Origin of the sequence: Teichococcus globiformis (assembly GCF_042646265.1) — a bacterium.
GTDB classification, from domain to species: Bacteria; Pseudomonadota; Alphaproteobacteria; order Acetobacterales; family Acetobacteraceae; genus Pseudoroseomonas; species Pseudoroseomonas globiformis.
The window spans coordinates 56,025-106,391 of the sequence record NZ_JBHRTN010000026.1 but is presented as its reverse complement, the minus strand read 5'-3'; the positions used below and the strand labels follow the sequence as shown (position 1 = coordinate 106,391).

Below are 50,367 nucleotides of genomic sequence, written 5' to 3'. Positions count from 1 at the left end.
ACGTCCTGAACGGCAAGGGTGGCCACAACATCCTGACCGGCGGCAAGGGCAACGACACCTTTGTCATCGAGAAGGGCCTCGGCACCAACATCATCACCGATTTCGAGGGCGCCGGCCGCGCCGGCGGCGACACGCTGATGCTGAAGGGGTACGGCAAGGGCGCGTCGATCTCGCACCAGGGCAACAATGTCTTCGCTATCCACGCGGCGGATGGCTCGGTGGACCATCTTACGCTGAAGGGCGTGACCGGTCTCATCGCCAGCGATTACATCTTCGGCTGAGCCAGCGGCGGCCGGCTGACCGCCGGCCCCGCCCCGTGCCCGATCTAGGTTCCCTTGCCGGGTTCCGCTTTCAGTGCCTCCGGCCCGGCGCGGCCGGGGGTTTCCGTTATTCTCGGCATCGGCCTCCGCCCGGGCCTCGCTGGAATAACAGAAGCGCAGCCGGGTCCGGTCATTCGCGCCAGGGGCGACGCTCCCATAGCGCCCTTGCCGCAGCGTCGTTCCGCATGACGAAAGCCTGGTACTCAGCGCCCGTGATCGGCCTGAGGGGCAGGTTCAGCTTGGCGGCTTCGGCCCTGAAGGCGTCGCTTGCCAGCGCGGCACCAATGGCGGCCGTTATCCGCTCGCGGATTGCGGCGGGAAGGCCTGGCGGCCCCACGATGCCGCGGGCGGAACCGCCGATCACCTCGAACCCCTGTTCCCGAAAGGTCGGCACGTCGGGCGTTCCCGCCCAGCGCTCCGTGCCGCCCTGAGCCAATGCCCGGGCGCGCCCTTCCTTCAGCAGCGCGACACCCTCTCCCATGTTCAGCGAGCCGATGGCAAGACTGCCGCCCAGCAGGTCGGTAATGATCGGCGGCGTACCATTATACGGAATGTGCGACAGTCGGATATCGGCGGCTGCCTCCAGCGCAAGGCCCAGGAGGTGATCGTCGGAGCCGACGCCCGCCGTGCCATAGGCCAGCTCGCCCGGGCGCTGCCGCGCCGCCTGGCGCAGATCGTCCAGGTTCCGCCACGGGGAGTCGGGGCGGACGAAGAACCCGCCGGGATCGTCCACCACGTTGGCGAGAAAGGTGAACTCCGCGATGCGGTATTGCGGCTGCCGCTCGATCGCGATGGTGTTGGCGGCCGGGGTGGTGATGGCACCCAGGGTGTAGCCGTCCGGCGCGGCGCGGAAGATGGCCTCGAAGCCAATTTGCCCTGCCGCACCGACACGGTTCTCCACCACGAAGCGCGCGCCGGGCAGGTGTGGCTGAACGTGTTGCAGCAGCACGCGCGTCATCACGTCCACCCCGCCGCCTGCCGGAAAGGGCACGATCACCATGATGGGCCGGTCGCCCGGCCAGTCGGCGGCGCGGGCCGGTGCTGCCAGCACCTGCGCCGCTGCGAGTCCGAGAGCCCCCAGCGCGAGGCGGCGGCTTGGCGAGAAGTCTTTCATGGCATTGTTCTCCGTGCTTCCTGTGCTCGCGCGCGGATGCGTCAGCCGGTCGCGGGGGCGCCCGAGAGCTCCGCGACCAGGACGCCCAGCGCCGCCGAATCAAGCCCGCCCCGGCCGCCATTGACCAGCGCCTCCAGCATCTGGGCCGCCATGGCGGTGGCCGGGGCAAACACGCCATGGTCGCGCGTGGCGGCCAGGGCCAGGCGCATGTCCTTTCGCATCAGCTCGGCGCGGAAGCCGGGCGCCAGCGTGCCGTCGATGATGCGCTTGGCGTGGTTCTCCAGCACGAAGGACCGTGCCGAGCCGCCCAGCAGTGCCTGCCGCATGGCTTCCGGCTCCAACCCCGCCTTCCGCCCCAGCGCCAGCGCCTCCGACACTGCCTGCAACGTCGCCGCCACGAGCAGCTGGTTGGCCGATTTGCACACCTGTCCCGCTCCCGCCGGACCCAGATGCGTCAGCTTCTGCCCCACCGCTTCCAGCACCGGGCGCGCGGCGGCGAAGGCGACCGCTTCGCCGCCCACCATGCAGGTCAGCGTGCCTTCGCGCGCGCCACCCGGCCCGCCGCTCACGGGGCTGTCCAGCAGCTGCGCCCCGCGCTCCGCCGCCAGACGCGCGGCGAAACCTGCCGCCGGGGCTGCCGAGATGGTGCTGAAATCAATCACAACCGCGCCGCGCTCGACTGTCTCCGCCACGCCTCCGGGGCCGAACAACACCGCCTCCACGTCGGGCGTGTCGGGCAGACAGAGCGCGATGCAGGCGGCGCCGCGCGCGGCCTCGGCCGGGCTGTCGCACCAGCGCGCACCCGCTTCCTCCAGCGCGACTGCCTTGGCCCGGCTGCGGTTGGCCACGGAAAGGCGGAAGCCCGCGCGCTGCAGGTTGGCCGCCATCGCGGCGCCCATGACGCCCAGGCCGATAAAGGCAACAGGCGCGGGAGGTTGGATCAGGTCAGGGGTCATCGGCGTCAGCCCTTGCTGAGGGAGGATCGGATATCGTCGAGCAGCCGGTCCATGGCCGCCTGGAAGCCGGGGCCGTCTGCATAGCCGTCGGCTTCGCCCAGCCGCTCCAGGAAGCGGGCCCAGGTCGGGGTCGCCATGCCACGCCGGAAGCTGTCGTGATAGAAGGCGACCATCTCGTCGGTCATGCCGGCGGGACCCACCCATCCCTTCTGGTTGTCGGCCACCACGTCAAAGCCCAGCTCGCGCAGCGTCGGCACGCTGGGCTGGGATGGCGCGCGCTCGGCCGAGGCCACGGCGATCGGCTTGATGTCTCCGGACGCGACCAGCCCGCCCAACTCGTCCGAGGCCTGCACGCCCAGATCGATGTCTCCGCTCAGCAGCGCCTGAGCCACGGGGCCGCCGCCGGTGTAGGGCACGTGCAGGAACTCGGCGCCCGCGCGCCGCTCCAGCATGATGAACAGCGAATGCGACAGCGTGCCGGCTCCGGCGGAGCCGTGGGTGATGCGGCCGGGCTCAGCCCGCGCTTCCTCCATCACCTGCCGCATGTCGCTGAAACGGCCGCGCTTGCCGCGCACGCAGATGAAGTGCGCGTGGCGCGTCAGGCGGATCACCGAACGGAAGGAGGATTTGGGATCATAGGGCACCTCGCGATGCGCCGGCAGGGAGGTGCTCTCGCTGCCGCCCGCCAGCAGCAGGGTCAGCCCGTCGGGGGCGGCGCGCGCCACGCCTTCCGCCGCCAGGGCGCCACCCGCGCCGGGACGGTTCACCACGATCATGGGCTGCGCGATAAAAGACGCTGCGGCCTCGGCGATGGTCCGAGCGATGACGTCGCTGCCGCCGCCCGGGGCGAAGCCGACCACGAGTTGCACCGGCCGCATGGGCCGCCAGCCGGCCGCTTGCTGCGCGCGCAGGATGCGCGGCGTGGCCAGGCCCAGGCCCAGGCCCAGGCCCAGAACACCGCCCAGCGCGGCGCGACGATGGATCGCTTTCATCGGATGCTGTTCCTCCCAGGGGAATTTCCGCCAGCGGTTGGTCCGCCGTGCAGGTTACGGACGGTGCGCCTCATCCCTCCAGCAGGTAAGGCGCACGGCAACGTTCGCAGATGCCGCGCACCAGCACGGCCAGCGTTTCGGGAATCGGAATGCCGATGCGCAGGCGCTGCTCGCGCTCCGCTTCTTCCGGATCGCCGGGCACCAGGACCGGGCGGCATGGATCGGCCGGGGCCGAGGCGCGCATCGCTGCCGCCATCGCCGCCACATCCTCCTCGAACCCGCCTTCGGGCCGCAGGGCCCGCGGGTCGAGGGCGAGAAAGAAATGCCCGATGTCGTCTGGCTCACCGTCCCGCGGCGGGCCGTCGCGCAACGGCGCGAATGCGGCGCCCGACAAGGTGGCCGACAGGATCTGCACCATCATGCCGAGCCCGTACCCCTTGTGTCCGCCCGTGATCTCGGCGCCGCCGAGCGGCGTGACGCCGCCACCGGGCCGACGAAAGATCACCTCCATCGCGGCTGTCGCATCGGTGACCGGCGTGCCGCGCTCATCCGTCACCCAGCCCGGCGGCACGGGTTTGCCGTTGAGCTCGTACACCTTGACCTTGTTGGCGGCCACGGTGCTGGTGGCCATGTCCAGCACAAAGGGCGGGCCGTCCGTCATGGGGGCGGCAAAGGCGATGGGGTTGCTTCCCAACATGGGCATCGCGCCGCGCGGCGGCACCATCAGCACCGTGCGGGCAGAGCTGGTGATCAGCGCCACCATGCCCCGCCTGGCGGCCAGGCGGGCGTAGTGGCCTGCGGCGCCGAAATGATGCGAATTGCGCACCGCCACGGCGCCCATGCCGCCCGCCCCTGCCTTGTCGCAGGCCAGATCCATCGCCGTCGCCGCCACCGGATGTCCCAGATTGGCACCGCCATCGACCAGCGCCAGCGACGGCAGGTCCACCAGGATGCGCGGCGCGGCCTGCAGGTCGATCCGGCCGTCCTGTCGCAGCCGCTCATACATCATCAGCATCGAGATGCCGTGACTGTCGACGCCCATGAGGTCCGTTTCCACCATCGCCTCCGCGGTGGGCAGCGCCAGCGTTTCCGGCATGCCCCACAGGCGGAGAATGGCCAGGATCTGTTGGCGGACTTGATCGGCGCTGACGAGCATGAAGTGGCTTTCCTGGGCGAAAGGTTGCGACGCGTCAGCGCGCGGAGGGCGCGCCGTGATCGAGCGTATCGAGCATGCGGTCGCGGCCGAGCATGATGTGCCGCTCCGCCGCCTCGCCCGCAGCCTCCGCATCATGCGCTTCGAGGGCCCGCAGCATTGCCTCGTGCTCGCGCAACGAGATATCGAGCTGCACCGGATGCAGCAGGGCGCGGCGCCGGAAGAGATGCAAGCCTTTCACCGCCTGGTCGTAGGCGCGTGCCATGGGTGGATTGCCGCTGGCCGCCATCAGCGCCGCATGGAAGTCGAGGTTGCGCGCGTAGTACTCGGTCGTCTGCCGCTTGCCGGCGGCATCGCACATGGCCTGGTTCACCTCCCGCAGATGCGCAACATCTTCGGACGGAGCGCGCCGCGCAGCCAAGCGGGCGGCGGCACGGAACAGCGCGGCTCGCATGTCGTAAAGATCCAGCGCGTCCTTCACCGAAACTTGCCGCACCAGCACGCCGCGATTGGGCACGACCTCCAGCAGCGAAAGCTGTTCCAGCCCGCGGACCGCCTCGCGAAGGGTGGCACGCGAAACCTGGAGACGGCGGGACAGGCTCAGCTCATTGAGCCGATCGCCGGGCATCACCTCTCCGCGCAGGATCATGTCCTCGATCTGACGCGCAATGGCGTCGATGCCACCCATGCGACGCTTAGACGAAGGGCAGGAGGAAGTGACACTGTCCATGACGCCGAAATTGTCGGCAATCCGCGATGAAGAGTCAACAATCGCTGGCTAGCCCGCCTGGCCACATGCCTGCCGCGCGCCCCTTCGCGGCAACGGGGGATGTTGTTTTGGACGAAAGTCTAAAAGCAGGGCTTCCGTAGCCACTGGCAAAACACCAACCTCTGGTTGTGTTGTTTGGTTTTGTTGGCCGGCCACGCAAAGTCCGCCGCCCCCGGCTCCATCCTCCCCTTTCCCCGCAAAACAACACCATGCGCCGTTCTGCTCGCCCTGCTTCACGTGCGTGTCTATCAATTAAGACGTTAAGATCCGAAAATGAGACTTCCCAAATGTGGAGAAACCCTTCACAAGATCACTACCCAAGGTTGAACACGAACGCCCCGGTGAAACCGATGACACAGTCCGCACCCGTCTCCACCCTCCACTCCGCCATCCTCCTCCTCCAGCACCTCGCCAACCTCGCCCAGCGCCACGGCGACCCCGCCGCTCACTCCATCCTCCAGGCCGCCGACTTCCTCCAGGACACCCTCGACACCTCCGAGGACCTCGACGATCCCGCCAGCCTCAACGCCCTCCTCGCCCAGCTCGCCCCCCTCGCGCACCACACCACCCCTCGCCCCGCCTGACCCGATCCCCCGCCCCCAAGGACCCAAGCCCATGCGCGCCCTCCTCGTCGAAGACGACCTCACCACCGCCCGCGGCATCGCCATGATGCTCAAGGCCGCCTCCATGATCACCGACACCGCCGCCACCGGCGAGGAAGCCCTCGAACTCGCCGCCCTCTACGACTACGACATCGTCGTCCTCGACATCATGCTGCCCGACATGGAAGGCTACGAAGTCGTCCGCCGCCTCCGCGGCAGCCGCGTCGAAACCCCGGTCCTCGTCCTGTCCGGCCTGTCCCGCCCCCAGGCCAAGGTCCGCGCCCTCGGCATGGGCGCCGACGACTTCATCACCAAGCCCTTCGACCAGCAGGAACTCGTCGCCCGCGTCCAGGCCATCATCCGCCGCGCCAAAGGCTTCTCCCAGCCCACCCTCGCCGTCGGACCCCTCTCCCTCAACCTCGGCTCCCGCGAAGTCCGCATCCACAACACCGAAATCCACCTCACCGGAAAGGAGTACGCCATCCTCGAACTCCTCACCCTCCGCAAAGGCCTCGTCCTCACCAAAGAAGTCTTCCTCAACCACCTCTACGGCGGCATCGACGAGCCCGAAGCCAAAATCATCGACGTCTTCATCTGCAAACTGCGCAAAAAACTCAGCCTCGCCGGCGCCGCCGACCTGATCGGAACCGTCTGGGGCCGCGGATACGTCCTCCGCGAACCAACCACCCACCCCATCCGCCACACCATCCCATCCAACAACAACACCAAATCCATCCACGCCTGAAAACACACTGCGGACCAACACCAAACGAGATCCCCGCCATGAACTCGCTTGAATTCACGCACGGCACCTACACGATCAAAACCTTTCAGCGTGACGGCATCTGCCGCGCCCGCGCCTTCCGCGACGGCGCTTGGCTGCGAGACGTCTCGGACTGGACCGGGGCAACCTTGGAAGACAGCCTACAGCGCATGCGCGACACGCTGGATGCGTTGGACAGCGGCGAAGACGAGGGGGAAGTGCTGCTCGGCGAGGCGCCTTTCTTGCGCGAGGCGTCCTAGCCACTCCACTCGGCTCCGCAGCCAACTTCCTTGCCCGGCAGATCGGGCGGGTGCTGTGCAAAATGCCGGCACCCATCGGCAACCCTGCGCACCGAACGGCGTCGCAGCACCCTATTGAAGGAGTGCTTCCCCCATTCCGGCGGACGAGCAGGCGCCACGATGGTGCGCCCCGGCGTGGGTCATTCCTGATGCTGTCCGCGCACCATGTGGACCCCGCCTTGCTGCGCGAGTTGCCGGCCGGCCTTCGGACGCAAGGACCATGGTCTGCTCAAGCCGTCGCGAATGGTCGCTTCCATCGCGATGAACGATAACGGCGAGACAATCCGGAACCGCGGGAGAAACCTCACGGCGGGCGTGGCGCGGACAGAGCACCGGCGCGCTGCCAGCTGAAAATGCTTCGCCAGTGGTGGACCGCCCTGCCCCCGGCGTGACGCCGTGCTCCCCGTCGGCTTCAGCTTCGCCGCGTGGAGCAGCAGCTGCTGCAGCAGGATGATGAGCTGGCTCATGCGTCCCGGCTCCGGCCCGGCAGCACCGTCCGACACGGCACCCCATTCTGCAGGGAGTGACCCTGGCAGTGCCAGGGCTGCGGACAGGGTCGCGTGGACGCCTGGTTAGGATCCCGACTGGTCACGCCCGCATTCCTCAAGCAATGCTGGGTTGCGCAGCTAAGGTTGAAGGGTCTTATGGCATTGCAGACCACGAGGCTCCGGGCCGATGGGCGACAACGACAACACCGCTAGTGACTCCCACATCAAACCATCAATGCTCGCCCTTATCGGAGGCGAAAGCCCGAATCCTCGGTGCCAGAAGGTTCCCTCGCGCCTCTGGAGCGCCGGTGCCGTGGATGAGAGGCAAACGGCGACGAAATCGCCATGTTGAGGGCCGCAGAAACCGTACCGCTGGCGTCATTCTCGACAGCCGAGTCGCTTTTGCGCCCGATTCGGGTGGGTTGCGCGGGGCTGTGCACGGTTTGGCCCACCTGACGGGCGGTGCGCAGATGCGGTTCCATACGTTCCTGGCAGGTCAATCCGCTTCTGTTGTCGGTTTTCGGAGGCGAAACCCCGAATCTTTCTGAAGCTTTCGGAGGCGAAACCCCGAACTCTGCCCCTCGCGATCCAGGCAGGGTTGTGCATGCTGAGGATTGGATCACCGTGGATGAAGCAGCGGCGCAAGCGATGGCACGCCAGGCAATGCAACGGCAGAAGGGTGCCCTTCCTCCTGAACAGGAGGCAAGGCCGGCCGCGGCGGGACGCACCCGCCGCGAACGAGACCTGACGCCCGACCTGTTCGACAGCCCGTTGCGCGGCAAGGTGCGCGGGCAGCGCAGCGTCATGGCCTATCCGTTTTTCCATCTGGGCAAGAGCGCCGCCTCACGCGAGGTGCTGCGCTACGACGATGGACAGGTGCGGATCGAGGTGGCGCCAGGGCCAGCGGGCATGGCGACCATCTACGACAAGGACCTGATCCTCTACATCGCCTCGCTGATGGCCGAGAAGCTCCGGCGCGGCGAGCTGCGCGCCGACGATCCGAAGCCCGACCGCGAGTTCACCTTCACGGCGCATGATTTCTTTCGCGTTGCCGGGCGCGACACCGCCGGCAAGGCCTATGACCGGCTGCTTCAGATGCTGCAGCGCCTGCAGGGGACACAGGTGCGCACAAACATCGAGATGGCGGGGGAAGGCACGGATGGCGTCTTTTCCTGGATCGACGCGGTCAACACCCGTTACCGCCGCAACGTGCGAAAGGAGAAGGAGCTGGTCAGCGTGTCCGTCACGCTGTGCGCTTGGCTTTATCGCGGCATCCTGAGCGACACCCGTCTGCTCAGCTTCGCAGATGGGTATTTCGACCTCGCGCCCCTGGAACGCCGGCTCTACGAAATCGCCAAGGCCGAGGATGTCGATGAGGCCGGCTGGTCGATCGGCATTGAGGATCTGCACGCCCGTGTCGGCACCCGTGGATTGCTTCGGCATTTCGGCCAGTTCCTCACGGAGCTGGAGCAGACGCAGCGTCTGATTGAGTTCGGCATCGCCTTGCACCGGCCGGCCGGCAGTGTCCAACGTCGCGGTCGACCCGGCTATGAGGGCATGGTGGTGACCTTCACCGCTCGTCCCCGACCCGCCCTGCCCCGTCACACGCCTGGGTCGATCCCCCTCGGGAATCAGGATCCGTCGATATCCAAGGAGAGCAAGGCCACAGCAGACGAAGGCTGAAAAAGCAAAGCCCCGCTTTGCCGAGCGGGGCTTGCTGAACATACCGAAGCGTCCGTGGACGTCTGGCGGAATGCCCTGAGCACTCATTCCTCTAGATAATCACCACGGTCTGGTCAAGCGCGGAACGGGATTCCGGCGCTGGCGAGAGCATGTGCCCGCTTCGGCCACCTATCACCGAAGGATTGGCGCCGTGGAACGTCCTGCGTTTCCGCCTGCGGGCCGTTGCGGCCTGCGCAAACTCACTCCCAATCACCTGATCGCTGCGAGGCTGGCGGAACAGGCACAAGGCCTGCCCCCAGGCGTGCGCCACCCGGTACAGCTTCTTGCGGCACTACGGCGTGCGGCGCCGTTCCTGGGCCAGCGCGGCCTGTTGCCTTTGATGGAGGCGCTGTTCCGCTGGACTCAGCCGCAGGATTGGGAGCCCGATGCCACACCGCTGGTCTGGCCGAGCAACGACACGCTGGCGGCCACGCTTGGCTGCAGCGAGCGGCATGTCAGCCGCCTGATCGCCGCCGCGGTGGAAGCGCGGCTGATCGCCGTGCGCGACGCGACAGACCGGCGCCGGCGTGGCTTGCGCCGCGATGGTCGCATCCAGTGGGCCACGGGGCTGGATCTCCGTCCCATGGCTGCTCTCTACACCCGGTTCCTCGACATCGCGGAAGCCGGGGAGACCGCTCGGCGACGCATGCGCGCGCTGCGGCGCGAAGCCTCGCGCGGGGTGCAGCGCCTGGGGCAACTCAGGATCCTGGCACGGGAACAGTCAATGGACGATGCGAGGTTCGACGGCTGGATGGCACAAGCCCACGCGCTGGCCGGTGCCATTCGCCAAGCGGAAGATCCCGACCCGGTGGAGCCGGCCGCGCAAGTGCTGCAGACCCTGATCGATCAGGCAACCGCGGCTCTGGAACAGGCTGTGGACAACGCGGATATGTCAGGCTTGGCCGACCGGAATGTCGTGTCCAAGGAAGCTACCAAAACACCCAAAGAACCCGAAGGGACTTTAGTAGCACCGGTGCCCCTGCCCCCTATCGCGGGTTCGGCGCAGTCCCAGGTGACCGCGGTGGAACTGGCTGCCCTCGCACCGCGCCTGGCGGCCTACCTCCCGCGGAGGCAATCCGGATGGCGGGAAACCTGCGACGCTGCCGAGGCATTGTGCCGCCAACTCGGCATCTCGTCATCGCTCTACGGGGAAGCCTGCGGCGTGCTGGGACGCCTGAAAGCCGCGGTCGCGGTTGGTCTGATTTCCACCAAACCGGACGGCTACTTCCGCACCGGAGATCCCGCGGCATATCTTCGAGGGATGCTTCGGCGGGCCCGAAGCGGACAGCTGCATCTGGGCCCCAGCATCCATGGGCTGCGGCAATCGGCTTTCAGGGCAGAGGCGCAGTTGACGGCCGTCAACCGGCACGGTCGGGACCACGATGCTTCCACGACACCGCCAAGGGTGCGATATTGTACGCCACATGCTGCTGAAGCCGTATTTGCGAGTGGAACCCATGGATAGCCTTGCCGGAAACCGCAGATCGGTCGCGGACATCGACACCATCATCAGCGCCCAGGCACAAGAATTATCGGAAAAGTTGCAGGCTCATCGGCTGGAGCTTTTTCCGCCGGCTGCTCAGAAGCCGCTCCGATCATTCCAGGCAGCCGAAGTCGCCAAGTTGCTTGGAGTCAAAAGCGGGTATCTCCGCAACCTGTCCTTGGAAGGAAAGGGGCCAACACCCAGCGTCACCGGCAGTGGCCGGCGATCCTACACGGCAACCCAGATCCAGGAGCTACGGGCCTACCTAGAGGAGACGGGACGGGCCAGCCGCCGCTACGTGCCGCATCGACGTGGGCGGGAGCACATCCAGGTCGTTGCCGTGGTCAACTTCAAGGGCGGATCCGGCAAAACCACGACCACGGCGCATTTGGCCCAGCACCTCGCACTGACCGGTCACAGGGTTCTGGCGGTGGATCTGGACCCTCAGGCCAGCCTCTCGGCCCTGCATGGCTTCCAGCCCGAATTCGATCTTGGCCCGAACGAAACGCTCTACGCGGCCCTGCGCTACGATGACGAAGCGCAGCCTCTCCGCTCGGTGATCCGGCGCACCAATTTTCCTGGCCTCGACGTTGTTCCCGCCAATATCGAGCTGATGGAGTTCGAGTACGACACGCCGCGAGTGCTGGCGACCGCCGACGGAGGCACGACGGGGCAGGATTTCTTTGCCCGTCTCGACAAGGCGTTGGGTACCGTTGCCGATGACTACGATGTTGTGGTCATCGACTGTCCGCCCCAGCTCGGCTACCTGACCATGGCGGCCCTGTGCAGCGCGACCGCTGTGCTGATCCCGGTGCATCCGCAGATGCTGGATGTCATGTCCATGTGCCAGTTCCTGCTGATGCTGGGCGACGTGCTTGGGCACCTGAAGAATGCCGGGGGGAACCTCCGCTACGATTGGCTGCGCTATCTCATCACCCGCTACGAACCGAGCGATGGTCCGCAAACCCAGATGGTCGGTTTCATGCGGTCGCTCTTCGGTCAGCATGTGCTAACCCACCCCATGCTCAAGAGCGTGGCGGTTTCAGATGCCGGGATTACCAAGCAGACCCTCTATGAGGTCGAGCGACGCCTGTTCACGCCTGCGACCTACGATCGGGCCATGGAATGCCTCGATGCGGTCAATGGCGAGATCGAGGCGCTGATTCACAATGCCTGGGGAAGAGGCTGATGGCCCGGAAGAACCTGCTTGCCGGCTTGACCGGCCCGAAGTTGACGGCCGTCAACAACGAGGCCCAGACGGTGCCTTCAGGCGGCCGCTCCGGCTTCCCCTTCAGTGGCCGCGGCGCTGTCGGTGCGGTCACGCGCAGCATCGACGATCTGGCCGCCAAGGCACAGGCTGCGCGGGAGTTGGAGGCTAAGCTGACCTCGGGCCAAGTCATCGTCGAGCTTGATCCAGCCAGCATCGACGCATCCTTCGTCGCGGACCGCATGGCTCAGGACGATGAAGAGTATGACGCGCTGCGTGACAGCATTGCCAAGGGTGGTCAGGATTCCCCGATCCTGGTCAGGCCACACCCGCAGGTGGAGGGCCGCTACCAGGTCGCGTTCGGGCACCGTCGCCTTCGCGCTGCGCTTGATCTGCGACAGCCCGTCCGGGCCGTGGTGCGCACTTTGTCGGACCGCGAACTGGTCCTGGCACAAGGGCAGGAGAACAGCGCGAGGGCAAACCTGTCGTTTATCGAGCGTGCGCGCTTCGCCCATCGGCTGGAGGAGGGGGGATACGACCGCGAGACCATTATGCAGGCGCTGAGCGCCGACAAGACCACCGTATCCCGGCTGATCACCGTGGTGCAGCGTATTCCATCCGAAGTGATCGATGCCATTGGTCCAGCGCCAGCCACCGGACGCGATCGCTGGGTGGAGCTGGCATCGGCTTTCCAGAATGACGGTGCGCCATCCGATTGGCAGGATCGCCTGGCGACAGGCGTGCTGCGGGATGCACCTTCCGATGAACGCTTCCTCCAGGTCATGGCCTGGTTCGATCAGGCGGATGCATTACCCTCTGCTCGACCAGCACAGGACCCACGGACCGAGGCCCGGCGAGATCCGTCAGCTGCCTGGATCCACTCCAGCGGCGCGCCTGTGCTGCAGATCAGGAAGGCGGCAAGAACAACGCTGCTGTCGATCGACAACCGGGTCGCGCCCGGTTTCGATGCCTTCCTGGTGGAGCAGATGGAGGAACTGTTTTCCAGCTTTCTACGCGAGCACAGCTCCAGAGACGGCAAATCCCGGTCGCGGAGACGTCTGAGGGCAGGTCAAACCGACAGCTGACCCCTTTGCCCTCCCTCGTGATAATCCCCCCTTACCGGATGGCACGGGTGTGCCTTCGGTTTGCTTGCCTTGATGAGGCTGATGCTGTGTAGCCATGCCGGCGGACCACCTCATCCGGATCGTCTTCCGTGGCTTCCTGCAGGGTGGAAGATCCACTGCCGCAAGATCATGCGGCGGTAACTCCCACGAGCTCGACAGCCTGTCTGTTGTGCAAGGGCTGGCGATATGGCTGGGATGCACCCCAGGTGCAGGGAACTCGCATCGCGGTGTCCGGCCTTTCCGATCTGAAGGTTCAGCGACAGTGAGCCCGCTGTCAGTGAGCCAGGGTGCAGGCGGTACGGAATAGCGGCGGACGGCCGCAGCGCGGCGACCGGCATCTTCGCGGACCTTGCTTTGTGCAGTGCTTTTCCGAAACGAGATGCTACGGTTTGTCGGTGAACGGCGCAGAAAGCGCCGAAGGAGGGACATCTGATGCTTCAGCGTCTGGGATCTATCGCTGCCGCCGGCCTGCTCGCTCTTGGCGCCGCCGTGCCGGCCGTAGCGCAACAGCCCGAGCCGCCGGCCTGGGCACAAGGTCGCACCGGCGCGCAGGCCAACAGCCCGCTGGCGCCTCACGCCCCGCGGCTGACCGCGACGCCGGTGGAGCGTATCCCGGTGAACAACATCCGGTTGCCTGAAGGCTTCCGCGCCGAACTCTGGGCCAGCGGAATGCCGGGCGCCCGGATGATGACGCGTGGAGAGGACGGGACGATCTATGTCGGCACCCGGACCATTGGTCGCGTCTACGCAGTCAAGGATGAGGGCGGCACCCGGCGTTCCCGCATCCTGGCGCAGCGGCTCGCGCAGCCCAATGGCCTCGCGGTACGCGACGGTGCTCTTTACGTGGTCGCGCTGCACCAAGTGCTGCGCTTCGACAACATCGCCACCACGGAAGAACCGAAGCCGGTCGACCTCACCGCGGCCTTCAACCTGCCCACGGAGGCGCATCACGGTTGGAAGTTCGCGGCCTTCGGTCCTGACGGCAAGCTGTACATGAATATCGGGGCGCCCTGTAACGTGTGCGAGGTCGATGAAAGCCGCCACGCGGTCATCCTGCGCTTCAACCCCGATGGGACGGGGAGAGAGGTGGTGGCTCGCGGCATCCGCAACTCCGTCGGCTTCGACTGGCGTCCGGGCAGCGGAACGCTCTACGCCAGCAACAATGGCCGTGACTGGGCCGGCAACGACTCGCCGCAGGATACGCTGCACCGTCTGGACCGCATGGGCGAACATCATGGCTTCCCCTATTGTTCCGGCGATGCCTGGCAGGATCCCGGCCACAAGGGCCGGCAATGCTCCGAGTTTCCGCGACCGGTGGCTCTGCTCGGCCCGCATACCGCGCCGCTCGGCATGCGCTTCTATGACGGCACGATGTTTCCGGAAGCCTATCGCGGCCGCGCCTTTATCGCCCGCCACGGCTCCTGGAACCGCGACAGCAAGACCGGCTTCGACGTGGTGACCGTCCGTCTCAACGAGGATGGCAGCACCGGCACCATGGAACCTTTCATGACGGGGCTGCTGGACGAAGCCGCCGGTACTTTCACCGGACGGCCAACCGATGTGCTGGTCATGCCGGACGGCGCGCTGCTCGTGTCGGACGAGGATAACGGCGCCATCTACCGTGTGTCCTACGCCCGGTGAGAGCAGGAATGCGTCGTCTGTGGCTGGCCTGTGCCCTGCTGAGCGGGTGGGCGCTGCCGGCCGCCGGGCAAACGCCGGCCGAGCGTGGCGCCGCTCTGGCGGAGGCACGGAGTTGCGGCGCATGCCATGGGGAGAGGGGGGTGTCCGCGACGCCGGAGATCCCCTCGCTGGCCGGGCAGCAGGCGGGGTTCATCACCTTGCAGCTGGTGCTGTTTCGCGAAGGGTTGCGGGACGTCCCCGCCATGGCCGCGCCGGTGGAAGGACTGAGCGACGGCGAGCTTGAGGACCTCGCGGCGTACTTCGCGGCGCTGCCCCATGCAGCCGCTCCGGACAGGGCGCGGCGGCGCGTGGCTGCGTACAATAATGGCGCCGCCCTGGTGGCGCGGCTTCGCTGCGGCACCTGCCACCTGCCGAGCCTAGCCGGCCAGAACCAGGTGCCGCACATCGCCGGCCAGCGGGAGGACTTCCTGGCCGCGACCCTGCGTGCCTACCGCGAGGACCGGCGGCAGGGCAGCGACACCCAGATGAACGGGGTGATGCGGGGCGTGCGGGACTCGGAGATTGACGCCATCGCGCATTACCTGTCGCAGCGCTGAGCATATCCCGCGCTGCCGCGGATGAGGCAGCCTGCCGCCCGGCACCATCGCACAGCCACGCCGTGAAGGCCGGGATGGCGGGCCGGTGGTGCCGGGCGCTGCGCGCCCGTCACTCCATCCTGGCGCCGGAGATCTCCACCATTTCCCTCCACATCGGCCGCTCCCGGTCCATCCTCGCGCGGGCCTGGGCCGGCGTGGTGCTGAGCGCCTGTCCTCCGGCGGTGAGGAAGCGCTGGCGCACCGTTTCATTCGCGGCAACCTCCCTCACCGCAGTGGCAAGCCGCTGCTGGATGCCGTCCGGCAAACCTGCGGGACCGATCAGGGCCGACCACGCCGTGACCACGAAATCCGGCACGCCGGCCTCCGCAAGGGTGGGGATGTCGGGCATGGTCGGCCAGCGTGCGGCAGTTGTCATGCCCAGCGCCGTCATCTGCCCCTGCTGGATGATCCCGGCATAGGAGGCCAGGTTGTCGATCGCGAAATCCACGTCGCCCGCCAGCATGGCCGGGATCACCTGCGCGGCGCTGCGGAACGGAATGTGGGTGCACGGGATGCCGGCGCGCTTGAACAGGAGCTCCGAGCAGAGATGCGCCGAGGTGCCGACGCCGGAGGTTCCATACACCACGCCGCCGGGCTTCCGCCTTCCCCATTGAATGAACTCTTCCATGGTCCGGGCGGGCACGAACTTCCCGGACACCACGGCAACGTTGGGCACTTCCCAGGTCAGCGACACGGCCGTCAGATCACGCACCGGATCGTAGGGCATGTCACGGTACAGGAACGGGTTGATAACGAAATTCCCCACCGGCGCCGTGCCCAGAACGTAGCCATCGGGCGCAGATTTCGCTACGGCATCCACACCGATATTGCCGCCCGCGCCCGACCGGTTCTCCACAACAACAGGCTGGCCCAGCCGTTCCCGGAGTCCATCCGCCAGGATGCGCGTCAGGACATCCGTGGCGCCGCCCGCCGGATAAGGGCAGATGAGGCGGATGGGACGATTGGGATAGGCGGCCTGGGCGCTGCTCGCGCGGGACAGCATGGCGGCACTGGCGGAGCCGAGCAGCAGGCGACGGGAAACCATGGGTAAGTCCTCACCTTGTTGAAGCGACCTTGGTCAAGCAAGGTAAGCGTCCCATGGATGGGCGCCGCTGGGCAGGTGCAGCTACATCACCGGCGACAGATTGCCATCCACGTTGATGGCGGTCCCGGTGACATAGCCGGCAGCCTCGGAGGCCAGAAAGCACGCGGTGTTGGCGAATTCCTCCGCCTTGCCCACCCGGCCCATGGGGACGCCCTTGCCCATTTCCGCCAGAAAGTCGTCATAGGACTGCCCGGACTGCTGCTGGGCATGGCGGCGGACCCACTGGTCGCTCTCGATCAGCCCCACATGCAGCGCGTTCACCAGGATGTTGTGGGGCGCGCCTTCGCCGGCCAGGATCTTGGTCAGCGCCATGCCCGCCGCCCGGGACACGGCAGTCGGGGCGCTGCCGGGTTTCGGCGCCTTGGCGCCGATGTTCAGCACGTTGATGATCCGGCCCCAACGGCGCTCCACCATCTGCGGCCAAGCCAGCCGGGACAGGCGGATGGCGGCGAAGAGCTTCAGGTCCAGATCGGCCTGCCACACCTCGTCCGTGATGGCGGTGAAAGGTCCTGTCCGCGAGGTGCCGGCATTGTTCACCAGGATGTCCACACGGCCGAGCCCCGCCATCACCGCCGCATGCGCCCGCTCCACCTCCGCGGCGCTGGACACATCGCAGGGAACGGTGAGGATGCGGCCCCGCGCGGTCACCGCGACGGCCTGCCGTGCTTCCTCCAGCACCTCGGCCCGGCGGGCCAGCAGCGCGACATCCGCGCCACTGGCGGCCATGCGCGTGGCGATGGCCAGGCCTAAACCCTTGCTGCCGCCCGTGATCACGGCGACACGGCCATCCAGGTTGATTTCCATCTTGCTCTCCTGCTTCTCGCGTCGAGGGTGTCGCTGCGGCGGGCAGCCCTATTCCAGCTTCGTGCCAGTGATGCGGACAATCTCGCCCCAGCGATCGTAGTCATCCCGCACCACCTTGGCGAAAGCTTCCGGCCCCGCAGGATCCACCACCGCGCCCATGTCGGCGATGGCCTTGCGGAAAGCGGCATCCTCCAGGATCTGCGCCGCCTCGGTGTGCAGGCGCTGAACAATCGGCGCCGGCAGGCCGGCCGGAGCCAGCATTCCCAGCCAAGCGCCGCCCTGCACGCCGGGCAGCCCGCCTTCGGCGGTGGTCGGCACATCCGGCAGGTTCGCCACCCGCTGCTTGGTGCCGACGGCGATGGGCCGCACCCGGCCATCCTGCGCGAAGGGCAGGGTGCCGATCATGGTATCGAAGGTGAGGTCCACCCGACCTGCCACGATGTCCGTCAGGGATTGCGCGGTGCCGCGATACGGCACGTGTGTCATCTGCACGCCGGCCTCCTTCAGCAGCATGGCCATCAGCAGCTGCGAGGTGGTCCCGTTGCCCGTGGTGGCGTAGCTGACCGCACCCGGCTGCGTCCGCGCCTTGGCGACGATGTCGCCCAGGCTATTGAAGCCCGTGTGCTTTCCCGCGACCAGCAGATAGGGCAGCTGCACCAGCTGCTGGATCGGCGTGAAATCCCGCCGCGGATCATAGGCAAGGTCGGGATAGATGTGCGGGTTGATCGCCTGCGGGGCGGATGCGCCGATGGTGAGGGTGTAGCCATCCGGGGCCGCGCGGGCGACGGCCGTGGCGCCGATGGACCCGCCCTGGCCACTGCGGTTCTCGATGATGAAGCGCTGCCCCAGCCTTTGCGACAGCCGGTCGGCGAGCAGGCGGCCGACGCTGTCGGTCGCGGTGCCGGGTGGAAAGCCGATGATGATGGTCACGGGCCGCTGGGGCCAAGTGTCGGCACGGACCGCGCCGGTGCGCGACAACAATGTGGCGATCAGGGCCGTGCCCGCCGTGGCCAGGCCGCGGCGGCGGAACATGTGCTGCATGGACGCTTCCCCTCAGTCTCACCCTGCGCCTGTGCCGGCGCTCGGGCATGGTCGTTCAGTTCGCCCGTCCGAGCAGCCCGCGCGCGATCACCTGCGCCTGGATCTCCGCGGCTCCCTCGAAGATCGACAGGATGCGCGCGTCGCACAGCACGCGGCTGATCGGGTATTCCAGCGCGTAGCCGTTGCCGCCATGGATCTGCAGCGCGCAATCGGCATTGGCGAAGGCGATGCGGGCGGCAAGCAGTTTGGCCATGCCGGCCTCGATGTCGCAGCGCCGCCCGGCATCCTTTTGCCGCGCGGCGAAGTAGCTGAGCTGGCGCGCCATCATGGTCTCGGTGGCCATCATGGCGAGCTTGGCGTGCACGCGCGGAAAGCCGATGATGCTTTTGCCGAACTGCGCCCGGTCTTGCGCATAGCGCAATCCGAGTTCCAGCGCGTTCTGCGCCACGCCGAGCGCACGCGCCGCCGTCTGGATGCGCGCGCTCTCGAAGGTTTCCATGAGCTGCTTGAAGCCATTTCCCTCGACGCCGCCCAGCAGGTTCTCCGCCGGCACGGCGAAACCGTCGAAAGAGATCTCGTATTCCTTCATGCCGCGATAGCCGAGCACCGGGATCTCCGTGCCGGTCATGCCGGAGGCGGGGAAGGGGTCGCGTTCCGTGCCGCGCGGCTTGGGCGCCAGCAGCATGGACAGGCCGCGATAACCTGCGGCGTCCGGATCGGTGCGCACCAGCAGCGTCATCAGGTCGGAGCGCGAGCCGTGGGTGATCCAGGTCTTGGCGCCAAAAATCCTGTAGACGCCACCATCCCGCACGGCGCGGGTGCGCAGGCTGCCGAGATCGGAGCCGGTATTGGGTTCGGTGAAGACGGCTGTGGGCAGGATCTCGCCCGTGGCGATCCGTTGCAGCCACTCGTTCTTCTGCGCTTCCGTGCCGCCGTGGCGGATCAGCTCCGCCGCGATCTCCGAACGGGTGCCGAGCGAGCCGACGCCGATATAGGCACCGCTCAGCGCCTCGGACACCAGGCACATCGCCACCTTGCCCAAGCCCAGCCCGCCGAATTCTTCCGGCACGGTCAGGCCGAACACGCCCATGGCCGCCAGCTTTTCCACCAGCGGAAGCGGGATCAGTTCGTCCCGCGCGTGCCATCCTTGCGCGTGCGGCGCCACCTCGGCGGCGGCGAAACGCAGGAACTGCTCGCGCGTCGCTTCCAGCATCTCGTCATCCAGCCCGAGCACGCCGAAGCGGCCTTCCGCCAACTCACCGGCCAGGGCATGGCGGGCCGCTTCCAGCGCGGGGCGGGCGCAAAGCGCGGCCAGCGCCGGCTCAGCGGCGAAGCGGCCGATCTCGGCCTCGGGGACGCCCATCTCGGCCGGACGGATGATCTCCGATTGACTCATGGCGATGCCGCCGGCGAGCTGCGCGCCATACTCCGCAAAGCCCAGCTGAAGGATGGCACGCTCGGCCGCGCCCAGTGTTCCCGCTTCTTCCAGCCTCCGCGCCCAGGCCAGAGTCTGGCGCAGCGCCTCCAGATAGGTGGCCTGCCAGGACAGGCCGTGCGCGGCGTATTGATGCGTCTCGAGCCGCGTCGCGTCGGGCTTGCCGCCGGGAGCGGCCAGCGTCGCCACGGCAGCACGCGTGGCTTCGTGCAGCCGCTCGGCCGCGCCCAGCAGGGCGGCGCACTGGCTTGTCAGGGAGGAGAGGGGGTTGGTGTCCGGCATGGGGTTCCTCACCGGGGCAGGGGTGTGTCGAAGGACACGGGGCCAGCGACCGTGCCGGCATCGTGCAGCTTGCCGATGGCGGCGCCCGAAAGGCCCAGCACCTCGGCCAGCACCTGGTCGGTGTCCTGGCCCAGCGAGGGGGCGGGGCGGGGCGGCAGGCGGTCCTGGCCCAGGCCCTCCGGATTGCTGAATCCCAGCGGCCCGGCGGGTGCCAGGATGGTGCCGAGCCCCGGCTGGTCGATCCGCCCGAACATGGGGTTTGCCTCGGAGCACCGCGGGTCCTCGGCCAGGAGCTGGCCGAAATCTTGGTAAGGCCCCCAGAGCACGCCGCTGCCGCCGAAGGCGGCGCCGATCTCGGCCAGGCTGCGCGCCGCGCACCACGCTTCCAGCAGGGCGAAGATGGCGCCGCGTGCCTGGAAGCGGCCGCCCTCCGTATCGAGGTCCACCTCCATCATCGGCCCGATCATGGCAAACTTTTCCGTCAGCCCGGTGGCCTTGCCGATGGCGCGCCATTGCCGGTTGGAGATGGCGACGATCATCACCGAGCGCCCATCGCGCGTCGTGAAGTCCCGCCCCAGCGCGCCGTAGAGGTCGTTGCCCATGGGCGGACGTACGGTGCCGTTCACCTGCACGTCGGCCAGGTAGCCGAGGTTGCCGACGCTGGCCAGCATCACGTCGGACAGCGCCAGCGTCACCTCGCGGCCCTGGCCGTCTTTGCGCCGCGCGCGCTCGGCGGCCAGGAGGCCGGTGGAGAGGTACAGGCCGGCGGCGATGTCCCAGGCCGGCAGCACGTGGTTCACCGGCGCCGCGTCCCGCCCCGTGGCGATGGGGAAGCCGGAGGCGCAGTTCACCGTGTAGTCCACCGCGCCGCTTCCGTCGTGGTTGCCGGTGAGGCGCAGCATGATCAGGTCGGCGCGGTGACGGGACAGCGCCTCGTGGCTCATCCAGCCAGCGGTGGGCAGGTTGGTGAGCAGGATGCCGCCGGTTTCACCCGGCGCGTCCGGCCGGGCGATCAGCGCGCGGGCGAGCTCCTGCCCTTCCGGCGTGTTCAGCGCCAACGCCACCGAGCGCTTGCCGCGGTTCAGGCTGGCCCAGTAGATGCTGCTGCCCGAAGGCGCCAGCGGCCAGCGGCGGTAATCAATGTTGCCGCCGATCGGATCGATGCGGATCACCTCGGCGCCGAGCTGCGCCAGCGTCATGCCGCCCATGGGTGCGGCGATGAAGGCGGAAACCTCGGTAACGCGCAGCCCGTCCAGGATTCCCGCGCTCATGCCGCGCGGCTCCCGGCGCGGGGCGAGGCGAAAGCCTGTTCCAGGATGGCGCGCTGGTCATCGTCATGCGCGCCGTGGAAGCTGCCGGCGGGCGAGGCGGAGGCCGGCCGGCCGGCATAGGCGGGACGCGGGTGCACGCAGCCCGCTTCCGTGGTCAGGGTTTCCAGTTGTCGGTCCAGCCAGCGCCACGCACCCATGTTTTCCGGTTCCTCCTGCACCCAAAGCAGCCGGGCGCGCGGCCATTGGCGTAGCTGCCCGACGATTTCGGCGGCGGGCAGCGGGTAGAGCCGCTCCAGCCGCAGAATGGCGAAACCCGCCGCGCCGAGCGCCGTGCGCGCCTCCTCCAGCTCATAGGCGATCTTCCCCGAGCAGAGCAGCACCGTTTCCACCGGACCCGAGGCCGTCGCAGTGGAAACCAGCGGCCGGAAGCCGCTCCCGGGCAGGAAATCGGCCAGCGGGGAGACAGCTCCCGGCAGCCGCAGCAGCTTCTTCGGGCTCATCACCACCAGAGGACAGTCATGCTGGCCGAGCGCCTGTTCGCGCAGCAGGTGGAAGTAGTTGGCCGGGGTAGAGGGCTGCACGATGCGCATGTTCCCGTCCGCGGCCAGTTGCAGGTAACGCTCCAGCCGTGCCGAGGAATGCTCCGGCCCCTGGCCTTCCAGCCCGTGCGGCAGCAGCAGCACGAGGCGCGAGGGGTCGCACCACTTCGCCTCCGCGGCGGCGATGAACTGGTCGATCACGATCTGCGCGCCATTGGCGAAATCGCCGAACTGCGCTTCCCAGATCACCAGCGCCTCGGGCCGCTCCAGGCTGTACCCATACTCGAAGCCCAGCACGGCATACTCGGAGAGCGGACTGTTGAAGGCCTGGAACCGCGCCTGGTCGGGGGCGAGGGCGTCCAGCCCCACATGCCGCGAGCCCCGCTGCGCATCCGCCAGCGCGAAATGGCGGTGTGAGAACGCGCCACGCACCACGTCCTGACCTGAAAGCCGCACCGGCACGCCCTGCCGCAGCAGGCTGCCGAAAGCCAACGCCTCGGCCGAGGGCCAGGGAATCCCTGCCGGGTCCAGCGTCCGCTGGCGCAGCACACGGCCCATGCGCGGGTGTAGCGCCATGCCGGCCGGCGCCGCCGCCAGGATGGTGGCGATCTCCTCCAGCAGCGGTGCGCCGACACCGGTCTCGCCGGACTGGCCTGGTGGGCGGGGTGGGTAGCCGCTTTCATTGGTGCGGTGGCTGCCGGCCTTCTCGAATTCCGCCTGGAGGCGGGTGCGTGCCGCCTCGGCGAGGGCCGTGACCTCGTTGTCGGTCACGATCCCTTCCGCGATCAGCCTCGTGGCGAAGGCGCGGGCCACCGGCACCTGCCCGGCGATGCGGGCGTAAAGCCGCGGCTGGGTGAAGCCCGGCTCGTCGATCTCGTTATGGCCGTTGCGGCGATAACAGACGAGGTCCACGACCGCGTCGCAGCCTTGTGCCTGCCGCCAGGCCACAGCGATGTCGGCGGCACGGGCGACTGCCACCGGATCGTCGCCATTGACGTGCAGGATGGCGCTGTCCACCGCCTTCCAGGGTCCGGTGCAATGGTGCGAGCTTCGCGCCTCCCCGGGTTCGGTGGTGAAGCCGATCTGGTTGTTGATGATCAGGTGGACCGTGCCGCCGACCGAGTATCCTTTGGGGTGGGCCAACTGGATGCACTCGGCCACCACTCCCTGGCCGATCACGGCGGCATCAGTGTGGAGGATGACGGGCAGCACCGTGCCGGGCCCGCCGGCCACATCCTGCGCGGCGCGGGCGCGGCCCAGCACCAGCGGGTCCACCGCCTCCAGGTGCGACGGGTTGGCCAGCAGGGTGACGGTGATCGAATGCCCGTCCAGCACCAGCTCCGCCTCGTGCCCCAGGTGATAAGGCACGTCGCCCGGCCGTGGCGGATCCGCGGGGAAGGGATGCGCGCCCTTCACCTCGGCCACCAGCCGGGCAAAAGCGCGGCCCAGCACGTTGGTCATCAGCGACAAGCGGCCACGATGCATGGTGCCGATCACGGCGCGGGAAATCCCCTCCGCCGCGGCGCGGGCCAGAACACGGCGCAGCAGCGGCACCACGGCCTCGGCCCCCTCGGCGCCGAAGCGCTTCTTGGTGGGAAATTTGCGCGCCAGCAGGGCCTCGAACTCCTCGGCGGCAATCAGGTCAGCCAGCAAGGTGCGCGGCTCGGATGGAACAGGCAGCCCTGTGCCATCCTCCACGGCGGCGCGCAGCCAGGCGCGGCGGGCAGCATCGTCGATATGCGCCGATTCCACGGTCAGCGTGCCGGCATAGACTGCTTCCAGCGCCTCCTGCGGGGCGGCATCGGCGGAGAGGGGGTCGAGCCGGGCGCGAAGGTGACCGCGGTCGCGCCATTCCATGGCCCGCAGCGCCGCAGCGGAGACGGCCGCATCGGGGGTGGCATCCGCTTCTGCCAGAACCTGGAACAGCACTCGCCAGCCCGGCTCCACCGAGGCAGGATCGGCCTGGAAGGCGCTCTGCATGGCTTCCAGATAGCTGTGGCTGATGCCGGACAGGGGCGATGACGGCATGGGTATTCCTGGAAAATTGCGGTCGGTGCGCGAGCGCCTGGCCCTGGCGCCACGATAGCATCTCGATTTTGCCAGCCCATGCGCGGCGAGATATAAAAGCTATAACCTGAACGTTGGTGCTCCTCCGGGCGCCAGGGAGCCGCCGCATGGATCTGCTGGAGATCCGCTACTTCCTGGAGGTCGCCGCTGCCGGCAGCCTGTCGCGTGCCGCGGTGCGGTTGGGTGTGAGCCAGCCCGCACTGAGCCGACAGATCGGCCGGCTGGAGGCCGAGCTGCGCACGCCGCTCCTGTACCGGCATGGCCGTGGCGTGTCGCTGACGGCGGCGGGGCAGCGCTTCCTGGAGGTTGGGCAAGGGGTGGTGCAGCAGCTTTCCGATGTGCGGGAGGAACTGGCCGCCGGGGCGCCGGACGCGGCAGGGCAGGTAACGCTCGGCATTCCGCCATCCCTCTCGGCCAGCATGGGCGCCGACCTGGCGCTGCGTTTCTCCGCAGGCTTCCCCCGGGCCCGGCTGCGCATCCGCGAAGCCTTCAGCGCCGTTCTTCTGGAATGGACCGAGGCACAGCGCATCGACCTGGCCGTGCTCTACGATGCCCGCAGCAGCCCGAGCCTGATCGCCACGCCGCTGCTGCTGGAGGACCTGTTCCTGATCGAGCCGCCTGACGCCCCTTCCGGCGCCGCGGTACAGCTCGGCGAGCTGACCGGGCAGGGCTGTGTGCTGCCTGGGCCTGAGAACGGCCTTCGGCGGGTGCTGGATGCCGCCTGCGCGGCGGAGGGCGTGCGCCCGCGCGTGCTGACCGAGGTGGATTGCGTCGCGGCGTTGAAGCAGCTGGTGGAGCGGGGCGTCGGCACCACCGTGCTGCCTTTCGGCGCCGTGCACCGTGAGGTGAAGGACCGGCGGCTGCGCGTGCGTCCCTTCGCCTCACCGGCCATGCGGGCCCTGCTGGTGATCGCCACGCCTTCCAACCGTCCGGTCACGACGCTGGTGCGCGCCGCCGTGCGCATGATCCGCGATGAGGTGGAGCGGCTGGTGCCGCTTGACGTGCTGCGCGGGGTGACACGCAACGCGGATGGATCGCCGTTGCGCCAGCGGCAGGGCGGATAGGACCGGCGGGTTATAGCTGATATCAGCCGGCGCGGGGTGGAACCGCCCAGTGCTGTTCTGGAAGATGGCGGGCCGCTGCGGGCGCCTCGGTCCGCTGAAGGCAGGAAAGGGGGGGGGGGGACGGCCACACAATGCCCGACCCGGCCCGCGGGGCAGATCGCAGCATCGGTTTTCCCTGAACAAGGAAATTGTTGCGCATGCACGACACCGTTCCCCAGCCTTCCCGCATTGCCGTGCGCCGCAACCTGATGGCCGAACCAGGGCGCTTCGAGCGCGAGGTTCTGGAGCCGGTGCGCGCCATCGTCGGCGAGCGGGGCCTGATCACCGATCGCGGCGCCATGCAGCCGATGATGGTGGCCTGGCGCGACAATTGGGAAGGGCGCGTTCCGCTGGTTGTCATGCCCGCCAGCACGGAGGAACTGGCGGCGGTGGTCACGCTGTGCGCGCGCACCGGCACACCGGTCGTGCCGCAAGGCGGCAATACCGGCCTAACCGGCGCCAGCCAGCCGCATGGCGACAATAGCGAGATCCTGATCTCCACCCGGCGGATGAACCGCATCCGCGCGATCGACCTCGACAACGACACGGTCACCGTCGATGCCGGCGTGGTGCTGCAGACCATCCAGGAGACGGCGCGGGCCCATGGACGGCTGTTTCCGCTCAGCCTGGGCGCGGAGGGGAGCTGCCAGATCGGCGGCAACCTTTCCACCAATGCCGGCGGCGTGCAGGCTCTGCGCTACGGCACAGCGCGCGCCCTGGTGGCGGGGCTGGAGGTGGTGCTGCCTGATGGCCGCGTGTGGGACGGGCTGCGCGGCCTGCGCAAGGACAATGCCGGCTACGACCTCAAGCAGCTCTTCATCGGCGCCGAGGGCACGCTCGGCATCATCACCGCCGCGACCCTGAAGCTGCTGCCGCTGCCCACCGCATCGGCCACCGCCTTCCTCGCCACGCCCTCGCCCGCTACGGCGGTGGCCTGGCTGCGTCGCGCCAAATCGCTGCTGGGCGAGAGCATCACCACCATGGAGCTGATGGAGCGCCGCTGCGTCGACATCGCCATGCGCCACAACGGCGCCATCCGCGACCCGCTGGCCGATCGCCACGACTGGTACCTGATGGTGGAGATCGCCGATCAGGGCGATCAGGCGGCGCTGGAGACCCGGCTGCTCGTCGCCTTCGAGGCGGGGCTGGAGAATGCAGAGCTGGTGGACGGAACCATCGCCGCCTCCGCCGAACAGGCGGCCGGCATCCGCCGCATCCGCGAGGGGGCGCCGGAAGGGCAGCGGCTGGAGGGTGCCTCCTACAAGCACGACGTGTCCGTGCCGGTCTCCCAGGTGCCGCGCTTCATCGCCCAGGCTGATGCGGCATTGGCATCGCGGTTCCCCGGCATCCGCTCCTTCGCCTTCGGCCATCTGGGCGACGGCAACATCCACTACAATCCGATCCAGGCCGAAGGCGGGGACAAGGACCTTTGGCAATCCTACCTGCCGGAGGTGAACCTTGTCGTGCACGACATCGTGGCGCAGCTCGGCGGTTCCATCACCGCCGAGCACGGCATCGGTCGGCTGCGGATCGATGAAGTGCCGCGCTACAAGAGCGCGGTGGAGATGGACATGATGCGCAGGCTGAAGCAGTGCTTCGACCCGCAGAACCTGATGAATCCGGGCAAGGTGCTGCCCGATACAGGCCACGGCCTGGCCGCGCCTCAGCCAGTGCCGTAAATCCGGCGGCTGACATCCTTGTGGCGCTGGAGGGCGGTCCTGTTCCGTGGCCGCAGCGTGACCCGCTCCGCCAGCAGCATGCGCGTCCGCTCCAGGTTGCGGGCGCGCAGCGTGGCCTCGATCAGGTACTGATCGACGATATCGCGCTGGGCATGGCTTGCGCCAAGCGGCGCGTCATTGTTGTGCAGGGGCGCGAACTGCTCGACGGCGGCGGCGTAATCGCCCTGTTCGAACCGGAGGATGCCGCGACAGAGCGGCAGGCCGAGCGTTCGCACCACGGCGGCGCTGTCCGCGGCATCCTGCGCCGCGAACTCCTCCATCGACAACAGCAGCCGCTCGGCCGCATCGAAGCGACGTTCCTTGGCGAGGGCCATCATGTAGTGCAGGTCGGTGAAGATCAGCCCGTGGTCGCCGATGCTTTTCTCGGCGAAATCAGCAAGGGCCACCCAGCGATCGCCCACATCGACGCCCAGGAGCTCCAGTCTTGCCAGCAGCGAGGCTGCGTTCTGGATATCAAGGTAGAAGGTCGAGCCGTCGTTGCGGACGGAACGGTCGTAGAGCGCCAGCGCCTGATCGTGCTGCCCGCTTTCCAGATGGAAAAGAGCTAGGTGCCACCACAAATGGCCCTTGAAGGGGTTGCGATCCGACCAGTGGTCTTCCGGCCGCGTCAGCCAGGCGATCCCCTCCTGCTGCCGGTCCTCCATTTCGAGCACATGCGCCACGGCGTGAAGCGCCCAAAGATCCTGCGGATTGTGCCGGACGGCGATCCGGCCGAACTTTTCGGCCTCGCGGTACTGGCCGCATTCCTCATAGCCGAAGGCGAGCATGCCCAGCACATTGCCGTAGCCCGGCAGATCCTCCGTCCAATGCTCCAGTACGGAGGCGGCGCCGCCGCGCAGCGAGTGCTGGCGCCCGGTCCAGAAGCAGTTGAAGTGGTGCATCCTCAGCGCGACGATGTCGAGCGGGTAGGCGCTGAGCAGCTGTTCCCAGATCAGGATCGCCTTGCCGGTCCGGCCTTCGGTCCAGGAGCGCAGCGCCTCCACATGCATCCGCTCCCGCTCGGTCGTCCCCGCCGCATGGGCATCGGCCAGGCGCAGGGCTGACTTCGCGTTGTTCAGCACCGAGAAGGAGCCGTACATCATGAACTGGTAGCCGCGCAGGCAATGGGCCATCGTGAAATGCGGGTCGGCCGCGATCGCGTCCTTGACCGACTGCATGGTGACCAGGCGGTATTCGAGAAGGTTCTGCTGGGCAACACTGTAGAGCCGTGCCGCCTCCTGGCTGGAGGTGGTGAGCGGATAACCCTGAGCGTCCTTCACATCGTCCTCCTGAATTCTTTCTGGCAGGAACGGCATCACGCCGGGCCGCCGCCGGATGGGCGCGACGCATTGTGCCGCTGCCCTGGCGCCGAGGCGGAGCTATTCCGCCGCCATGCCGCGAACATCGCGCCCGTAGCCATCCCGGGTCTGCGGGAGCTTCCGCTCCAGCAGGCGGCCGGCAATCTGCGTCCGCAGCACCTGCGCCGTGCCGCCGCCGATGGTGAACATCCGTGCGTCCCGCACCATCCGCTCCAATGGCAGATCGCGCGAGTAACCGCGCGCGCCGAAGATCTGGAGTGCGTCGTTGGTGACCTTGATGGCCATCTCGGACGCCAGCACCTTGGCCTGTGCCGCAAGGAGCGGATCGGGAAAGGGATCGGCGCTGTTCGCCGCGTTGTAGAGCGACAGGCGCGCCGCGCTGAGCTGCACCGACATGTCGGCCAGCATCCATTGCAGCCCCTGGAACTCCGCAATGGGGCGGCCGAACTGTTCACGCGACTTGGCGTAGTCCAGGGCATGCTCGAAGGCACCCTGTGCGAGGCCCAACGCCACGGTGCCGGCGCCCACACGCTGGCTGTTATAGGCGTTCATCAGCTCGGCGAAGCCACGCCGCCAGCCGCCGGGCGGCTGCAAAGCCATGCTGGCGGGAACTTCCGCGTCCTCCAGGATCACCTCGCTTTCCGGAATGCCGCGCAGGCCCATGGTCGGTTCCCGCCGGCCGATGCGGAAGCCGGGGGTGTCGGAGACCTCCGGGTCGCCATGCACGACCAGGAAGCCGCCGATGCCTTGCTCCGAGCCGGTCTCGTCGAAGACACGGGCGAAAACCAGGTGCAGCCTGGAAACTCCGGCACCGGTGATCCAGTGCTTCTTGCCGTTCAGCACGTAGACATCGCCGCGCCGCACGGCAGAGGTCGTCATCTCCGTTGCGGCAGAGCCCGCATTCGGCTCGGTGATGCAGATCGCGGGCTTGTCGCCGCCGAGCACGATCCGGGCGGCAAGCTGCTTCTGCGTCGCCGTGCCGTAGCGCATCACGGCGGAGATGGCGCCCATATTGGCCTCAACCGCGATGCGTCCCGTGACGCCGCAGACGCGCGCCATCTCTTCGACGATCAGGACGGCATCCATGAAGCTGCCGCCCGCCCCGCCATATGCCTGGGGAATGGTGTAGCCGATCAGCCCCGCCTCGTTCAGCGCGCGCACATTGTCCCACGGATAGGCTTCGCTGCGGTCGGTTTCCGCGGCACGAGCGCGCACGGAACCTTCGGCGACTTCCCTGGCCAGCCCTTGAAGGCGTGCCTGCTCAGGCGTCAGGTTGAGCAGCATCCGAACATTTCCCCGAAGCATGATTTTGGTTCAGAGTGGCACACGAGATCGGAAGGTAAAGCGGCAAAGTTCTGCGGCTGGATCGAGTGGAACATCCCCGCTCCATCGCGCTTCGGATAGCTGAATACTCCCTCGTCATCGCAGATTAAGACGACTGCAGCGCGGCTGGTGGAGGGCTCGCGCCCAGCGTTCAACGGCCGGCCTGCCGACCAGCGTCGCGTGAGCGGGCGGGTGCGCCCGCGATCTGCCGCGCCGCTGCGTCCTCCGAGAAGCCCTTCAACCACTCAGCGCGCGCGCGGTCTCCATGGCGAGCGGCGCCATCCGCTTCCGGAAATCGGCGGGCTCCCATTCGGAAAGAGAGCCTGCGACATGAATGGCGCCCACCGGCTTGCCGCCGCCATCGGTGATCGCGGCCGCCAGAACGATCTCGCCCAGCAGCCGTTCCTCCAGCGCCAGTGCATAGCCGAGGGAGCGTGCTTCCGCGATCTTGCGCCGCAGGGTCGGCAGGTCGGTGATGGATTTCGGCGTCATGGGCTGCCTGTCAGACCGCGCCAGCACGTCCTCGACTTGCCTGTCATCCATCTGCGCCAACATGGCCCGGCCGCCGGACGAGCAGAACATCGGCAGCCTGCGCCCGATCAGGGTCGCAACAAAGCTTTCGCGTTTGCTCTGCAGCCGGACGGCGTAGATGATGGTGAGATCGTCCGGCAGACTGAGATCCACGCGCTCCTGCGTTGTGCGCCGCAGTTCCATCAGCGGTGTCGTTGCCCGCTGAACCAGGGGATGCATGCGCAGGAAGTCGTAGGAACGGTCGAGCAGCCGCAATCCCGGAACATGTCCGCGCCCGAGGGCATCCAGCTCCAGGTAGCCGAGCTGGCGAAGCGTGTAGCACAGCCGCTGCGCACCGCTCCGGTCCAGCCCGGTCTCTGCGGCGATTTCCGCCAGGGAGAGCGGCCGGCGATGACGCCCGAAAGCCTCAAGAACCCGGAAAGCCTTGTCGACCGCCTGGATGAAGAGCCGTGGGTCCGGCGCGGAAGGAGCTTCGGACGGCAGGTTTGCCTTTGACATGCCAGCAGCAATCCTTTTTAGTCATTAACAATTCAACTGTATCGAAGAATAATACAGAGATCCAATTCGCGGCAAGCAGCCTCGGGAGATCCTCCATGACACACAGGCGCTTCGATGGTCAGGTTGGCGTGGTGACGGGGGCGGCCTCGGGCCTCGGCCGAGACGCTGCCATCGCCTTGGCCGAAGGCGGAGCGCGCCTCGTGCTGTATGACAAGGACGGCGCCGGGCTGGAGGCCACGGCTGCGCGGTGCCCGGATGCCGTTTGCGTCGCCGGCGATGTCACCGATGCGGCAGCGCTGGTCCGGCTGGCGGATGCCGCGGCGTCGGTCGGGCCACTGTCCCTCCTGGCAACCGCGGCCGGCGTGGTCGGCTCGGCCCAGTCGCTTACCAGCCTCCAGGAAGCGGAATGGGACCGGCTGTTCGACGTCAACACCAAGGGCACCTGGCTGACGCTCCGCGCTTTGCTGCCGTTGATGCAGGCCGCGGGCGGCGGCAGCGTGGTCACCTTCGCCTCGGCCGCCGGCCTCACCGGGTCCCCGGCGCTTCCTGCCTATTCGGCCAGCAAGGCGGCCGTGGTCATGATGACGCGAAGCCTGGCCCTCGTTCATGCGCGGGAGAACATCCGCGTCAACTGCGTCTGTCCGGGCTCCATCGAGACGCCGATGCTGGAGGAAGTCTTTGCCGCCGCCGGCTCGTCCGTGCTGCGCGGCGAGCAGGAAGCCGCGTTCCGCGCGAGGCACCCCCTCGGCCGCTTCGGTCAGCCGGCGGAAGTGACGGCGGCGGTGCTCTTCCTGCTCAGCGCTGAAGCCTCCTTCATCACTGGTGTTGCCCTTCCCGTGGATGGAGGTCGTCTTGCCTGACCCGAACCGCTTTGCCGGCCGTGTCGCGATTGTCACCGGGGCCGCTCGCGGCATCGGCGCCGCGACGGCGCGCCGCCTTTCCGTGGAGGGCGCGCGTCTGCTGCTGGTGGATCGCCTGCCGGAGGTCGCGACGGTCGCCGCGGAGCTGAGCGCGGAGGCGGCCGAGCTGGACCTCGCTGCGCGGGATGCCGGCACCAAGCTGGCCGAGATCGCGCGGCAGCGTTTCGGTGCGGTTGATATTCTGGTGAACAACGCCGGGATCGGCGGCTCGAAGGCCCTGGCCGAATCCGACGACGATCTGCTGGATCGTTTCATCGACACCAACCTCAAGGCCGTGCTGCGCATCACGCGCGATGTGCTGCCTGCCATGAGCAGGCCTGGCGCGCGCATCATCAATATTTCCTCCACGTTGGCGCTGGCCGGCTATCCGGGCACCACCGCCTATGCCGTGGCCAAGGCGGGCGTCGCCCAGTTCACGCGGCAATTGGCCGCGGAGCTCGGACCCGAGGGCATTTTGGTCAACGCGATCGCACCTGGCGTCATCGAAACGCCGATGACGGAGCGGCACCTGACCCGGCCCTACTACGTCAAGGCCATCGTCGAGCCGACGCCGCTGCGCCGCGCCGGGCGGCCGGAGGAGGTGGCGGGCGTTATTGCCTTTCTGGCTTCCGAGGATGCCTCCTTCGTCACCGGGCAGGTCATCGCGGTGGATGGAGGCTGGATCAGCGCGCGTCACCCGCCGCGCGCGCCTGGAGAGGAGACCATGGGATGATCGACAAAACCGTGCGCTGGCCGAATGGCGCGCGCATCGCCGTCATGTTGACCTTCGACTTCGATGCGGAATCGCTGTGGCTGTCTCGTGACCCGGACAATGCGCGTCGGCCGGGCATCCTCAGCCAGGGCACCTACGGCGCCAAGGTCGGCGTGCCGAAGCTGCTGGAGTTGCTGCGCGACGAGGAGATCAAGGGCACTTTCTTCGTGCCTGGCTGGACGGCCGACAACCATCCCGGCCGCGCCGAGATGATCGTGGCCAGTGGCCATGAGGTGGCGCACCACTCCTACTCCCACGCCTGGATCGATCCCGATTTCCCGGACAAGGAAGTGGAGGAGATGGAGAAGGGGCTGGAATCCCTGAAGCGCGTGCTGGGCGTGGTGCCGCGCGGCTACCGCTCGCCGGCCGGCGAGTCGAGCGACAACATGCTCAACCTGCTGCAAAAGCATGGCTTCCTGTACGACAGCTCGTTGCTCGATGATGTGGTGCCCTATCGCCTGGCGCTGCCGGATGGCGGCAGGGGACCGGTCGAGCTGCCCTGGCACTGGAGCACGGATGACGCGCCACACGCGCTGTTCTCCATAAAGTCGCCTCGCCCGATTTTTCCCAACAGCCACCTGAGGGAAATCTTCCAGGATGAGTTCCGCGAGATCTACCGCTGGGGTGGGCTGTTCAACCTGGTGATGCATCCGCAGGTCAGCGGCCGGCCGAGCCGCGTCGCGCTGCTGCGCGAGATGATCGGCTGGATGAAGAGCTTCCCGAACGTCTGGTTCGCGACCGGCACCGAAGTCGCCGAGGCCTGGATCGCCGCGCATGACGCCGCCTGAAACCGTGTCGGAGACCGCGATGTCCGCTTCCACCTACGATCCTGCGGGCTTCCGGCCCCTGACCTTCCACGACGCCGTGCCGCGCTTCGCCGAGGGCAGCGATACGCCGCGCGCCTACCTGGAGCGCTGCCTGGATGTCATCGCCGCGCGGGAGCCCGTGGTGCGCGCTTGGGTGACGCTGAACGAGGGTGGCGCGCGCGCCGCCGCAGATGCGGCGACGGCGCGCTACAAGGCCGGGCGCCCGCTTTCACCGATCGACGGCATGCCGGTCGGCATCAAGGATATCCTGCAGACCAAGGACATGCCGACCGAGCAGGGCTCACCTTTGTTCAAGGGCGTGCAAACCAAGACCGACAGTGCCAGCGTCCTGGCGCTGCGCCAGGCCGGGGCGGTGATCATCGGGAAGACGGTGACGACCGAGCTCGGCATGTCGCATCCTGGTCCCACCACGAACCCCTTCAATCCCGCCCATACGCCAGGGGGCTCCTCGTCCGGTTCTGCCGCCGCCATCGGCGCCGCGATGGTGCCGGCAGCGCTCGGCACCCAGGTGGTCGGCTCCATTATTCGCCCGGCCGGCTTCTGCGCCAACACCGCCATCAAGCCCACTTTCGGCGCCATCCATCGCGGCGAGCGCCTGGGCTTCAGCCAGAGCCATATCGGCGTGCATGCCGGGTGCCTGGAAGACATGTGGCGCGTCACCTTTGAAATGGCGCGGCGCTCCGGCGGTGATCCCGGTCATCCGGGATTGTTCGGCGAGGCGACGCCGCGGCCCCCGGTCAGGCCCGCGCGGCTGATCGTCATGGAAAGCGAAGGCTGGGCGATGACGGACGGCCTCGTCGCCGACGCTTTCGAGGGGGTGCTGCGGCAATTGCGCGATGCGGGCGTGACGCTGCTGCGCCGCACCGACGACGCGCTGATCGCGGCTTTCGAGGAAGCGATCGCCGAGAGCCTGGCCTTGTGCCGGGACATTTGCGGCTACGAGCTGCGCTGGACACTGGAGAACCTGGTGGAGCGCTTTCCCACTGGTCTCAGCGACAGCATGATGTCGCGGCTGGACCTGGCCCGGGCCATGAGCATCGACGATTACCGCCACGCCCTTCGGCGGCGGGAAGCCGCGCAGCAGGCGCTCGCCGCACTGTCGCCGCTCGCGGATGGGCTGATCAGCCTCAGCTCCGTCGGGCCCGCACCCGTGATGGAGAACACGGCAAAGGATTCCGGTGTTACCCACACCACCGGCCTGCCAGCCTACAACGCCGCGACCTCGGTGTTGGGGTGTCCCAGCATCACGCTGCCCCTGATCGCGGTGGACCGGTTGCCCGTCGGTGTCCAGGTGATCGGCCAGCGGCATCATGATGCGGCCCTGACGGCCACGGCCGGGTGGATTGCACAGCACGTGCAACCGGAGTCGCGGTGACGGCGATGGAGATGGCGGGCGCACGGAGCCGTAATCCGCTTTTCAACGCGAACCGCATGAAGCTCGGGATCTTTGGCGCCAACGGCAAGGGTGCCGCACAGACCCTGGTGCCAGAAGCCTACCGGCCGAGTTGGCGGAATTCGGTGGACACGGCGCGGCTTGCGGATGCGCTCGGCTTCGAAGCGGTGCTGGCCTATGCGCGATGGAAGGGCTACATCGCCGGCCAACCCACCCATGTCAGCGGCGTAACGCTCGACCCATTCACCTGGTGCGCGGGCATTGCCCAGGCGACGCGGCATCTGGCGGTGATTGCCACCTCGCACGCGCCGACGCTGCACCCCATTACCGCCGCGAAGCAATGCGCCACCATCGACATCATTGCCGATGGCCGTTTCGCGCTGAACGTGGTGGGCGGCTGGAACAAGCCGGAGCTCGACATGTTCGGCGCGGCCATGGCCGAGCACGACCAGCGCTACGACCATCTGGAGGAATGGCTGAACATTATCCAGCGGCTCTGGCGCGAGGAAGCGGAGTTCGATGTCGATGGTCGCTTCTTTCGCGTGCTCCGCGCTTCCTCCATGCCGAAGCCGGTGCAGCAGCCGGGACCGCCCATCGTCAATGCCGGAGGATCGGACCGTGGTCAGCGCTTCGCCTGCCAGCACGCGGATATCTGCTTCCTGATCCTGCGCTCCGAGGCGCTGGACGACATTGCGTCGCAGATCGCCGACTACAAGGCGATGGCGCGCCGCGACTATGGCCGCGAGGTGCAGGTGTGGACCTACGCCTACTGCGTGCAGCGTGCGACGCGTGCTGAGGCGGAGGACTACCTGGAGCATTTCGCCGTGCGGCATGAGGATGGCCCGAGCCTCGATGCCTGGAGTGCCGGGGTTGGATCACAGACGAAGATCCTGAAATCGCCGGAAGCCGTCCGCGCCTTCCGGAAGCGGTTCGCGGCCGGAGCAGGCGGTTCGGCATTGGTTGGTACGGCGGCGGACATTGCCTTGCGGCTGGAGCAGCTTGCCGATGCAGGCCTGGATGGCGTGCTGCTCACCTGGGTGGATTTCATCGACGGGCTGAAGCGGTTCCGCGACGTCATGCCGCAGATCGAGGCACGAGGCCTGCGCTCGCCGTTCGACAGCGCAGGGACGTAGGCCTTCAACACGGGCCAGCAGGCCGCATGGGAACACCGCGCCAGCGAGGCGGCTGCTCCACAGCATGAAAGGACCGAGGGGCATGAAGATGACCACTGTGTTTCGCCGCGCCTTCGCCGCAGTTCTTGTGGGCTCCGTCGCCCTCACGGCTTCGGCCGCCCAGGCGCAGGACCGGCCCTTGCGGCTCGTCCTGAATGTGGGATTGCAGACGCTCGATCCCATCGCGGGACCGTCTTTCGTCACCCGGAACTTCTCCTACATGGTGTTCGATACGCTGGTCTCGGTCGACAGCAAAGGCGAGTATCGCCCGCAGATGCTGGACAACTGGCGGATCAGTGACGATGGCCTGACCTATACCTTCACGCTGCGAGACGGACTTGAATTCAGCGACGGTGCTCCGGTGACGGCGGAAGACTGCGTCGCGTCGTTGAAGCGATGGGGCGCACGTGATTCGCTGGGGCGCCGTCTCATGGCGGCCACGAAGGAGATGCGCGTTGCCGACGCCAAGACTTTCGTGCTGGAGCTGGCACGGCCTTTCGGGCTGGTGATCGAGGCGTTGGGCAAGCCCAGCGTGCAGGTACCCTTCATCATGCCCGCCCGTCTCGCCGCCAACACGCCGCCAACAACGCCCGTCGCAGAGGTCGTGGGTTCCGGCCCCTTCCTGTTCCTGCGCGATCAGTGGATACCGGGCGAGCGCACGGTGTTCGTGCGCAATCCGCGCTACCGCCCACGGGCGGAGCCGGCGGACGGGTTGGCTGGCGGCAAGGTCGCCAGGGTGCAGCGCGTAGAATTCGTGAACATGACCGATCCGGGATTGCGCGCGGCCGCCATCCAGAATGGCGAGGTGGATTATCTGGAATATGCACCGATCGATTACATTCCGCTGATCCAGCGCAACCGGAACCTGGTGCTGGCGAAAGCCAGGGGCGGCGCGGAGATCGTTGGTGGTATCAGCATCAACCACCATCAGCCACCCTTCGACAACGTGCTGATCCGTCGCGCCGTGCAGCAGGTCCTGGACCGCAGGGAAATCATCGCGGCAGAGGGCGTGCCGGCCGATTTCGCCCGGCCCGACTGCGTGTCGGTTTACGCCTGCGGCACCTTCTATGCCAGCGATGTCGGAACGGAGCCGGTCCGCGAAAACGGCATCGCACGCGCCAAGGCCCTCCTGCAGCAGGCGGGGTATGCGGGGCAGCGTGTGGTGTTCCTGCAACCGGCGGACTCCGCGCTGATCAATCCAATCGGCCTGGTGATGCTGGAACGGCTGAAGCAGGCGGGCTTCAACCTTGATGTGCAAACCGCGGACTGGTCATCCCACGCGCAGCGCTGGATCCAGCGGCAGCCGCTGGCCCAGGGTGGTTGGAGCCTCCTTCCCGTCGTCTACACCGGCTTCGATCTTGCCAACCCGCTGAGCAATCCCGGCATCGGCTATAACTGCACCGGCAATCAGCCATGGGGCTATTGCGACGGGGCCATGACCCCGGTGATCGAGCGTTTCGAGGCCGAGCACGATCCGGCCAGACGGCGGGAGATCGCCGGGGAACTGCAGCAGCTCTCCGTAAGCCACGCCAACTTCCCCTTGGCAGGCCAGTTCGCGAGCCCTGCAGTCTGGCGGGCGGAGCTGAAGGGCGTCATCGACTTCGGCTTTCCGGTCTTGTGGAACATTCAGCGCGACGGATCTTGATGGGGTGCGGTGCCTCCGAGGCACCATGTCCGGACTCGTTGCACGGGCGGAGCAGCGGCACCTGGCCGCCTCCGATCGCCGCGGCAACAAGCCCGGGGTGTTGGCGCACTTGGCCCCGGCCACCAAGCTTCAAGGATCAACGGGCGAAGGCGTCGTCGAGAAAATCGAGGAAAACCCTCAGCCTCTGACTGAGGTGCCGCCGGCTCTGGTAGACGGCGTAGATTGTGTCCTCCATCTTGTGTTCATGGCCCGGGAACAGCTGGATCAGTCGTCCGGAGGCAAGGTCCTGCGCCACCTGGAAGTCGGCCAGCCGCGCGATGCCCACTCCGGCACAGGCCATCGCCATCAGCATCTGGCCTTGATTGGCTGTGACGCTTCCGCCGGCCTGGATGCGGCGCAGCGCCCGATCGTCGTCGCGAAAGGTCCAGGCGCTCCAGGGCATGCGCTTGTTGAAGTTGAGGCATTCATGCTCGGCCAGTGCGGCCGCATTCACCGGAACGCCGTGCTCCGCCAGATAGGACGGGGCGGCGCAGATGATCCAGCGCATGTCCAGCACCCGTCGCACAATCAGGGATGAATCCGGAAGGTCGCCGATGTTGATGGCCACGTCCACGCCGCCTTCCAGCAGGTTGCCGGGCTCGTTGCTCAGGATGAATTCCAGCCGCAGCGTGGGATGCTGACGGCGGAAGGCGGGCAGGAGTGGCGCGAGAAGGTGGACAGCGAAGGTCGGTATGGACCGCACGCGCAGAACATCGCGCAGCTGAGTGCCGCTGGAGGCAGTGGATTCCGCTTCCTCCACCGCCTCGATCGCCTGCCGCGCGGCGGGGTAGAAGGCTTCCCCCTCCGGCGTCAGTGCCAAGCTGCGCAGGGAACGGTTGAACAGCACGACGCCCAGACGGTTCTCCAGCCGGGCGATAAGCTTGCTGACGGCAGAAGGCGTCAGCGACAGCGAGCGGCCTGCCGCCGAGAAGCTGCCATCCTCCACCGAGCGCACAAAGACCTGCATCTCAGCCAAGCGATCCATGCCGACCTGTTCCACGCCGTCACATCAGTTTGTCAGTTTTGGAAATTGCTGAGCGGGAGGCAAGTCCCTAACGTTTTCGGCGCAGGCCCGGCCAACGGTGCCGCAGAGATCGGAAAGCAGGGCAGGGGAGGCGGTAACATGTCCAGCGCACAAGCATCCACCATCGAAGCCGCGCCGCGTCCAGCCACGGATCTGGACGCCCTGGTGATCGGAGCCGGCTTTGCCGGCCTCTACCAGCTGCATATGCTGCGCGACAAGCTGGGGCTCGCGGTGCAGGTTCTGGAGGCCGGTGACGGTGTCGGCGGCACATGGTACTGGAATCGCTATCCGGGCGCGCGCTGCGACTCAGAGAGCTACTATTACTCCTTTTCCTTCTCGGACGAGTTGCAGCAGGAATGGAGCTGGAGCGAACGCTATCCCGAACATCACGAGATCCGTCGCTACCTGAATTCCATGGCGGACAAGTTCAAGCTGCGTCCCGATATCCACTTCAACACACGCGTTACCCGCGCCTGGTATGATGAGGACGCCAAACTCTGGCATGCGGAAACCGAGCAGGGCGCGCGCTTCTCGGCACGCTTCCTGATCACCGCGGTCGGCTGCCTGTCTTCGGCCAACATTCCCAAGATACCAGGGCTGGAGCGGTTCAAGGGCGATTGGTACCACACCGGGCGATGGCCGCATGAACCGGTGGATTTCAGCGGCAAGCGGGTCGGGTTGATCGGCACGGGCTCGACGGGGATCCAGGCAACGCCGGTGGTGGCCGCTCAGGCGGCACATCTCACTGTTTTCCAACGCACGGCGAATTACAGCATTCCCGCCCGGAACGGTCCCATGCGTCCGGACGAAGTGGCCAAGATCAAGGCCGGGTATGCGGCGATCCGGGATCTCGCCAGAACGTCCGCCAACGGACATCCCTTCCTGGTGAACCAGGTCTCCGCCCTTGCCGTGTCACCGGAAGAAAGGCTGGCGCAGTATGAGGCCGCCTGGGAAACGGGAGGTCTGCGGTTCCGCGCCAGCTTCATGGACCTCCTTACCAGCAAGGAAGCGAACGATACCGCCTCGGAGTTCATCCGGGCCAAGATCCGCGGCATCGTGGAGGACCCCGAGGTGGCGGAACGGTTGACGCCGAAGGACCATCCTTTCGCAACGAAGCGGCCTCCGGTCGACAGCCATTACTTTGAAACCTTCAACCGCGACAATGTCACTCTGGTCGACATCAAGGCGACACCGATCCTTGAGATCACCCCTGACGGACTCCGCACGAGTGAGGCGGAGTACCCCCTGGACATCATCATCTTCGCCACGGGCTTCGACGCCATGACCGGCCCGCTTCTGGCCTTCGACATCAGAGGCCGTGCCGGCGTGCCGCTCAAGGAGGCCTGGGCGGCAGGGCCGCGGACCTATCTCGGCCTGCAGGTGGCGGAGTTCCCCAACCTGTTCACCATCACGGGCCCGGGCAGCCCTTCCGTTCTTACCAACATGCCCGTTGCCATCGAGCAGCATGTGGAATGGATCACCGATTGCATCCGCCACATGCGCGAGGCCGGCATCACCACCATCGAGGCTGATCCCGTCGCCGTGGACGAATGGGTCGCGCATGTGAACGACGCCGCCAACGCGACATTGCTGCCGATGGCGAATAGTTCCTGGTACCTGGGTGCCAACGTTCCTGGCAAGCCGCGCGTCTTCATGCCCTATGCTGGCGGCATGGCCCGGTATGCCAGACGATGCGCAGAGGTCGCTGCCCACGGCTATGAAGGCTTCGTGCTGAGGCGCTGAGCATGGCCGCCGTTCATCCCGACATCCTCGCCTTGATGCGAACGGTGCGCGAGGCCAACCAGCCGCCCTTCGAAACGCTTGGGGCGGTCAGGGCCCGAAGGGTCCATTCAGACCGCGCACTTGCCCTGCAGAGCAGTCGCGATGATCTTCCAGTGGTCGAGGACCTTGTGGCCGACGGCGTGCCGGTACGGCTGTACAGGGCCACGCTGCCGGAACCGGGAGTGCCGCAACCCTGCCTGTTGTTCCTGCATGGCGGCGGCTGGGTGTTGGGCAGCCTGGAAACGCATGACTGGGTCTGCCGGCGCTTGGCGCGGCTGAGCCGAGGCTGCGTACTGGCGGTGGATTATCGCCTGGCGCCGGAGCATCCCTATCCGGCGGCGCTGGATGACAGCGTCTCGGTGCTGCGCTGGTTGGCGGCTCAGAGCGATCGGTTGGGCATCGATGCAACACGCATCGCTCTCGGCGGTGACAGTGCGGGTGCCAACCTCGCCGCCGTACTCGCGCTGATGGGGCGCGACGGCGTTGCGCCGGCCGGTACGTGCCAGCTGCTCTTTTATCCCGCGGTTGATCTCGCAATCACGGAGGAGAGCTACGCACGGAGCACCGGGAACATGCTGCTCGGTGCCAGCACTATGCGCTGGTTTATTGATCAGTATGTGCCGCGGCCGGAGCAACGTTTTGAGTGGCAGGCATCGCCCTTGCGCGCGGCAAGCGTGTCGGGGCTGCCGGCGAGCTTTGTTGTAACGGCTGGGCACGACCCGCTGCGAGAGGAAGGGCAGCGCTATGCTGCTCGACTGGAAGCCGAAGGCGTCGCTGTGACGGCGTTGCATCTATCCGGAATGACCCACGGCTTCCTGACCATGGATCGCGCTGTCAGCTCTGCCGCAGGCGTCCTGGACCTGGCGGCGGAGCAATTGCGTGAATCCTGGTGCCGGAGCTGAACGGCCAATGCACCGGCACGGTCAGTCAGGCGGCTTTGCCTGCCACAGGTTTAGCTGAAATCATGGGGAGCATCGATGGCGATTGACTCGCTCGCGCTGCGCTCACCAAGATGACAACGAAGAAACACAGAACAAGACTTCCGCGGCACCGCTGAAGGCGGGCACGGGAAGCCGCCAGAGGGAGACGAGGGAATGTCCGAGAACCGAGGCGCCATCGGTCGCCGCGCGTTGCTGGGTGGTGCCGTCGCGGGCACCGCCATGCTGGCCATGCCGCACATCGCTGGAGCTCAGGCGAAGGTGATCCGCGTGGGCCTGCCGACCACCCTGTCCGGCCGCATCGCCATTCTTGGCACATCTAGCCGCACGGCGATCCGCTACGCATTCAGCCGCATCAACGAAGCGGGCGGCATCGGCGGGCGCACGCTGGAGGTGATCGACCGGGACACAAAGGGTCGGCCTGACGAAGCCGCGAAGATCACTCGCGACCTCATCAACAATGATGGCTGCGAGATCCTGATCGATGGTGAGTCCTCGGCAGGATCCTTCGCCGTGCACGAGGTGGTGCGCGATATCCCGATCCTTTGCCTGCATACCAACAGCGAGACTTCGTCGCTGACGGCCGATCCGAAGATGCTGGTAAAGCATGCCTTCCGCTGCGCCCGACAGGGTGTGCACGACGCCGTGGCAGGCGGCGTCTACGCCTCGGCTATCTCCAAGGAGCGTGGTTTGAAGCGCTGGATGACCTGCTCTCCGGACTATGCCTTTGGCCGCGACAACACTGCGGAGTTTCTGGTGTTTGCTAAGAAGTTCGACCCGGGCATCGAAGTTGTGGACCAGATTTGGCCACGGCTCTTCGCCCCGGACTATACGGAGAACATCACCAAGATCCTGCAGGTCAAGCCGCAGGCGATGTACTCCGCGCTGTGGGGTGGCGACTTGGTGAGCTTCGTGGAACAGGCCAATCTTTATCGCCTCTTCGGCAACCTGACGTTTTTCTCCTCGTCGCTCGGTGATCCGCCCGTAGCCGGCGCCATCAAGCAGTTGCCCCAAGGCATCCACACCGCCTATCGCTACAATCGCAATTACCCGGCGAAGCCGGAGAATGCGACTTTTGCCGACGATTTCGCCAAGCTCGCCAAGCATGAACCGACAAACTGGGCCTGGCAGAACTACGTGGCCTGCGAGTTCATCGCAGAGGCGCTGCGCCGCACCAATGGCCGGACCGATCCCGCGGCCTTGTCCAATGAAGTTGCCGGAATGGAGCTCAAGACGGCGCTGGCGGTGGACGAGACGATCACCATGCGTGCCAGCGACCACACCATCATTGGCTACCCGGTGCCCTGGGGCATCACCATCCCCACGGCGCCGTATGTGAGGGACTTCGTGCCGGTCGAGTGGGCGCAGATTCTGGAGATGGAGCAAGAGTGGAAAAAGGGGAAGGGCTACGCCTGACGCCGCCCTAGCCACTCATCCGCGGGAAACGAACATGAATCTCGAGGTACTGGCTGGATGCATGACATCCGGCGCCTGCGTCGTGACGCAGATCTCCTCCGGCCTGATCGTGGGCATGCTACTGTTTCTTGTTGCTTCGGGCCTATCGCTGATCTTTGGCGTGCTGGGTATCGTGAACTTCGCACACGGGGCCTTCTATATGGCCGGTGCCTATTTCGCCCTGCTGGCCTATGAGCAGACATCCAGCTTCGCCACGGCCCTGGTTTTTGGCGCGCTCGCCGCGGGGGTCGTCGGTGTCGCCTTTGAGCGTTTTCTGATGAGCCGCGTCTACGGCCACGACGTGCTGATGCAGCTGCTCGTCTGTTACGCCGCCATCCTGATCTTCGACGACCTGGTAAAGATCCTGTTCGGCGCCGACTACAAGCTCATGGGCATGCCCGAAGCCTTTGCCACGGCACCGGTCGAGATCGCAGGCGGCTTCGTGCCCGGTTACTACATCTTCATGCTGGTCATCGCTCTGGCGGCCGGTCTCGGGTTGTGGCTCGGCATCAACAAGACCCGCATGGGCAAGATCATTCGCGCGCTGGCCATCAACCCCCAGATGGTCGGCGCCCTCGGCATCAACACCAAGTTGCTCTATGCCGGAGTCTTCGGTCTCGGCTGCGTGCTGGCGGGGCTGGCGGGCGCACTCGCCGCGCCAGTGCGCACGCTGACACCAGGCATGGGCCTTTCCGTCCTCATCGAAAGCTTCATCGTGACCGTGATCGGTGGCATGGGATCGATTCCCGGTGCGCTGGTCGCGGCCCTGCTGATCGGACTGACCCGCTCCTTCGGCGCCATCGGCTTCCCGCTCTTTGTTGACGGGCTGATGTTCGGCTTGATGGCTCTGGTTCTGGTGGTCCGGCCCAGCGGACTTCTCGGCGCGAAGGCTGGCTGAGATGCACCGCGATGTTCTCCGGGATCTGATGATTGCCGCCGCAGCGCTGGTTGTTCTTCTGGTTCTCCCGGCCGTGTTCCCGCAACCAGCCCTGCGCGACTTCCTGATCTACGTCATTGCCTTTGGCCTGCTGGCCATGTCGCTCAACCTGCTTGTCGGGCTCACCGGCCTGGTGTCCTTCGGCCACGCCGCCTATTTCGCCTCGGGCGCTTACAGCTTCGGCCTGCTGATGCAGACCGGGCGGTTCTCCGTTCCCCTGGCGATGCTCTGCGCGTTGGCAGGAACCGCGCTGCTTGCTCTGGTCATCGGCGCCATCTGCGTTCGGTTGAAGGAGATCTATTTTTCCTTCATCACGCTGGCTTTCCAGATGTTCATCCACAGCATCATCCTGACGTGGGTCGATGTAACTGGCGGTGATCAAGGCTTGCGCGGCGGTATTCCGCGCCCGCCGTTTCTTGGCATTGACCTGGCTCAGGCGGGCACGCTCTACGTCTTCTGCGCCGTGGTGTTCGTGGTGTGCCTGCTGATCATGCGGCAGGTCTGGCAATCGCCCTTCGGCTACACCCTGCGCATGATCCGCGACAATCCGGCGCGCGCCAACTTCCTGGGCGTGAACGTCCTGCGCATGAAGCTTGGCGTCTTTGTGCTGGCGGGCACGATGGCGAGCATGGCCGGCATTCTGATGGCGCTCTTCGTATCCGGTGCCTATGCGGAGTTCGCCTTCTGGACCATGTCCGGTGAGGCCATCTTCATGATCATGCTCGGCGGTACGCAGGTTTTCCTTGGACCTGTCATCGGCGCAATCCTGCTGCAGACATTGAACCATTACATCACCATCTACACGGAGCATCACGGACTGGCGCTGGGCATTGTTATCCTGGCCATTGTTCTCGGATTGCGGCGTGGCGTCGCCGATTATGCGCGGGACTGGCTGATGTCCCGCCGCACCGTGCGCGCGGAGGCCGCGCCCAAGGCGGAAGCGACGAAGAAGGCGGTGAGCTGATGCTGGACGTGCAGAACCTCAGCAAATCCTTCGGCGGCGTGCAGGCGACCCGGGATGTCAGCCTTCATTTTCCTCCCGGTTCGCTGACCGCCATTATCGGACCCAACGGCGCCGGGAAGACGACCTTCTTTAACCTGATTTCCGGTCACATCCGTCCGGACTCCGGCCGCGTCCTGTTCGAGGGGCAGGATCTTGTCGGGCTCTCAAGCCTGGAAGTGGTGCGACGCGGCATGGCGCGGGCATTCCAGGTGGCTTCCCTGTTTCCCAGCCTGACGGTGCGGGAAGCAGTTAATGCTGCCGTCACCTCGCATCAACGCCGCTCGGCGCGGCTCTTCTCGCGCTTCCCGCTTGCCGACAGCCGGGACCGCGTCACCGAGCTTCTGGAGTTGCTGGGGCTCTCCAGCAAGGCCGATGTGCTGTCCGCCAACCTGTCCCATGGCGATCAGAAGTTGCTGGATATCGGGCTGGCGCTCGCCATGGAGCCGAAGGTGCTGTTGCTCGATGAGCCGACGGCCGGGATGGGTCCGGATGAGCGATGGCGTATGATCGACAAGGTGCACCGCCTGTGGCAGGCGAAGCAGCTGACGATGATCTTTATCGAGCACGACATGGATATCGTGTTCAAGATTTCTCAGACCGTGCACGTTCTGAAGTACGGGGCTGTTCTGGCCCAGGGCACGCCGGAGGACATCCGCCGCAATCAGGATGTGATCGACGCCTATCTCGGCACTGACCACCACATGGCCCTGGCTGTCGAGGAGACCTGAACCCCATGGATACACCCATCCTGGAGATGCGCGGCGCGGATGTTTTCTACGGCGCCAGCCAGATCCTCTTTGGTGTCGATCTGACCGTCCTTCGCGGCCAGACCATGGCGTTGCTCGGGCGCAACGGCGCCGGCAAGAGCACGACATTCAAGGCCATCGCCGGCATCGCGCCGCCGCGTGGGGGCCAGGTGTTGCTGTCAGGCCAGGCTGTTTCCGGACGGGCCCCGTACCTCGTCGCCCGCGCCGGCATCGGCTATGTGCCGGAGGATCGGCAGGTCTTCCCCGAGCACACTGTGGAGGACAATCTGATTGTGGCGGCCAAGCGCGGACCGCGAGGCGAGCGCCACTGGACCACCGGTCGGATCTACGAGGTCTTTCCCATCCTCGCCGGGATGCGCAACCGCATGGCCGGGCGCCTGTCCGGCGGCGAGCAGCAGATGCTTACCATTGCCCGTACCCTGATGGGCAACCCGGATGTGCTGCTGCTCGACGAACCCAGTGAGGGCCTTGCTCCGATCGTCGTGCGGACCATCGGCGAGCTGATCCGGCAGTTGCGGGAAATGGGTGTCACCATCCTGCTGGCCGAGCAGAACATGCATTTCTGTCTCGGCATCGCCACGCACGCCACGGTCATCGACAAGGGTCAAGTTGTCTATAGCGCGACCATCGACGAGTTGCGCGGCAACGACGCCATCATGCAGCGCTATCTTGCCGTTTAAGGATGCAGCCCATGACACGAGATGAAGGCCGTGGCCGTGTTGTTCTGGTCACGGGTGGCGCCAGCGGCATCGGCTTCGCCACGGCCAGTCTGCTGGCACGGCGAGGCTGGCGGGTGGTGATCGGCGATCTCGACGCCGGCCGCACCGCCGGCGCCGCCGCCGAGATCGGTGCGTCGTCCATCGCTTTCGATGTGGCCGATGAGCATGCAACGGAAGCCGCGATGGAGCGCATCGAGGCGGCCCACGGGCCGGTTGAGGCACTCTTCGCCAATGCCGGGGTGATCCAGCCGGGCAGCAATCCGGAAGAACTGTCCATGTCCGAGTTCGACCGCGTCATCGCGGTCAATCTTCGCGGCGTTTACCTGTCCTGCGTGACGGCCGGCAAGCGCATGGCACGGCGTGGCCGTGGCGGCATCGTCATCACGGGATCGGTCACCGCCTCGCGCGCGGCGCCGTTGCACGCCTATGCGCCGTCCAAGGCGGCGGCGGTGCACATGGCCGCTTGCCTCGCGGTCGAATGGGGCCGTTCCGGGGTGCGCGTCAATGCGATCTCGCCGGGCTATGTGGCCACGCCGCCGGTGCGGGCGGCCATCGAGCGGGGGCTGCGGGACCCGCAACTTCTCAGGGATGCGGCGCCGCTCGGCCGCCTGGTCGAACCCGAGGAGATCGGCGCCGGTGTCGCCTTCCTGTTGTCCGACGATGCCTCGGCGATCACCGGCATCAACCTGCCGGTCGATGCCGGCTGGCTGGCCGGCGCGACCATGACAACCTATGGCGGCATGCGGCCCGCGCGATGAGCTCTGCGGTGGGGGTATCTCCTCCGGAAAGTTCCGCGTCCTGTCTGCATCAGGGTTCTGGCCGCTGCTTGGCGCGCAGCCAGGGCGCTCAGCCGGTGATGGACCACGCCCTTCGCGTTTATCACCCTGCCTCAGCATGGCGGCCACGCGGGATCCAGCCGCCTGAGCCTGCGCCGACGGAGAATGCGCTCAACCGGGTGTCATGGGGGACATGATGGCCTGCTCCCGCAGCCGCGCCACCGTGGCATGCAAATGCGCCATGACGGCACGGAGGGCTGGCGTCATGCCCCGGGCAGGGCTGACCGCCAGCATCAGCCGCACGCGCAACGGCGGTGCGCCAAGCCTGCGCAGGATGTAGCGCCGGCTCGCAGCTTCTCGCGTCAACGCCGCACGCGGAAGCACGCTCCAACCCACCCCCTGCTCAACCAGGGCGCGGATGGCCGTCAGGCTATCCACCTCCAGCAGCTGCGAGGGATCGGGATGCGCGCCTGCCCTGTGCAGCGTGCGGCGCAGCCCGTGTTGCCGGTCCGGCAGGATGAGCCCGAGCCGCGCCATCGTCGAGAGCGGCACCGGCTCTTGTTCCGGCCCAGCCCCGCCCAGGTCACTGGCGCGGCTCCGGTGGGCGAAGAGCAGCAGATCCTCCTCCGCCAGCACCTCCGCCATGATGGTCCGGCTGCGCCGGCTGTCGTACAGAATGGCGACGTCGAGCCGGCCTTCGATCAGCCATTGATGGATGAAGCCGCTGAAGCCGTCGACTAGGCGGATGTGCAGCTGCGGGTAGCGCTGCCGAAGCTCGCCGAAAACCGACTGCGCGAGATGCACCGACATGAAGGTCGGCACGCCGAGCACCACCTGCCCGCGCGGCACCGGGTCGTCCAGCGTGGCAGTCAGGTTCGCCAGGGCTGCCAGCAAGGGCCGCGCGACCTCGGTGAGGCGTTGCCCATCCGCGGTCAGCCGGGCACCGCGTCCATGCCGGTAGAGGAGCGGCCGGCCGACCTCCTGCTCCAGGAGCGCGATCTGCCGTGACAGGCTGGGCTGGGCCAGGCCGAGCGCGGCAGCTGCGCGGCCGAAACTGCCATGTTCGGCGATCGCCAGCAGGGAGCGGAGCCGGACCTGATCCATAGCCTACAACTATAGCTGCTACTGCGAGGCGGCGCAGGCCCCGCCGCGCTATGGATGCCGCATGGGAAACACCAGAACCGCCGCCGAGATCCTCCTCGATACCCTGGCCGCGCGGGGGGCCGACCGTGCCTTCTGCGTGCCGGGGGAATCCTACATCGCCCTGCTGGACGCACTGCACGCGCATCCATCCTTCGACCTGGTCACCTGCCGGCACGAGGGCGGCGCAGGCTTCATGGCGGTGGCCGATGCCAAGCTCACCGGCCGCCCCGGCATCGTGCTGGTGTCGCGTGGCCCGGGTGCCTGCAACGCTGCCATCGCGCTGCACACCGCCGAGCAGGATGCGGTGCCGTTGATCCTGCTGATCGGCCAGGTGGAGAAGCGCGACCTGCGTCGCCGCGCCTTCCAGGAAATCGACTACGCGGCCATGTTCGGCGGCATCGCCAAATGGGTCGGTGAAGCCACGCATCCTGACCAGGTTCCGGAGCTGATCGCCCGGGCCTGGACGATGGCGACCCAGGGCGTGCCGGGGCCGGTGGTACTCGCCCTGCCGGAAGATGTCCTGGCCGCGCCCTGCGCCGCTCCCGCCTTGCCGCCCACCCGCATGGCCGGCGCCGCGCTGGCGGCAGGAACCGCCGCGGAACTGGCCGGGCTGCTGCGACGGGCCGAGCGGCCGATCCTGCTGGCCGGCCACGGGCTCGATGTGCCGGGCGGGCGCGAGGCGTTGCTGGCTTTCGCCCAGGCGTGGCGGCTTCCGGTGGCGGTGTCCTTCCGCCGGCAGGATCTCTTCCCCAACAACCACCCGCTCTATGCCGGCGATCTCGGCCTGCGAAATCCGGATGCGCAGCGCGAAGCCTTCGCCGAGGCGGATCTGGTATTCGCCCTGGGCACCCGCCTGACCGACATCACCAGCCAGGGCTATAGCTGGCCCGCGCCGGGGCAGCGCCTGGTGCATGTTTGCGCCGAACCGCGCTTTCTGGGCTGGCAGTTCCCGGCGGAGATCGCCGTCGCCGCCGAGGCCCCCGCCGTGCTGGCCGCGCTGGCCGCCGAGCCGCCTGCCTCGCCGCCTGGCCGAGAGGGCTGGAACCGTCGCCTGCGGAAGTTGCAGGAGGCGGACAGCCGAGCCACGGCCGAGAGCTTCCCGGATGGCCTCTCCTTTCTGCGGGTGGTGCAGCTGGTGGGTGCATGCGCGCCGGCGGATGCGATTGTCACCCTCGATGCCGGCACCTTCGCGGCGCCATTCTACCGCAAGCTGGTTTGGCATCCGCCGCAGCGCCTGCTGGCACCGATCTCGGGTGCCATGGGATTCGGCGTGCCTGCTGCGGTGGCCGCGGCTCTGCGCCACCCGGAACGCACGGTGATCTGCGCGGTGGGCGATGGCGGCGCCCTGATGACCGGAAGCGAGCTGGCCGTGGCCATGGCGCGCGGCTTGCCGGTCAAGGTGCTGCTCTCCGACAACGGCAGCTACGCTTCCATCCGGATCCACCAGGAGCGGCAGCATCCGGGCCGCGTCTCCGGGACCGACCTCGTCAATCCCGATCTCGGCGCCTGGGGAGCCGCCTTCGGTGTGCCGCTGCTGCGTGTGGAAAGCGAGGCGGATCTGCCGGCGCTGGAAGCCGCGCTGCGCGCGCCGGGTCCGCTGGTGACCGTGGTGCGCACCTCGCTCCAGGCGGTGCTGCCGCAGGGTGCAGCGGGTTCGATGCCTGGAGCGGCGCAGGGCTGAGGGTCGCCCGCATTCGCCCATGACGCCCGCGCGGCGTGGACGAATCGGTTGAGCGGGTCCGTTCCGAGACTGGGCGGTCCCCGCCACAGGGGGGCGCCACGAGGCTTCGCTGCGGAGCATCCTTGCGTGCATGGCACGGAACAATGCGCGAGGCGCCTGGCTGAAACCGTCGCTGCCAGTCGCCGGATGGAGCAACGGTTGATCCGGAAACGGCACGTTACTGGCGGTCGCCGGAACCTTCAGGCTGGTCGTGATGTTCTGCTTCGGCGGCGGGGCGAGAGCCGGCAAGCATGGCAGATCGCGACGGCGATCGGGAAAGGAAGGCGGGCATGGCACGATCAGACGGCAGTGAAACGGTTCCGGTCGCGCTGCAGCCGCGGAGCGGCGACTACGGCTACGATCTCGACCATGCGTTGCGGTCCGTGGTTACCTTGCGGGCCCAGGTGCCGGAAGACGCTTTCACCGCCGACACTCTTGGAACCGAGCGGATCGGCGGCGCCGTGCTGATCCGCGAGGACGGCCTGCTCCTGACCATCGGCTACCTTATTACGGAGGCGCAGGACATCTGGCTGACCACCGGTGAGGGACGCGTCGTGCCGGGCCATGTTGTCGGCTATGACCAGGTTACTGGCTTCGGGCTGGTCCAGGCCCTGGGCCGGCTCGGGATTCCGACCCTGCCTATCGGCGCCTCCGGCGAGGTGCAGGTGGGCGAGGGCGTGGTCTTCGCCGGACCGGGTGGCCGGGAAGCGGCCCTGGCCGCCCGCCTGGTCGCCCGGCAGGAATTTGCCGGCTACTGGGAGTATGTTCTGGAAGACGCGCTCTACACCGCGCCCGCCCATCCGAACTGGGGCGGCAGTGCGCTGATTGGGCCGAAGGGCGACCTGATCGGCATCGGCTCCATCCAGCTCGGCCACGATCCAGGCGACGGCAAGGTGCGGGTGCTCAACATGAGCGTGCCCACCGATCTCCTGAAGCCGATCCTGGAGGAGATGCTGACGCTGGGCCGTCCCAACCGCCCGCCGCGCCCTTGGCTGGGCATCATGGCCAGCGCGGAGGAGGGCCAGGTGGTGCTGATCGGCGTGGCCCAGGGC

Annotated in this window: 44 protein-coding genes and 1 pseudogene (1 of these 45 cut by a window edge); 27 read left to right on the top strand and 18 right to left on the bottom strand. The window is 67.2% G+C overall.

Annotated elements, in window-relative coordinates; all coding sequences use genetic code 11:
* Positions 1-281 (top strand): annotated as a pseudogene (locus tag ACFOD4_RS20070) (hypothetical protein); the annotation flags it as partial.
* 169 nt (positions 282-450) lie between these two features.
* Here ACFOD4_RS20070 and ACFOD4_RS20065 read toward each other — a convergent pair.
* The 6 genes from ACFOD4_RS20065 to ACFOD4_RS20040 all read right to left on the bottom strand — a co-directional run bounded on the left by ACFOD4_RS20065 (position 451) and on the right by ACFOD4_RS20040 (position 5,921).
* Positions 451-1,434, bottom strand: coding sequence for a tripartite tricarboxylate transporter substrate binding protein (locus tag ACFOD4_RS20065; RefSeq protein ID WP_379599366.1), 984 nt, complete (start codon positions 1,432-1,434; stop codon positions 451-453).
* 41 nt (positions 1,435-1,475) lie between these two features.
* Positions 1,476-2,390 (bottom strand): NAD(P)-dependent oxidoreductase, encoded by a 915-nt coding sequence (locus tag ACFOD4_RS20060; RefSeq protein ID WP_379599364.1) that lies wholly within the window; start codon positions 2,388-2,390, stop codon positions 1,476-1,478.
* Between the two features lie 5 nt (positions 2,391-2,395).
* Positions 2,396-3,382, bottom strand: coding sequence for a tripartite tricarboxylate transporter substrate binding protein (locus ACFOD4_RS20055; protein ID WP_379599363.1), 987 nt, complete (start codon positions 3,380-3,382; stop codon positions 2,396-2,398).
* Between the two features lie 70 nt (positions 3,383-3,452).
* Positions 3,453-4,538, bottom strand: a complete 1,086-nt coding sequence (locus ACFOD4_RS20050) for an Ldh family oxidoreductase (RefSeq protein WP_379599361.1) — start codon at positions 4,536-4,538, stop codon at positions 3,453-3,455.
* A gap of 34 nt (positions 4,539-4,572) precedes the next feature.
* Positions 4,573-5,223 (bottom strand): GntR family transcriptional regulator, encoded by a 651-nt coding sequence (locus ACFOD4_RS20045; protein ID WP_379599359.1) that lies wholly within the window; start codon positions 5,221-5,223, stop codon positions 4,573-4,575.
* Positions 5,224-5,606: 383 nt separating this feature from the next.
* Positions 5,607-5,921 (bottom strand): hypothetical protein, encoded by a 315-nt coding sequence (locus ACFOD4_RS20040; protein WP_379599357.1) that lies wholly within the window; start codon positions 5,919-5,921, stop codon positions 5,607-5,609.
* Here ACFOD4_RS20040 and ctrA point away from each other — a divergent pair.
* Positions 5,920-6,651: a response regulator transcription factor CtrA gene (ctrA, locus tag ACFOD4_RS20035; RefSeq protein WP_379599355.1), complete on the top strand. Its 732-nt coding sequence runs from the start codon at positions 5,920-5,922 to the stop codon at positions 6,649-6,651. The two genes, ACFOD4_RS20040 and ctrA, sit on opposite strands and share 2 nt — an antisense overlap.
* A 38-nt stretch (positions 6,652-6,689) precedes the next feature.
* Positions 6,690-6,929 (top strand): hypothetical protein, encoded by a 240-nt coding sequence (locus ACFOD4_RS20030; protein ID WP_379599353.1) that lies wholly within the window; start codon positions 6,690-6,692, stop codon positions 6,927-6,929.
* Positions 6,930-7,108: 179 nt separating this feature from the next.
* Here ACFOD4_RS20030 and ACFOD4_RS20025 read toward each other — a convergent pair whose 3' ends face one another.
* Entirely contained in the window at positions 7,109-7,435 is a 327-nt protein-coding gene (locus ACFOD4_RS20025) for a hypothetical protein (RefSeq protein ID WP_379599351.1), read from the bottom strand.
* A 645-nt stretch (positions 7,436-8,080) separates the two neighbouring features.
* Here ACFOD4_RS20025 and ACFOD4_RS20020 point away from each other — a divergent pair.
* The 6 genes from ACFOD4_RS20020 (at position 8,081) to ACFOD4_RS19995 (ending at position 15,229) form a co-directional block, all read left to right on the top strand.
* Positions 8,081-9,139 carry a replication initiator protein A gene (locus tag ACFOD4_RS20020; protein WP_379599349.1) on the top strand — a complete coding sequence of 353 codons (1,059 nt, stop codon included), beginning with the start codon at positions 8,081-8,083 and terminating at the stop codon, positions 9,137-9,139.
* A gap of 190 nt (positions 9,140-9,329) precedes the next feature.
* Positions 9,330-10,643 (top strand): plasmid replication protein RepC, encoded by a 1,314-nt coding sequence (gene repC, locus ACFOD4_RS20015; RefSeq protein ID WP_379599347.1) that lies wholly within the window; start codon positions 9,330-9,332, stop codon positions 10,641-10,643.
* Positions 10,636-11,850 carry a plasmid partitioning protein RepA gene (gene repA, locus ACFOD4_RS20010; RefSeq protein ID WP_379599345.1) on the top strand — a complete coding sequence of 405 codons (1,215 nt, stop codon included), beginning with the start codon at positions 10,636-10,638 and terminating at the stop codon, positions 11,848-11,850. The genes repC and repA overlap by 8 nt, the downstream gene beginning before the upstream one ends.
* Entirely contained in the window at positions 11,850-12,953 is a 1,104-nt protein-coding gene (gene repB, locus ACFOD4_RS20005) for a plasmid partitioning protein RepB (protein WP_379599343.1), read from the top strand. Before repA ends, repB begins: the two co-directional genes overlap by 1 nt.
* A gap of 471 nt (positions 12,954-13,424) precedes the next feature.
* Positions 13,425-14,633 carry a PQQ-dependent sugar dehydrogenase gene (locus ACFOD4_RS20000; protein ID WP_379599341.1) on the top strand — a complete coding sequence of 403 codons (1,209 nt, stop codon included), beginning with the start codon at positions 13,425-13,427 and terminating at the stop codon, positions 14,631-14,633.
* A gap of 8 nt (positions 14,634-14,641) precedes the next feature.
* On the top strand, positions 14,642-15,229 hold the full coding sequence (locus tag ACFOD4_RS19995; RefSeq protein ID WP_379599339.1) for a c-type cytochrome: 588 nt from the start codon (positions 14,642-14,644) through the stop codon (positions 15,227-15,229).
* Between the two features lie 109 nt (positions 15,230-15,338).
* Here the strand turns inward: ACFOD4_RS19995 and ACFOD4_RS19990 are convergent, their stop codons facing one another.
* The 6 genes from ACFOD4_RS19990 to ACFOD4_RS19965 all read right to left on the bottom strand — a co-directional run bounded on the left by ACFOD4_RS19990 (position 15,339) and on the right by ACFOD4_RS19965 (position 23,773).
* Positions 15,339-16,313, bottom strand: a complete 975-nt coding sequence (locus ACFOD4_RS19990; protein WP_379599337.1) for a Bug family tripartite tricarboxylate transporter substrate binding protein — start codon at positions 16,311-16,313, stop codon at positions 15,339-15,341.
* Positions 16,314-16,394: 81 nt separating this feature from the next.
* Positions 16,395-17,177 carry an SDR family oxidoreductase gene (locus ACFOD4_RS19985; protein ID WP_379599335.1) on the bottom strand — a complete coding sequence of 261 codons (783 nt, stop codon included), beginning with the start codon at positions 17,175-17,177 and terminating at the stop codon, positions 16,395-16,397.
* 48 nt (positions 17,178-17,225) lie between these two features.
* Positions 17,226-18,218: a Bug family tripartite tricarboxylate transporter substrate binding protein gene (locus ACFOD4_RS19980; RefSeq protein ID WP_379599333.1), complete on the bottom strand. Its 993-nt coding sequence runs from the start codon at positions 18,216-18,218 to the stop codon at positions 17,226-17,228.
* Between the two features lie 55 nt (positions 18,219-18,273).
* Complete coding sequence (locus tag ACFOD4_RS19975; protein ID WP_379599331.1) at positions 18,274-19,935, bottom strand: acyl-CoA dehydrogenase family protein; 1,662 nt, start codon at positions 19,933-19,935, stop codon at positions 18,274-18,276.
* An 8-nt stretch (positions 19,936-19,943) separates the two neighbouring features.
* Entirely contained in the window at positions 19,944-21,206 is a 1,263-nt protein-coding gene (locus tag ACFOD4_RS19970) for a CoA transferase (RefSeq protein ID WP_379599329.1), read from the bottom strand.
* Entirely contained in the window at positions 21,203-23,773 is a 2,571-nt protein-coding gene (locus ACFOD4_RS19965) for a 2-oxoglutarate dehydrogenase E1 component (protein WP_379599327.1), read from the bottom strand. The genes ACFOD4_RS19970 and ACFOD4_RS19965 overlap by 4 nt, the downstream gene beginning before the upstream one ends.
* Before the next feature lie 146 nt (positions 23,774-23,919).
* Here ACFOD4_RS19965 and ACFOD4_RS19960 point away from each other — a divergent pair, with 146 nt between their 5' ends.
* The gene (locus tag ACFOD4_RS19960) at positions 23,920-24,876 is read left to right on the top strand and encodes a LysR family transcriptional regulator (RefSeq protein WP_379599325.1); all 957 of its coding nucleotides are present in this window, start codon (positions 23,920-23,922) and stop codon (positions 24,874-24,876) included.
* A 197-nt stretch (positions 24,877-25,073) separates the two neighbouring features.
* Positions 25,074-26,594 carry an FAD-binding oxidoreductase gene (locus ACFOD4_RS19955; RefSeq protein WP_379599323.1) on the top strand — a complete coding sequence of 507 codons (1,521 nt, stop codon included), beginning with the start codon at positions 25,074-25,076 and terminating at the stop codon, positions 26,592-26,594.
* On the opposite strand, the gene ACFOD4_RS19950 is transcribed toward ACFOD4_RS19955, so the two are convergent.
* The 3 genes from ACFOD4_RS19950 to ACFOD4_RS19940 form a co-directional block, all read right to left on the bottom strand.
* Positions 26,579-27,913, bottom strand: coding sequence for a tetratricopeptide repeat protein (locus ACFOD4_RS19950; RefSeq protein WP_379599321.1), 1,335 nt, complete (start codon positions 27,911-27,913; stop codon positions 26,579-26,581). The two genes, ACFOD4_RS19955 and ACFOD4_RS19950, sit on opposite strands and share 16 nt — an antisense overlap.
* Positions 27,914-28,012: 99 nt before the next feature.
* Entirely contained in the window at positions 28,013-29,236 is a 1,224-nt protein-coding gene (acdA, locus tag ACFOD4_RS19945; protein ID WP_379599319.1) for a 3-sulfinopropanoyl-CoA desulfinase, read from the bottom strand.
* A 276-nt stretch (positions 29,237-29,512) separates the two neighbouring features.
* Positions 29,513-30,304, bottom strand: coding sequence for an IclR family transcriptional regulator (locus ACFOD4_RS19940; protein ID WP_379599317.1), 792 nt, complete (start codon positions 30,302-30,304; stop codon positions 29,513-29,515).
* A 95-nt stretch (positions 30,305-30,399) separates the two neighbouring features.
* Here ACFOD4_RS19940 and ACFOD4_RS19935 point away from each other — a divergent pair, with 95 nt between their 5' ends.
* From ACFOD4_RS19935 to ACFOD4_RS19910, 6 genes are all read left to right on the top strand, one after another.
* Positions 30,400-31,164, top strand: coding sequence for an SDR family NAD(P)-dependent oxidoreductase (locus ACFOD4_RS19935; protein WP_379599315.1), 765 nt, complete (start codon positions 30,400-30,402; stop codon positions 31,162-31,164).
* Positions 31,157-31,936, top strand: a complete 780-nt coding sequence (locus ACFOD4_RS19930; protein ID WP_379599313.1) for an SDR family NAD(P)-dependent oxidoreductase — start codon at positions 31,157-31,159, stop codon at positions 31,934-31,936. The genes ACFOD4_RS19935 and ACFOD4_RS19930 overlap by 8 nt, the downstream gene beginning before the upstream one ends.
* Positions 31,933-32,763 carry a polysaccharide deacetylase family protein gene (locus tag ACFOD4_RS19925; protein WP_379599311.1) on the top strand — a complete coding sequence of 277 codons (831 nt, stop codon included), beginning with the start codon at positions 31,933-31,935 and terminating at the stop codon, positions 32,761-32,763. Before ACFOD4_RS19930 ends, ACFOD4_RS19925 begins: the two co-directional genes overlap by 4 nt.
* Positions 32,750-34,177, top strand: coding sequence for an amidase (locus tag ACFOD4_RS19920; protein ID WP_379599309.1), 1,428 nt, complete (start codon positions 32,750-32,752; stop codon positions 34,175-34,177). The genes ACFOD4_RS19925 and ACFOD4_RS19920 overlap by 14 nt, the downstream gene beginning before the upstream one ends.
* 5 nt (positions 34,178-34,182) lie before the next feature.
* On the top strand, positions 34,183-35,328 hold the full coding sequence (locus ACFOD4_RS19915; protein WP_379599491.1) for an LLM class flavin-dependent oxidoreductase: 1,146 nt from the start codon (positions 34,183-34,185) through the stop codon (positions 35,326-35,328).
* Between the two features lie 82 nt (positions 35,329-35,410).
* Entirely contained in the window at positions 35,411-37,012 is a 1,602-nt protein-coding gene (locus tag ACFOD4_RS19910; protein ID WP_379599307.1) for an ABC transporter substrate-binding protein, read from the top strand.
* A 136-nt stretch (positions 37,013-37,148) separates the two neighbouring features.
* On the opposite strand, the gene ACFOD4_RS19905 is transcribed toward ACFOD4_RS19910, so the two are convergent.
* Positions 37,149-38,036, bottom strand: a complete 888-nt coding sequence (locus tag ACFOD4_RS19905; RefSeq protein ID WP_379599305.1) for a LysR family transcriptional regulator — start codon at positions 38,034-38,036, stop codon at positions 37,149-37,151.
* A gap of 138 nt (positions 38,037-38,174) precedes the next feature.
* Here ACFOD4_RS19905 and ACFOD4_RS19900 point away from each other — a divergent pair, with 138 nt between their 5' ends.
* The 8 genes from ACFOD4_RS19900 to ACFOD4_RS19865 all read left to right on the top strand — a co-directional run bounded on the left by ACFOD4_RS19900 (position 38,175) and on the right by ACFOD4_RS19865 (position 46,434).
* The gene (locus tag ACFOD4_RS19900; protein WP_379599303.1) at positions 38,175-39,818 is read left to right on the top strand and encodes a flavin-containing monooxygenase; all 1,644 of its coding nucleotides are present in this window, start codon (positions 38,175-38,177) and stop codon (positions 39,816-39,818) included.
* 2 nt (positions 39,819-39,820) lie between these two features.
* Positions 39,821-40,759 (top strand): alpha/beta hydrolase, encoded by a 939-nt coding sequence (locus tag ACFOD4_RS19895; RefSeq protein WP_379599301.1) that lies wholly within the window; start codon positions 39,821-39,823, stop codon positions 40,757-40,759.
* Positions 40,760-40,951: 192 nt separating this feature from the next.
* Positions 40,952-42,211 (top strand): ABC transporter substrate-binding protein, encoded by a 1,260-nt coding sequence (locus ACFOD4_RS19890; protein WP_379599299.1) that lies wholly within the window; start codon positions 40,952-40,954, stop codon positions 42,209-42,211.
* 34 nt (positions 42,212-42,245) lie between these two features.
* A complete protein-coding gene (locus tag ACFOD4_RS19885; protein WP_379599297.1) occupies positions 42,246-43,148 on the top strand; it encodes a branched-chain amino acid ABC transporter permease in 903 nt (300 codons plus the stop codon).
* 1 nt (position 43,149) lies between these two features.
* Entirely contained in the window at positions 43,150-44,151 is a 1,002-nt protein-coding gene (locus ACFOD4_RS19880) for a branched-chain amino acid ABC transporter permease (protein WP_379599295.1), read from the top strand.
* Positions 44,151-44,918, top strand: coding sequence for an ABC transporter ATP-binding protein (locus tag ACFOD4_RS19875; RefSeq protein ID WP_379599293.1), 768 nt, complete (start codon positions 44,151-44,153; stop codon positions 44,916-44,918). The genes ACFOD4_RS19880 and ACFOD4_RS19875 overlap by 1 nt, the downstream gene beginning before the upstream one ends.
* Before the next feature lie 5 nt (positions 44,919-44,923).
* Positions 44,924-45,637: an ABC transporter ATP-binding protein gene (locus ACFOD4_RS19870; protein ID WP_379599291.1), complete on the top strand. Its 714-nt coding sequence runs from the start codon at positions 44,924-44,926 to the stop codon at positions 45,635-45,637.
* 11 nt (positions 45,638-45,648) lie between these two features.
* Positions 45,649-46,434 (top strand): SDR family NAD(P)-dependent oxidoreductase, encoded by a 786-nt coding sequence (locus ACFOD4_RS19865; RefSeq protein WP_379599289.1) that lies wholly within the window; start codon positions 45,649-45,651, stop codon positions 46,432-46,434.
* 189 nt (positions 46,435-46,623) lie between these two features.
* Here the strand turns inward: ACFOD4_RS19865 and ACFOD4_RS19860 are convergent, their stop codons facing one another.
* Entirely contained in the window at positions 46,624-47,556 is a 933-nt protein-coding gene (locus ACFOD4_RS19860; RefSeq protein WP_379599287.1) for a LysR family transcriptional regulator, read from the bottom strand.
* A 61-nt stretch (positions 47,557-47,617) separates the two neighbouring features.
* On the opposite strand from ACFOD4_RS19860, the gene ACFOD4_RS19855 reads away from it, so the two are divergent.
* Positions 47,618-49,276 carry a thiamine pyrophosphate-binding protein gene (locus tag ACFOD4_RS19855; protein ID WP_379599285.1) on the top strand — a complete coding sequence of 553 codons (1,659 nt, stop codon included), beginning with the start codon at positions 47,618-47,620 and terminating at the stop codon, positions 49,274-49,276.
* A gap of 329 nt (positions 49,277-49,605) precedes the next feature.
* On the top strand, positions 49,606-50,367 hold the 5' portion of the coding sequence (locus ACFOD4_RS19850; RefSeq protein ID WP_379599283.1) for a S1C family serine protease. Its footprint extends 219 nt past the window's final position; 762 of the gene's 981 nt are visible here — the first part of the coding sequence; the start codon lies at positions 49,606-49,608; its stop codon lies off the right edge, out of view.

What these genes read in the sequence shown, in the direction of transcription:
- ACFOD4_RS19910 (WP_379599307.1), top strand. Translation starts at nt 35,411, where the DNA reads ATGAAGATGACCACTGTGTTTCGCCGCGCCTTCGCCGCAGTTCTTGTG.
- ACFOD4_RS19955 (WP_379599323.1), top strand. Translation starts at nt 25,074, where the DNA reads ATGCACGACACCGTTCCCCAGCCTTCCCGCATTGCCGTGCGCCGCAAC.
- ACFOD4_RS19915 (WP_379599491.1), top strand. Translation starts at nt 34,183, where the DNA reads ATGGAGATGGCGGGCGCACGGAGCCGTAATCCGCTTTTCAACGCGAAC.
- repA (WP_379599345.1), top strand. Translation starts at nt 10,636, where the DNA reads ATGGATAGCCTTGCCGGAAACCGCAGATCGGTCGCGGACATCGACACC.
- ACFOD4_RS19970 (WP_379599329.1), bottom strand. Translation starts at nt 21,206, where the DNA reads ATGAGCGCGGGAATCCTGGACGGGCTGCGCGTTACCGAGGTTTCCGCC.
- ACFOD4_RS19980 (WP_379599333.1), bottom strand. Translation starts at nt 18,218, where the DNA reads ATGCAGCACATGTTCCGCCGCCGCGGCCTGGCCACGGCGGGCACGGCC.
- ACFOD4_RS19865 (WP_379599289.1), top strand. Translation starts at nt 45,649, where the DNA reads ATGACACGAGATGAAGGCCGTGGCCGTGTTGTTCTGGTCACGGGTGGC.
- ACFOD4_RS19940 (WP_379599317.1), bottom strand. Translation starts at nt 30,304, where the DNA reads ATGTCAAAGGCAAACCTGCCGTCCGAAGCTCCTTCCGCGCCGGACCCA.
- ACFOD4_RS19875 (WP_379599293.1), top strand. Translation starts at nt 44,151, where the DNA reads ATGCTGGACGTGCAGAACCTCAGCAAATCCTTCGGCGGCGTGCAGGCG.
- ACFOD4_RS20025 (WP_379599351.1), bottom strand. Translation starts at nt 7,435, where the DNA reads ATGAGCCAGCTCATCATCCTGCTGCAGCAGCTGCTGCTCCACGCGGCG.
- ACFOD4_RS19995 (WP_379599339.1), top strand. Translation starts at nt 14,642, where the DNA reads ATGCGTCGTCTGTGGCTGGCCTGTGCCCTGCTGAGCGGGTGGGCGCTG.
- ACFOD4_RS19885 (WP_379599297.1), top strand. Translation starts at nt 42,246, where the DNA reads ATGAATCTCGAGGTACTGGCTGGATGCATGACATCCGGCGCCTGCGTC.
- ACFOD4_RS20040 (WP_379599357.1), bottom strand. Translation starts at nt 5,921, where the DNA reads ATGGGCTTGGGTCCTTGGGGGCGGGGGATCGGGTCAGGCGGGGCGAGG.
- ACFOD4_RS20045 (WP_379599359.1), bottom strand. Translation starts at nt 5,223, where the DNA reads ATGGGTGGCATCGACGCCATTGCGCGTCAGATCGAGGACATGATCCTG.
- ACFOD4_RS19900 (WP_379599303.1), top strand. Translation starts at nt 38,175, where the DNA reads ATGTCCAGCGCACAAGCATCCACCATCGAAGCCGCGCCGCGTCCAGCC.
- ACFOD4_RS19890 (WP_379599299.1), top strand. Translation starts at nt 40,952, where the DNA reads ATGTCCGAGAACCGAGGCGCCATCGGTCGCCGCGCGTTGCTGGGTGGT.
- ACFOD4_RS20030 (WP_379599353.1), top strand. Translation starts at nt 6,690, where the DNA reads ATGAACTCGCTTGAATTCACGCACGGCACCTACACGATCAAAACCTTT.
- ACFOD4_RS19990 (WP_379599337.1), bottom strand. Translation starts at nt 16,313, where the DNA reads ATGGTTTCCCGTCGCCTGCTGCTCGGCTCCGCCAGTGCCGCCATGCTG.
- ACFOD4_RS20050 (WP_379599361.1), bottom strand. Translation starts at nt 4,538, where the DNA reads ATGCTCGTCAGCGCCGATCAAGTCCGCCAACAGATCCTGGCCATTCTC.
- ACFOD4_RS19920 (WP_379599309.1), top strand. Translation starts at nt 32,750, where the DNA reads ATGACGCCGCCTGAAACCGTGTCGGAGACCGCGATGTCCGCTTCCACC.
- ctrA (WP_379599355.1), top strand. Translation starts at nt 5,920, where the DNA reads ATGCGCGCCCTCCTCGTCGAAGACGACCTCACCACCGCCCGCGGCATC.
- ACFOD4_RS19985 (WP_379599335.1), bottom strand. Translation starts at nt 17,177, where the DNA reads ATGGAAATCAACCTGGATGGCCGTGTCGCCGTGATCACGGGCGGCAGC.
- ACFOD4_RS19960 (WP_379599325.1), top strand. Translation starts at nt 23,920, where the DNA reads ATGGATCTGCTGGAGATCCGCTACTTCCTGGAGGTCGCCGCTGCCGGC.
- ACFOD4_RS20055 (WP_379599363.1), bottom strand. Translation starts at nt 3,382, where the DNA reads ATGAAAGCGATCCATCGTCGCGCCGCGCTGGGCGGTGTTCTGGGCCTG.
- ACFOD4_RS19905 (WP_379599305.1), bottom strand. Translation starts at nt 38,036, where the DNA reads ATGGATCGCTTGGCTGAGATGCAGGTCTTTGTGCGCTCGGTGGAGGAT.
- ACFOD4_RS20065 (WP_379599366.1), bottom strand. Translation starts at nt 1,434, where the DNA reads ATGAAAGACTTCTCGCCAAGCCGCCGCCTCGCGCTGGGGGCTCTCGGA.
- ACFOD4_RS19880 (WP_379599295.1), top strand. Translation starts at nt 43,150, where the DNA reads ATGCACCGCGATGTTCTCCGGGATCTGATGATTGCCGCCGCAGCGCTG.
- ACFOD4_RS20060 (WP_379599364.1), bottom strand. Translation starts at nt 2,390, where the DNA reads ATGACCCCTGACCTGATCCAACCTCCCGCGCCTGTTGCCTTTATCGGC.
- acdA (WP_379599319.1), bottom strand. Translation starts at nt 29,236, where the DNA reads ATGCTGCTCAACCTGACGCCTGAGCAGGCACGCCTTCAAGGGCTGGCC.
- ACFOD4_RS19870 (WP_379599291.1), top strand. Translation starts at nt 44,924, where the DNA reads ATGGATACACCCATCCTGGAGATGCGCGGCGCGGATGTTTTCTACGGC.
- ACFOD4_RS19855 (WP_379599285.1), top strand. Translation starts at nt 47,618, where the DNA reads ATGGGAAACACCAGAACCGCCGCCGAGATCCTCCTCGATACCCTGGCC.
- ACFOD4_RS19860 (WP_379599287.1), bottom strand. Translation starts at nt 47,556, where the DNA reads ATGGATCAGGTCCGGCTCCGCTCCCTGCTGGCGATCGCCGAACATGGC.
- repB (WP_379599343.1), top strand. Translation starts at nt 11,850, where the DNA reads ATGGCCCGGAAGAACCTGCTTGCCGGCTTGACCGGCCCGAAGTTGACG.
- ACFOD4_RS19965 (WP_379599327.1), bottom strand. Translation starts at nt 23,773, where the DNA reads ATGCCGTCATCGCCCCTGTCCGGCATCAGCCACAGCTATCTGGAAGCC.
- ACFOD4_RS19975 (WP_379599331.1), bottom strand. Translation starts at nt 19,935, where the DNA reads ATGCCGGACACCAACCCCCTCTCCTCCCTGACAAGCCAGTGCGCCGCC.
- ACFOD4_RS20000 (WP_379599341.1), top strand. Translation starts at nt 13,425, where the DNA reads ATGCTTCAGCGTCTGGGATCTATCGCTGCCGCCGGCCTGCTCGCTCTT.
- ACFOD4_RS19935 (WP_379599315.1), top strand. Translation starts at nt 30,400, where the DNA reads ATGACACACAGGCGCTTCGATGGTCAGGTTGGCGTGGTGACGGGGGCG.
- ACFOD4_RS19895 (WP_379599301.1), top strand. Translation starts at nt 39,821, where the DNA reads ATGGCCGCCGTTCATCCCGACATCCTCGCCTTGATGCGAACGGTGCGC.
- ACFOD4_RS19925 (WP_379599311.1), top strand. Translation starts at nt 31,933, where the DNA reads ATGATCGACAAAACCGTGCGCTGGCCGAATGGCGCGCGCATCGCCGTC.